The sequence below is a fragment of the Pseudomonas sp. LBUM1648 genome (assembly GCF_059716145.1).
The window spans coordinates 2,704,413-2,762,083 of record NZ_CP166808.1 but is presented as its reverse complement, the minus strand read 5'-3'; the positions used below and the strand labels follow the sequence as shown (position 1 = coordinate 2,762,083).

At 61.0% G+C, this 57,671-nt stretch carries 43 protein-coding genes (2 of these 43 cut by a window edge); 28 read left to right on the top strand and 15 right to left on the bottom strand.

What is annotated here, in order from left to right:
* Positions 1–10,079, bottom strand: the 5' portion of a protein-coding gene (locus tag ACA043_RS12735; RefSeq protein WP_497659367.1) for an amino acid adenylation domain-containing protein. 2,896 nt of this gene lie to the left of the window's left edge; only the first 10,079 of its 12,975 coding nucleotides appear in the window; its start codon is at positions 10,077–10,079; its stop codon lies off the left edge, out of view.
* 262 nt (positions 10,080–10,341) lie between these two features.
* A complete protein-coding gene (locus ACA043_RS12730; protein WP_497659366.1) occupies positions 10,342–16,752 on the bottom strand; it encodes an amino acid adenylation domain-containing protein in 6,411 nt (2,136 codons plus the stop codon).
* Positions 16,753–17,237: 485 nt separating this feature from the next.
* On the opposite strand from ACA043_RS12730, the gene ACA043_RS12725 reads away from it, so the two are divergent.
* The 6 genes from ACA043_RS12725 to ACA043_RS12700 all read left to right on the top strand — a co-directional run bounded on the left by ACA043_RS12725 (position 17,238) and on the right by ACA043_RS12700 (position 22,057).
* The gene (locus ACA043_RS12725) at positions 17,238–18,032 is read left to right on the top strand and encodes a helix-turn-helix transcriptional regulator (protein WP_497659365.1); all 795 of its coding nucleotides are present in this window, start codon (positions 17,238–17,240) and stop codon (positions 18,030–18,032) included.
* 72 nt (positions 18,033–18,104) lie between these two features.
* Positions 18,105–19,514, top strand: coding sequence for an efflux transporter outer membrane subunit (locus ACA043_RS12720; protein ID WP_497659364.1), 1,410 nt, complete (start codon positions 18,105–18,107; stop codon positions 19,512–19,514).
* 156 nt (positions 19,515–19,670) lie between these two features.
* On the top strand, positions 19,671–20,276 hold the full coding sequence (locus ACA043_RS12715) for an SCO family protein (protein ID WP_187678740.1): 606 nt from the start codon (positions 19,671–19,673) through the stop codon (positions 20,274–20,276).
* Complete coding sequence (locus ACA043_RS12710; protein WP_497659363.1) at positions 20,276–20,755, top strand: copper chaperone PCu(A)C; 480 nt, start codon at positions 20,276–20,278, stop codon at positions 20,753–20,755. The genes ACA043_RS12715 and ACA043_RS12710 overlap by 1 nt, the downstream gene beginning before the upstream one ends.
* A 208-nt stretch (positions 20,756–20,963) precedes the next feature.
* Positions 20,964–21,416 (top strand): Ohr family peroxiredoxin, encoded by a 453-nt coding sequence (locus ACA043_RS12705; protein WP_187678742.1) that lies wholly within the window; start codon positions 20,964–20,966, stop codon positions 21,414–21,416.
* Positions 21,417–21,601: 185 nt separating this feature from the next.
* Positions 21,602–22,057, top strand: coding sequence for a MarR family winged helix-turn-helix transcriptional regulator (locus ACA043_RS12700; RefSeq protein ID WP_401265223.1), 456 nt, complete (start codon positions 21,602–21,604; stop codon positions 22,055–22,057).
* Positions 22,058–22,088: 31 nt separating this feature from the next.
* On the opposite strand, the gene ACA043_RS12695 is transcribed toward ACA043_RS12700, so the two are convergent.
* Entirely contained in the window at positions 22,089–23,579 is a 1,491-nt protein-coding gene (locus ACA043_RS12695) for an aldehyde dehydrogenase family protein (RefSeq protein ID WP_497617817.1), read from the bottom strand.
* Positions 23,576–23,971, bottom strand: coding sequence for a c-type cytochrome (locus ACA043_RS12690; RefSeq protein WP_497659362.1), 396 nt, complete (start codon positions 23,969–23,971; stop codon positions 23,576–23,578). The genes ACA043_RS12695 and ACA043_RS12690 overlap by 4 nt, the downstream gene beginning before the upstream one ends.
* Before the next feature lie 335 nt (positions 23,972–24,306).
* Here ACA043_RS12690 and ACA043_RS12685 point away from each other — a divergent pair, with 335 nt between their 5' ends.
* From ACA043_RS12685 to ACA043_RS12665, 5 genes are all read left to right on the top strand, one after another.
* Positions 24,307–25,455, top strand: coding sequence for an amine dehydrogenase large subunit (locus tag ACA043_RS12685; protein WP_497659361.1), 1,149 nt, complete (start codon positions 24,307–24,309; stop codon positions 25,453–25,455).
* 12 nt (positions 25,456–25,467) lie between these two features.
* A complete protein-coding gene (locus ACA043_RS12680) occupies positions 25,468–26,007 on the top strand; it encodes a MauE/DoxX family redox-associated membrane protein (protein WP_489880889.1) in 540 nt (179 codons plus the stop codon).
* Between the two features lie 3 nt (positions 26,008–26,010).
* Positions 26,011–26,631 (top strand): methylamine dehydrogenase accessory protein MauD, encoded by a 621-nt coding sequence (gene mauD / locus ACA043_RS12675; RefSeq protein ID WP_401265237.1) that lies wholly within the window; start codon positions 26,011–26,013, stop codon positions 26,629–26,631.
* A gap of 14 nt (positions 26,632–26,645) precedes the next feature.
* Entirely contained in the window at positions 26,646–27,167 is a 522-nt protein-coding gene (locus ACA043_RS12670) for a methylamine dehydrogenase light chain (RefSeq protein ID WP_401265240.1), read from the top strand.
* 143 nt (positions 27,168–27,310) lie between these two features.
* Positions 27,311–27,832: a c-type cytochrome gene (locus tag ACA043_RS12665; RefSeq protein WP_497659360.1), complete on the top strand. Its 522-nt coding sequence runs from the start codon at positions 27,311–27,313 to the stop codon at positions 27,830–27,832.
* A 3-nt stretch (positions 27,833–27,835) separates the two neighbouring features.
* On the opposite strand, the gene feaR is transcribed toward ACA043_RS12665, so the two are convergent.
* The 3 genes from feaR to paaY form a co-directional block, all read right to left on the bottom strand.
* Positions 27,836–28,750: a transcriptional regulator FeaR gene (feaR, locus tag ACA043_RS12660; RefSeq protein ID WP_497617815.1), complete on the bottom strand. Its 915-nt coding sequence runs from the start codon at positions 28,748–28,750 to the stop codon at positions 27,836–27,838.
* A gap of 84 nt (positions 28,751–28,834) precedes the next feature.
* On the bottom strand, positions 28,835–29,758 hold the full coding sequence (paaX, locus tag ACA043_RS12655; RefSeq protein WP_305443021.1) for a phenylacetic acid degradation operon negative regulatory protein PaaX: 924 nt from the start codon (positions 29,756–29,758) through the stop codon (positions 28,835–28,837).
* Positions 29,759–29,813: 55 nt separating this feature from the next.
* Entirely contained in the window at positions 29,814–30,410 is a 597-nt protein-coding gene (gene paaY, locus ACA043_RS12650; RefSeq protein WP_497659359.1) for a phenylacetic acid degradation protein PaaY, read from the bottom strand.
* Between the two features lie 370 nt (positions 30,411–30,780).
* Here paaY and paaF point away from each other — a divergent pair, with 370 nt between their 5' ends.
* The 6 genes from paaF to paaK all read left to right on the top strand — a co-directional run bounded on the left by paaF (position 30,781) and on the right by paaK (position 36,958).
* Positions 30,781–31,551 (top strand): 2,3-dehydroadipyl-CoA hydratase PaaF, encoded by a 771-nt coding sequence (gene paaF, locus ACA043_RS12645; protein WP_497659358.1) that lies wholly within the window; start codon positions 30,781–30,783, stop codon positions 31,549–31,551.
* Positions 31,552–31,584: 33 nt separating this feature from the next.
* A complete protein-coding gene (gene paaG, locus ACA043_RS12640; RefSeq protein ID WP_497659357.1) occupies positions 31,585–32,376 on the top strand; it encodes a 2-(1,2-epoxy-1,2-dihydrophenyl)acetyl-CoA isomerase PaaG in 792 nt (263 codons plus the stop codon).
* A 2-nt stretch (positions 32,377–32,378) separates the two neighbouring features.
* On the top strand, positions 32,379–33,893 hold the full coding sequence (gene paaH / locus ACA043_RS12635; protein WP_497659356.1) for a 3-hydroxyacyl-CoA dehydrogenase PaaH: 1,515 nt from the start codon (positions 32,379–32,381) through the stop codon (positions 33,891–33,893).
* Positions 33,880–34,329, top strand: a complete 450-nt coding sequence (gene paaI / locus ACA043_RS12630) for a hydroxyphenylacetyl-CoA thioesterase PaaI (protein WP_401265257.1) — start codon at positions 33,880–33,882, stop codon at positions 34,327–34,329. Before paaH ends, paaI begins: the two co-directional genes overlap by 14 nt.
* On the top strand, positions 34,322–35,533 hold the full coding sequence (gene pcaF / locus ACA043_RS12625) for a 3-oxoadipyl-CoA thiolase (protein ID WP_497659355.1): 1,212 nt from the start codon (positions 34,322–34,324) through the stop codon (positions 35,531–35,533). Before paaI ends, pcaF begins: the two co-directional genes overlap by 8 nt.
* 99 nt (positions 35,534–35,632) lie before the next feature.
* Entirely contained in the window at positions 35,633–36,958 is a 1,326-nt protein-coding gene (paaK, locus tag ACA043_RS12620) for a phenylacetate--CoA ligase PaaK (protein ID WP_497659354.1), read from the top strand.
* Between the two features lie 42 nt (positions 36,959–37,000).
* On the opposite strand, the gene ACA043_RS12615 is transcribed toward paaK, so the two are convergent.
* Entirely contained in the window at positions 37,001–37,519 is a 519-nt protein-coding gene (locus ACA043_RS12615; RefSeq protein ID WP_497659353.1) for a hypothetical protein, read from the bottom strand.
* Between the two features lie 235 nt (positions 37,520–37,754).
* Here ACA043_RS12615 and paaA point away from each other — a divergent pair, with 235 nt between their 5' ends.
* The 8 genes from paaA (at position 37,755) to paaZ (ending at position 45,655) form a co-directional block, all read left to right on the top strand.
* Complete coding sequence (gene paaA, locus ACA043_RS12610; protein ID WP_401265265.1) at positions 37,755–38,744, top strand: 1,2-phenylacetyl-CoA epoxidase subunit PaaA; 990 nt, start codon at positions 37,755–37,757, stop codon at positions 38,742–38,744.
* A 27-nt stretch (positions 38,745–38,771) separates the two neighbouring features.
* Positions 38,772–39,053, top strand: coding sequence for a 1,2-phenylacetyl-CoA epoxidase subunit PaaB (paaB, locus tag ACA043_RS12605; RefSeq protein WP_401265268.1), 282 nt, complete (start codon positions 38,772–38,774; stop codon positions 39,051–39,053).
* A gap of 8 nt (positions 39,054–39,061) precedes the next feature.
* Positions 39,062–39,823, top strand: coding sequence for a 1,2-phenylacetyl-CoA epoxidase subunit PaaC (gene paaC, locus ACA043_RS12600; RefSeq protein ID WP_497659352.1), 762 nt, complete (start codon positions 39,062–39,064; stop codon positions 39,821–39,823).
* On the top strand, positions 39,810–40,343 hold the full coding sequence (gene paaD, locus ACA043_RS12595; protein ID WP_497659351.1) for a 1,2-phenylacetyl-CoA epoxidase subunit PaaD: 534 nt from the start codon (positions 39,810–39,812) through the stop codon (positions 40,341–40,343). The genes paaC and paaD overlap by 14 nt, the downstream gene beginning before the upstream one ends.
* Before the next feature lie 30 nt (positions 40,344–40,373).
* Positions 40,374–41,450 carry a 1,2-phenylacetyl-CoA epoxidase subunit PaaE gene (gene paaE / locus ACA043_RS12590; RefSeq protein WP_497659350.1) on the top strand — a complete coding sequence of 359 codons (1,077 nt, stop codon included), beginning with the start codon at positions 40,374–40,376 and terminating at the stop codon, positions 41,448–41,450.
* A gap of 164 nt (positions 41,451–41,614) precedes the next feature.
* On the top strand, positions 41,615–41,923 hold the full coding sequence (locus ACA043_RS12585; RefSeq protein ID WP_401265278.1) for a DUF485 domain-containing protein: 309 nt from the start codon (positions 41,615–41,617) through the stop codon (positions 41,921–41,923).
* Positions 41,920–43,566 carry a cation acetate symporter gene (locus tag ACA043_RS12580; protein ID WP_497659349.1) on the top strand — a complete coding sequence of 549 codons (1,647 nt, stop codon included), beginning with the start codon at positions 41,920–41,922 and terminating at the stop codon, positions 43,564–43,566. The genes ACA043_RS12585 and ACA043_RS12580 overlap by 4 nt, the downstream gene beginning before the upstream one ends.
* A 28-nt stretch (positions 43,567–43,594) precedes the next feature.
* A complete protein-coding gene (gene paaZ / locus ACA043_RS12575) occupies positions 43,595–45,655 on the top strand; it encodes a phenylacetic acid degradation bifunctional protein PaaZ (RefSeq protein ID WP_497617796.1) in 2,061 nt (686 codons plus the stop codon).
* Between the two features lie 110 nt (positions 45,656–45,765).
* Here the strand turns inward: paaZ and ACA043_RS12570 are convergent, their stop codons facing one another.
* The gene (locus tag ACA043_RS12570) at positions 45,766–46,287 is read right to left on the bottom strand and encodes a DUF2846 domain-containing protein (RefSeq protein ID WP_497617794.1); all 522 of its coding nucleotides are present in this window, start codon (positions 46,285–46,287) and stop codon (positions 45,766–45,768) included.
* Positions 46,288–46,346: 59 nt separating this feature from the next.
* On the bottom strand, positions 46,347–46,898 hold the full coding sequence (locus ACA043_RS12565) for a hypothetical protein (protein ID WP_401265286.1): 552 nt from the start codon (positions 46,896–46,898) through the stop codon (positions 46,347–46,349).
* Positions 46,899–47,159: 261 nt separating this feature from the next.
* On the opposite strand from ACA043_RS12565, the gene ACA043_RS12560 reads away from it, so the two are divergent.
* The 3 genes from ACA043_RS12560 (at position 47,160) to katG (ending at position 52,104) form a co-directional block, all read left to right on the top strand.
* On the top strand, positions 47,160–47,471 hold the full coding sequence (locus tag ACA043_RS12560; protein ID WP_497659348.1) for a hypothetical protein: 312 nt from the start codon (positions 47,160–47,162) through the stop codon (positions 47,469–47,471).
* Between the two features lie 20 nt (positions 47,472–47,491).
* Positions 47,492–49,702, top strand: coding sequence for an LTA synthase family protein (locus ACA043_RS12555; RefSeq protein WP_497659347.1), 2,211 nt, complete (start codon positions 47,492–47,494; stop codon positions 49,700–49,702).
* A gap of 131 nt (positions 49,703–49,833) precedes the next feature.
* The gene (gene katG, locus ACA043_RS12550; RefSeq protein WP_497659346.1) at positions 49,834–52,104 is read left to right on the top strand and encodes a catalase/peroxidase HPI; all 2,271 of its coding nucleotides are present in this window, start codon (positions 49,834–49,836) and stop codon (positions 52,102–52,104) included.
* A 264-nt stretch (positions 52,105–52,368) separates the two neighbouring features.
* On the opposite strand, the gene pepN is transcribed toward katG, so the two are convergent.
* The 5 genes in view from pepN to ACA043_RS12525 are tightly spaced (at most 33 nt apart) and all read right to left on the bottom strand, a layout consistent with a single transcriptional unit that may run on beyond the window.
* Positions 52,369–55,026, bottom strand: coding sequence for an aminopeptidase N (pepN, locus tag ACA043_RS12545; RefSeq protein WP_497659345.1), 2,658 nt, complete (start codon positions 55,024–55,026; stop codon positions 52,369–52,371).
* A 10-nt stretch (positions 55,027–55,036) separates the two neighbouring features.
* Entirely contained in the window at positions 55,037–55,867 is an 831-nt protein-coding gene (locus tag ACA043_RS12540) for a DUF2797 domain-containing protein (RefSeq protein ID WP_497659344.1), read from the bottom strand.
* On the bottom strand, positions 55,864–56,124 hold the full coding sequence (locus ACA043_RS12535; RefSeq protein ID WP_093221961.1) for a YeaC family protein: 261 nt from the start codon (positions 56,122–56,124) through the stop codon (positions 55,864–55,866). Before ACA043_RS12535 ends, ACA043_RS12540 begins: the two co-directional genes overlap by 4 nt.
* Positions 56,125–56,157: 33 nt before the next feature.
* The gene (locus tag ACA043_RS12530; RefSeq protein ID WP_497617783.1) at positions 56,158–57,027 is read right to left on the bottom strand and encodes a rhomboid family intramembrane serine protease; all 870 of its coding nucleotides are present in this window, start codon (positions 57,025–57,027) and stop codon (positions 56,158–56,160) included.
* Positions 57,024–57,671: the 3' portion of a metallophosphoesterase gene (locus ACA043_RS12525; protein ID WP_370872657.1), read on the bottom strand. 327 nt of this gene lie beyond the right edge of the window; only the last 648 of its 975 coding nucleotides appear in the window; its start codon lies beyond the right edge, outside the window; it ends in the stop codon at positions 57,024–57,026. The genes ACA043_RS12530 and ACA043_RS12525 overlap by 4 nt, the downstream gene beginning before the upstream one ends.

Here is a 57,671-nt window from a genome sequence, read left to right as displayed (position 1 = left end):
GTACGCAAAATATCGTGGCGCTGCATGATTTGCCGCAGCGCGTTGGCGAAGCCCTCGACGCGCTCGACGCTGGCGAATGCCATTCGCGATTGCAGCACGTAAGGGTCGCGTTCGGCGGCAGTGATGTGGTGGTAAAGAATGCCTTCCTGCAGCGGCGCCAGCGGGTAAATATCCTGCACGTTGGCCGCGCCACCCGGCACCGTGGCGACGACGCGCTCGATACTGGTCTGATCCAGATCGACCAGGGTCAGCATGTCCGGGGTGATGCGCGTGCAGTCGGCTGGAATGCGATTGACCGGTACGTCGATTTCACGACCACTGCCCACCGCAGCAGTCAACGCCGCGAGGGTCGGCTGATTGAACAGCACGCGCACATCGCTGCTCAGGCCGATCTGGCGCATGCGTTCGATCACACTCACTGCCAGCAACGAATGCCCGCCGAGTTCAAAGAAGTTGTCGTGGCGGCCAACCTGTTCGACCTTCAGGACCTCGGCCCAGATCCGCGCCAGCGCGGTTTCCACCGGGCCTTGCGGTGCCTCATAGGCGCGGCTGAGCCATGCACTTTGATCCGGTTCGGGCAGAGCCTTGCGGTCGAGTTTGCCGTTGGCGGTCAGCGGCAAAGCGTCCAGTCGCACGTAGGCCGCCGGCACCAGGGCTTGTGGCAAGCGGTTTTGCAGATGCTTGCGCAAGTCCTCGATAGCGACTGACGTGCGCTCGGTAAACCAGGCCAGCAATTGCCCGTCGCGCACCAGCGTTACCGCTTCCTGCACCGCTGGATGGCTGGCGAGCGCCGCATCGATTTCGCCCGGTTCGATCCGTACACCGCGCAGTTTGACCTGATCGTCGTTGCGGCCCAGGTATTCGATATTGCCGTCGGCCAGCCAGCGCACCAGGTCTCCGGTGCGGTACATACGCGCACCTTGGGGGCCGAACGGGTCGTTGATGAACCGCTCGGCAGTCAAATCGTCACGGTTCAGATAACCCCGAGCGACGCCCGCACCACCGACGTACAACTCACCCGCGACGCCAACTGGCACCGGACGCTGTTGCGCATCGAGTACATAGGCCCTGGCATTGGCAATCGGCCGCCCGATGTGCAGAACCTGCCCGCATTCGATCCGCCCCGACGTCGCCACCACCGTGGCCTCGGTCGGGCCGTAGTTATTGATCACGTCGAAGGTCTGATCACGCGGGAACTGCCGCAACTTGTCGCCGCCAATCAACAGCGTGCGCAAGGTCGGGTGGCCCAACTCGCGGCTGAACGCATATTCGGCCACCGGCGTCGGCAAAAAACTGACCTGTAACGGCTGCGACCGCCACCAGTCGAGCAGTTCATCAAGGTGTTCATTGCCAATGGATTCGGGCGGCAGGTGCAAGGTCGCACCGACACACAACGCCGGCCAAACCTCCCACGCCATCGCATCAAAACCGAAGCCGGCGACACTCGAAGTGTGGCTGCCGGTATGCAGGTCGAAGGCTTGAGCGTGCCAGTGCACGAGGTTTTCCAGGGTCCGGTGTTCGACCATCACGCCTTTGGGCTGGCCGGTGGAGCCGGAGGTGTAGATCACGTAGGCGAGGTTGTGCGCGGTCAAGCCGTTGATCCGGGGATTGTCCGCCGATAAATCCTGCCAGTGGTCTTCGCCAAGATCGATCAAGGGCACCGTCACCTCACCCGGCAACCGCGTGTCCAGTACCAGCACCGCCAATGGCGCACTGTCGCTCAGCAGGTAAGTGATGCGCTCCGCCGGATAAGCCGGGTCGATCGGCACATAGGCAGCGCCGGCCTTGAGGATCGCCAACAACCCGACCAGCATCTGCGGGCCGCGCTTGAGACAGATCGCCACTCGCGTATCCGGCCCCACACCCATCCCGACAAGGTAATGCGCCAGGCGATTGGCCTGTTGGTTGAGTTGCAAGAAGCTCAATCGCTGCTCACCCGCCTGCACAGCCAACGCATGGGGTGTGCGCAGAACCTGCGCTTCGAACAATCCGTGCACGGTCTGACTGACAGGGTAATCGGCGCTACTGGCGTTGAAATCGTGCAGCACCCGATCGCGCTCAAACGCGGGCAGGACTGAAAGGCGACTCAGTGGCTGTTCGGGGTTGTGTTCCAGCGCCATCACCAGCGACGCGATAGCGGTATGCATCAGATCGCAAACCCGCTGCGCGCCGACGTGGCTCGGGGTCAGGACCGCCAGGTTGAACCCCTCGCCCAAGTCATTGACGCTGAGGGTCAGCGGATAATTGGTGCGCCCGTCATGGGCGAGGAATTCGATGCCTTGCCAGGCCAGTGTCGACGCTGATCGCTCGGCGCTGTGTCGATAGTTGAGTACCGAACTGAACAGCGGCAACGGTGCCGCCACACCACTGCAACGTTGCGCCAGGGCGAGGGACGCGTGCTCATGCCCCAGCAGCGCGGCCAGCCGCTTGTGCAAACTCAGAACCGCGTCGCCGACGCTGCGGTCATCAATGTCCATGCGCAAAGGCAAGGTATTGATGAACACCCCAAGCGCCCGGTCAGCGCCTTCGCCTCCTTGCATCCGGCCCAGCAGCACAGTGCCGAACACGACGTGTTGCTGAGCCGCTGTCGCCGCCAGTACGTGCGACCAGGCCAGATGGAACAGGCTGGCCGCACTGACTCCGAACAACCGGGCCTGAACGCGCAAGCTCTGGCTCAGCCCGGCCGGCAGCGCCAGCAAATGCTCCTCGATATCGCGGCCATCACCCTGTACGTCGCGCAAGCCGAACGGCAGGGTCGGCTCGTCGATATCGCCGAGCATCTCGCGGAAGAAGGTTTCGTGTTCCTGCTCGCTGACGCCATGGCGAGCCTGGGCCACGTAGTTGCGATACGGCGCCGCTAACGGCAGCGGTTCGGTGCTGCCCAGCAGACTGGCCTGCATCTCGTGGCGCACCACCTCCAGCGCCGTGTGATCGAGGGCGATATGGTGAAACAGCAACATCCCCACCACTCGGTCATGGGCCGGGTCGTGGGCATACACCAGACGCAACAGTGGCGCCTGGCCAAGGTCGAGACGGAAGTGGCGGGCATCGAATCGCCCGTGCAACTGCCCGAGGATGTCACCGCCGGTTGGCTCCAGCGCAACGGCTTGCACGCTCATCGGCGCCTGACGCCAGACCACTTGCTGCGGGTTCGGCAGCCCTTCCCAAACCACGCTGGTGCGCAGGATGTCGTGACGTGCGATCACGCTTTGCAACGCCTCGGCAAAGGCGTGCAAATGCCCGATGTCAGCGAATGCCAGACGTGACTGCAGCAAGTAGGGATCACCGTCTGCGGCGCTGATGTGGTGATAGAGAATGCCTTCCTGCAACGGTGCCAGCGGGTAAATCTCCTGCACATTGGCCGCACCACCGGGCACAGTGGCGACGATGCGTTCGATGCTGGCCTGATCCAGATCGGTCAGGGTCAGCATGTCAGGGGTGATGCGCGTGCAATTGGCTGGGATGCGATTGGCCGGTACAACGATTTCGCGCCCGCGCCCCACGGCTGCGGCCAGCGCCGCCAGGGTCGGCTGGTTGAACAGCACGCGCACATCAGCGCTCAGGCCGATCTGGCGCATGCGTTCGATCAGGCTCACCGCCAACAGCGAATGGCCACCGAGCTCAAAAAAGTTGTCGTGACGGCCGACTTGATCAACCTTGAGTACAGTCGCCCAGATCTGCGCCAACGCGGTTTCCACCGGGCCTTGCGGTGCTTCATAGGCGCGGCTGAGCCACGCACTTTGATCGGGTTCGGGCAACGCCTTGCGATCGAGTTTGCCGTTGGCCGTCAACGGCAAAGCGTCCAGACGCACATAGGCTGCAGGGATCAGGGCGTCCGGCAATCGGGACTGCAAATGGCTGAGCAGTCCGGCAACTTCGACAGATTCGCGTTCGGTGAACCACGCGACCAGCCGCCCGTCGCGCACCAGCACCACGACATCCTGCACCGCATTGTGAGCACTGAGTGCGGCTTCGATTTCACCGAGTTCGACACGCACGCCGCGCAGTTTGACCTGATCGTCATTGCGGCCCAGGTATTCGATGTTGCCGTCGGCCAGCCAGTGTGCCTGGTCGCCGGTACGGTACATCCGGGCGTTCGGCTCGTCACTGAATGGATCGTCAAGGAACTGCGCGGCAGTCAATTGCGGGCGATTCAGATAACCCCGTGCGACACCGGCGCCACCGACATACAGTTCACCTTGCACACCCACCGGCACCGGCTGCTGCTGGCTGTCCAGCAGATAGACTCGGGCATTGGCAATCGGCCGCCCGATATGCAGCACCTGTCCGCATTCGATCCGCCCCGACGTCGCCACCACCGTGGCCTCGGTCGGGCCGTAGTTATTGATCACGTCGAAGGTCTGATCACGCGGGAACTGCCGCAGCTTGTCGCCGCCGATCAACAGCGTGCGCAAGGTCGGGTGCCCCAGATGGCGACTGAACGCATAGTCGGCCACCGGCGTCGGCAGGAAACTCACCTGCAATGGCTGCGCACGCCACCAGTCGAGCAGTTCATCAAGATGTTCATTGCCAATGGATTCGGGCGGCAGGTGCAAGGTCGCGCCCACACACAACGCCGGCCAGACCTCCCACGCCATCGCATCAAAACCGAAGCCGGCGACACTCGCGGTGTGGCTGCCGGCGTGCAGGTCAAAAGCTTCGGCGTGCCAGTGCACGAGGTTTTCCAGAGTACGGTGTTCGACCATCACGCCTTTGGGCTGGCCGGTGGAGCCGGAGGTGTAGATCACATAGGCGAGATGCCCCGGATTCAGCGCCGGCAACTGAGGATTGGTCTGCGGGAAGCGCTGCCAGTCATCACCGTGCAGGTCGATCACCGGCACGCTTGCCGGTAGATCGCGCGTCGAAGGCTGGGCGAGCACCGCCACCGGCTCGCTGTCCTGCAACAGATAAGCGATACGCTCGCGCGGATGCGCCGGATCGACCGGCACATAACCGGCGCCAGCCTTGAGAATCGCCAGCAGCGCCACGAGCATGTCCGGGCCGCGACGCAAACAAACGGCGACACGATCATCCGGTTGCACACCGAGGCCGATCAGGTGGTGCGCCACGCGGTTGGCGCGCTGATTCAGTTCGCGATAGCTCAAGCGTTGCTCGCCCTGCACGGCCGCCCATGCATCGGGGTGCGCCGCGACTTGCGCTTCGACCAAACGCTGGATGGACTGCCCACTCGGGTAGTCACGGCCGGTGATGTTGAAACCCACCAATACCCGTTGACGCTCACTCGGCGACAAGATTGACAGCTGCTGAAGCGGCGCGTCAGGCGTGTATTCGAGCGCCGTTACCAGACCGTGCAACGCCGTTTGCAGGTAATCGCACACCCGCGCGCCATCCACTAATGGCACCGCCTGCACGCTCAGCCGGAAAGCGTTACCAAGGTCGTCGACGCTGACCACCAACGGGTAGTTGCTGCGTTCGCGAGAGCTGAGAATCTCAATGCCCTGCCACGCCAGCGCCGCCGAATCCGCCGTACTGTGACGATAGTTGAGCAAGGTGCTGAACAGCGGCAGTGCAGCCGATACGCCGCTGCAACGCTGAGCCAGCGCCAACGATGCCTGCTCGTGCCCGAGCAATTGCGCCAGGCATTGATGAGTGGCGCGCACGCTGTCCTGCACCGACGCGGCGCCCACGCTGACGCGCAGCGGCAACGTATTGATGAACATGCCCAGCGCCCGGTCAGCGCCCTCGCCGCCCTGCATCCGGCCCAGCAACACGGTGCCGAACACCACATCCTGCTGACCGGAGACTTTCGCCAACACCTGCGCCCACGCCTGATGCACCAGACTCGCAATACTGATGCCGAGCCGACGCGACTGCTCGCGCAGACGCTCGCCGAGGCCGGCATCCAGCGCTGCATGACTGTCGAGAATATCGCGGCCGTCGCCGTGCACGTCCTGCAAACCGAACGCCAGGGTCGGTTCGTCGATATCGCCGAGCATGTCGCGAAAGAACGCCTCATGGACTGCTTCGCTTGCGCCAAGCCGCGCCTGCGCTACGTAATTGCGATATTGCACCGGCGCCGGTACATCGATTGTCCGGCCATGCATGACGTCGTTCACTTCCGCTACCAGCACCTCCAGCGCCGTGTGGTCGAGCACGATGTGATGCAGCAAAAGTATCCCGATCCACCGGTTATGCGGCTGATCTTCGGTATAGGCAAAGCGCATCAGCGGTGCTTGGTTGAGATTCAGGCGTGCTGTTTTTGTCGCAGTACGCGGATCGAAGCGTGCCTGCATTTGCTCCAGTACATCGCCGTCGAGTTCGTCGGCATCGACCCGTTCCAGCGCCAGCGGTGCCTCGCGCCACACCACCTGTACCGGTTCTTCCAGCCCTTCCCAGACCACACTGGTGCGCAGAATATCGTGACGGCCAATCACCTCATTCAAGGCGCGGACAAAGGTTTTGATCTGCGCCAGACCGTCAAACGCGAATTGCGCCTGCAACACATAGGGATCGCCAGCGCTGGTTGCCAGGTGGTGATAGAGAATCCCCGCCTGCAACGGCGCCAGCACATAGATGTCCTGCACATTGGCGACGCCGCCGGGCACACTGGCGATGACCCGGTCGATGCCGATCTGATCCAGTGTGGCCAACGGCAGCATGTCGGGGGTTATGTGCGTGCAACCGGGCTCGATCAGATTGCCCGGCACCACGCTGACACTGGCTGTGCTCAAGGTCGCCGCCAGCGCCGCCACGCTCGGCTGGCCGAACAGCACGCGCACGTCGCAATGCATTTCGTGTTGGCGCATACGCTCGATCAGCTTCACCGCCAGCAGCGAATGACCACCGAGTTCGAAGAAGTTGTCATGCCGGCCGACCTGTTCGACGCCGAGCAGGCTCTGCCAGATTCCAGCGATGAGCGCTTCCACCTCACCCACCGGCGCCTCGAAACCACGCCGGGCGAACGCATCGCTGTCCGGTGGCGGCAAGGCCTTGCGATCAAGTTTGCCGTTGGGGGTCAGCGGATAGGCATCGAGGCGCACGAAGGCGCTCGGCACCATGTACTCGGCCAACGAAGCCTGCAGGTGATCGCGCAACTGCGCAGCACTGGGCTCAACGCCCTCGTCAGCCAGCCAGTACGCCACCAGACGCTGCTCGCCGGGGCTGTCTTCACGTGCAATCACCACCGCTTCGCGCACGCCTGCGCAAGCGGCCAGGCGTGCTTCGATCTCGCCGAGTTCGATTCGGAAACCGCGGACTTTCACCTGGTCGTCGTTACGCCCCAGGTATTGAAGACTGCCGTCTGCGGCCCAGCGAGCAAGATCGCCGGTCTTGTACAAACGCGCCTCGGCATGGCCGCTGAACGGGTCGGCAATAAAGCGTTCGGCGGTCAGGTCCGGGCGGTTGAGATAGCCACGGGCAACCCCGGCGCCGCCGACGTACAACTCGCCGGTCACACCGACCGGCACCGGTTCGCGTTGCGCGTCGAGCACGTACAGTTGCAGGTCGGGTATGCGTACACCAATCGGGCTTACGCCCATCAATTGCGCGTCCGCCGCGACCAGCGGTCGGTAGGTCACGTGCACCGTGGTTTCGGTGATGCCGTACATGTTCACCAACCGCGTACCGGCATTGCCAACTCGCGCGTACCACGGTTTAAGCAGGCCCGGCTCCAGCGCCTCGCCACCAAAAATCACTTCTCGCAAGGAATGCTGCAACGGGCTGCGGGCCTGTGCGGCGACCATTTGCCGGAACGCGCTCGGCGTCTGGTTAAGCACGGTGACGCCGGTACGGCACAGCAGCGCATAGCAGTCGTCCGGTGAACGGCTGACGGCTTGCGGCACCAGCAGCAACTGCCCACCAAAACTCAGCGCGCCCCAGATTTCCCATACCGAGAAATCGAAGGCAAAAGAGTGGAACAGCGCCCAGATGTCCTGCGGGTTGAATTGAAACCAGTCATGAGTGGCCGAAAACAGTCGCGAGACGTTGCGGTGTTCGACCATCACGCCTTTGGGCAAACCGGTGGATCCGGAGGTGTAGATCACATACGCCAAGTGCGCCGGGGTCAGTTCCGGGATCTGCGGGTCAGTGGCGAATTCGGCGCGTAAATGAACGCTGTCGAGATCAACTGTCGGCACGTCGAGATCCGCCACGCGGTCGCGCGTCGCCGCTTGCATCAACACCGCGACCGGCGCGCTGTCCTGCAGCGTGAAAGCAATTCGATCCAGTGGATACGCCGGATCGATCGGCACATAACCGGCGCCCGCCTTGAGTACGCCAAGCAAGCCGATGATCATTTGCGGGCCGCGCTCGACGCAGATGGCGACACGGTCGTCCGCACGAATGCCCAACGCCAGCAAGTGATGTGCAACCTGATTGGCGCGACGATTCAGTTCGCCATAGCTCAAGGTTTGTTCACCGAAGATCAACGCAGTGGCGTCCGGCCGGGCCTGCGCATGGGCTTCAAATTGTTGATGGATCAGTGGCGTATCTGGGAACTGTGCCAGCGGCGCGTTAATGCCGTGCAGCAGTTGTTCACGTTCCCTGGCCGGCAAAATATTCAGGCTGTGCAGCGGCTTTTGCGGAGCGGCTTGCAACGCTTCAACCAAACCCTCCAGCACCGTGTGCAAGTAACGGGCAATACGCTCGGCGCCGAGGCTGGCGTCCGCCAGCGCGGTAATGCGCAAATCCTCGCCGAGGTCATCGATGTTGACGGTCAACGGGTAGTTGGTGCGTTCCCGGGCGCCCAACACCTGAACGCCGGGCGCGATATCAATCACCTCGGCGACTTCTTCGACGGCGCTGTGACGGTAGTTGAGGATTGCGCTGAACAACGGCGTCGGCACTGCCACCGCACTGCAACGTTGGGCCAGCGCCAGCGAGGCCTGCTCATGGGCGAGCAACGCAGTCAGGCGACGGTGGGTCTTCAGCACGGCGGCGTGAACACTCTCCTCACCGACATCCACCCGCAGCGGCAACGTATTGATGAACATTCCCAACGCCTGCTCACCGCCCTCGCCCGCCTCCATCCGCCCGAGCAACACGGTGCCGAACACCACCGCCGTACGCCCGGACAATTGGCCCAACACCCGCGCCAGCGCCAGGTGCATCAGGCTTGCCACGCTCACGCCCAATTGCCGCGCACGCGCACGCAGTGCTCGGCTCAAGTCACTGTCGAGCATCAACCAGGTTTCCTCGATGGCCTGCCCGTCGCCTTGAACGTCCTGCAAACCGCAAGGCAGCGTCGGCTCGTCAATGTCAGCAAGCATCTCGCGGAAAAACGCCTCATGCGCCTGTTCACTGGCGCCCATACGCGCCCGCGCCAAGTGGTCACGGTAAGGCACGGGCGCGGCGACCTGAGCGGTCTGCCCGAGCAAATACGCCTGCGCTTCGCGGCGCACCACGTCCAGTGCGATGTGATCCATGATCAAGTGGTGAAACAGCAAGAGCGCGACCACTCGCCCGTTCGCCGGATCTTGCGCGAACACCAGTCGCAACAGCGGTGCCTGCTGCACGTCAAGGCGGAAGAACTTCGAGTCATAGCGATCCAGCAACTGCTGCAGCACATCACCGCGGCCCTGCAACTCGACCTCTTCACAGCTCAGCGAAGCCTTGCGTTGAACCACTTGCAGCGGCTCGTCCAGCCGCTCCCAGATGAAAGAAGTACGCAGGATGTCATGGCGTCCGATCATCCATTGCAGCGCTTGGGCGAACGCATCCAGTCGTTCACGGTTGTCGAAAGCGAATCGCGCTTGCGACACATACGGATCGCCTGCGGGTGCCGACAGGTGCAGGTAAAGCATGCCTTCCTGCAAAGGCGCCAACGGGTATATGTCCTGCAGATTCGCCGCGCCGCCCGGCACCGTGGCGATGATGCGGTCGAGGCTGTCCTGATCCAGCGTCACCAGCGGCAGCATGTCCGGCGTGATCCGGAACGCTGGGCTCAGCCAGTCGCCGCCATGGCTGGCGACCAGTTCCAGCAGTTGCGCCTTGTGCGCAGCGAGGCTGTCCCACAACGCGTCATCCAGCGCGTCGTCACCCAGAATGACCAGGTCTTCATCTTCCTGTTGAAGGCGGATCGCATGGGTCGAAATAACAGCCATCAGTTCGCTGAAATGCATGGAGTAACCTGCTGTAAATACGGGAAAAAGGAGCGCGCAGCAGCCAGTCCGTGCAAGCGGCGCGCAGCCTGGAAAAACTAAAACATCGGGGCTTGGGTGTCTGACATGGGAAGCGGGGACAAGCCGTACTCCCCAAGGGCCGCGGCGCTTTGATTTCCTGTGTAGGCGCTGCCGAAGGCTGCGATCTTTTGATCTGGCTTTTTAAAGTCAAAGTCAAAAGATCGCAGCCTGCGGCAGCTCCTACAGGGGGGAGAACTCCCTGTCAGAGACGGCGTTTGCGGTTCAGGTTCGGGATGGTGGTCTGAGCGATTTCCACCTGTTTCGCATGCCGGGTGGTCTGCGCTGCCAACGCTGCCAATGTCGGCTGACTGAACAGCGTCCGCGCATCGACATGCAGCCCGGCCTGACGCATGCGCGCCACCAGACTTACCGCCAGCAAGGAGTGCCCACCCAGCTCAAAGAAGTTGTCGTGACGACTGATCTGATTGACGTCGAGCACCAGCGCCCAGATCTGCGCCACGGTATTTTCAACTTCGCCTTCGGGCGCTTCGTAAGGTCGGTTGAGCACCGCCTCCACACCCGGTTCCGGTAAGGCCTTGCGATCAATCTTGTCGTTGGGCGTCAGTGGCAGCGCGTCGAGCTGCACAAAGGCCCCGGGCACCATGTACTCCGGCAAACACCCCAGCACATGCGCGCGCAAATCCCCCAGACTTGGTGCGACAACGCCGGCACGCAAGGTGTACCAGGCCACCAGACGCTCATCACGCACCATCACCACTGCTTCACGCACCGCCGGATGATCGATCAGCCGCGCCTCGATTTCCCCCGGTTCCAGGCGCAGACCGCGCAGTTTGACCTGAAAATCGTTGCGACCCAGGAATTGCAGGTTGCCGTCACTGCTGTAACGCACCAGATCGCCGGTACGATAAAGCCGATCATCCTGCACAAACGGACTGTCGATAAAGCGCTCGGCCTGCATTTCGGGCAGTCCCAGATAACCGCGCGCCACGCCGACTCCGCCGATGTGCAACTGACCGCAAACCCCCAGCGGCACCGGTTGATCATGGGCATCGAGAACGTACAGCCGCGTGTTGGCCAGTGCCTTGCCGATTGGCACCACGCTGTCCGGCACCGGCATATGCGGCTCCAGCGTCCAACCGGTGCTGTCGACGGTGCTTTCAGTCGGGCCATAGACGTTATGCAGGCGTACCCACGGCAGGCGCTCGCGCACTTGGCGGGCCAGCGTGGCGCTGAGTTCACCGCCACCGTTGAGTACGTCAGTCAGGCTGGTGCACTGCTCGACATCGTCCTGCTCGATGAAATGCTGGAGCAGCGCCGGTACGAACTTGACCACGGTGACCTGCTGCTCGCGAATCGTCTGCACCACATAGGCTGAATCACGGTTGCCGTCGGGCCGCGCCAATATCAGACGCAGACCGGAACACAGCGGCCAGAAAATTTCCCATACCGAACTGTCGAAACTGAACGGCGCCTTTTGCAACAGCGCGCCGTGTTCGGTTGGCGGACTGATCTGCGAGCCCCAATGCACCATGTTGCAGGCGCTGCGGTGCTCGACCATGACGCCTTTCGGCAGTCCGGTGGAGCCGGAGGTGTAGATCATGTAGGCGAGGTTTGAAGCACTCAGGCCGGGCACTTGCGGATCGTTCTCCGGTTGATCCTGCCACTGGCTGTGGTCGAGATCGATCAGCGCCACCTCGGATTGGCCAAGCAGATTGCGTGTAGCCTCATGCACCAGCACCGCGACCGGCACACTGTCCTTGAGCATGTAACTCAAGCGCTCCAGCGGATAATCCGGATCCAGCGGCACATACGCCCCGCCCGCTTTGAGAATGCCAAGCAGACCGATCACCAGATCCAGTCCACGCTCAACGCAAATCGCCACTCGCGCATCCGGTTGCACACCGATTTCACGCAGGTGATGGGCCAGTCGATTGGCGCGCGTATTGAGCTCGAGATAGGTCAGACGTCCTTGCTCGGATTGCACTGCGATGGCATCCGGTCTGCGCCTGACCTGCGCCTCAAACAGTGCGTGAAGCGGTTGCTCCAGCGGGCAATCGACTTCAGTAGCGTTGAACTCGATGAGCAAGCGTTGCAGCTCCTGAGTCTGCAAAATCGGCAAGCGGTTGAGCGGTTGTTGCGGCGCCTGCTCCAGAGCGTCCACCAAGCCGCTCAAGGCTGCTTGCACATAACCGCAGATCCGTTGGGCGCCGATCCCTGCCACCGTTCTGGCGGTCAGGCGCAGGTCGCTGCCCAGATCGTCCACACTCAGGGTCAGCGGATAATTGGTGCGCTCCTCATTGGCCAACGTTTCGATACCTTGCCACGCCTGACGTGCCGGCCCGAGCAGCTCGCTGGGGTCTGTGTGTCGGTAGTTGAGTAACGCACTGAACAGCGGCGATGGCGACGCCACACCACTGCAACGCTGAGCCAGTGCCAGCGAGGCGTGCTCATGCCCCAGCAGCGCGGTCAGCCGTGCATGCGTCGCCTGCATCCCAGCCAGAACACCCGTATCGACATCGATGCGCAGCGGCAAGGTATTGATGAACACGCCAAGCGCCCGGTCAGCGCCCTCGCCGCCTTGCATGCGCCCCATCAGCACGGTACCGAATACCACTCGCTCCTGGCCTGAAGTCGCCGCCAACACCCGCGCCCACGCCAGATGAATCAGGCTGGCGATGCTGACGCCGGCCTGCCGCGCCTGGCTGCGCAAGCGCTGATACACGCCCTCTTTCAGTGTTTGCTGCGCTTCTTCGATGCCGCGACCATCACCGTGCACCTCTTGCAGACCGAACGGCAAAGTGGGCTCGTTGATATCGCCGAGCATCTCGCGAAAGAACGCCTCATGCTCTTGCTCGCTGACTCCCAGGCGCACCTGCGCCACATAGTTGCGATACGGCACCGGTGGCGCCAGCGGCTCGACCTGCCCGGACAGGCTGGCCTGCATCTCGCCGCGCATCACCTCAAGCGCAACGTGGTCCATCGCCAAGTGATGGAACAGCAAGATGCCGACTACCCTGCCGAGGGCCGGATCACGGGCATACACCAGGCGAATCAGCGGTGCCTGGCTGACATCAAAGCGATAACGGCGGGCGTCGAAGCGCTCATGCAATTGATCGATGATCGCGCCTTGAGCGGGATCAAGAACGACTTCCTCCACTGGCAGAATCGCCTCGCGCCACACCACCTGCACTGGCGTGGTCAACCCTTCCCAGACCACTGCGGTGCGCAGAATGTCGTGACGGCCCATGACCTGACGCAACGCGTCGGCGAAGGATTCGACCCGCTCGACACTGTCGAATGCCAGCCGCGATTGCAGCAGGTACGGATCCCCCTGCGCGGCCGTGATGTGGTGGTAGAGAATGCCTTCCTGTAATGGCGCCAGCGGATAGATGTCCTGCACGTTGGCCGCGCCACCCGGCACTGTGGCGACAATGCGGTCGATGGTCGGCTGATCCAGTTGCACCAGCGTCAAAATGTCCGGCGTGAGGTGGGTGCAATCCGCTGCGATACGGTTTTCCGGCACTTCGACCTCACGCCCCGACCCCACCGAAGCCGCCAGCGCTGCCAATGTCGGCTGACTGAACAGCACACGCACGTCGCTGCTCAGATCGATCTGGCGCATGCGTTCGATCAGGATCACGGCCATCAACGAATGCCCGCCCAGTTCGAAGAAATGATCGTGGCGTCCTACGCGCTCGACTTGCAGCAGTTCGGCCCAGATTTGCGCCAGCGCAGTTTCCACTGCGCCTTGCGGGGCTTCATATTCGCGGCGAATCAACGCCTCCGGCCCCGGCGCCGGCAAGGCTTTGCGGTCGAGCTTGCCGTTAGCGGTCAGCGGCAATGAGGTCAGGCGCACATAGGCGCTTGGCAGCATGGCGCTGGTCAGGCGAGTTTTCAGGTGCGCGTGCAACTGGTTGATATCCAGCGGCTGACGCTCGGTAATCCACGCCAGCAGTTGCCCGTCGCGAACCAGCACCACGGCGTCCTGTACCGCGTCGTGACTGACAAGCGCGGTTTCGATTTCGCCCGGCTCAATTCGCACGCCCCGGATTTTCACTTGATCGTCGTTGCGCCCCAGGTATTCGAGATTGCCGTTGGCACGCCAGCGCGCGAGGTCGCCGGTGCGGTACATGCGCGCGCGGGGCGCATGACTGAAAGGATCGTCGAGGAAGCGCTCGGCGGTCAGGTCTGCCCGGTTCAGATAGCCTCGGGCGACTCCGGCGCCGCCGACATACAATTCGCCCGTAATGCCAATCGGCACCGGCCGTTGCTGCTCGTCCAACAAGTACACCCTTGTGTTGCTCACCGGCCTGCCGATATGCACCGCCTGCCCGGACTCGATCCGGCCTGAGGTCGCAACCACCGTGGCTTCGGTCGGCCCGTAGTTGTTGATCACTTCGAAGGATTGCTGCCGATTGAACTGACGCAGGCGATCACCGCCGATCAGCAAGGTGCGCAGTGTCGGGTGATCAAGTTCGCGGCTGAAAACATATTCAGCGATGGGTGTCGGCAGGAAACTCACGTCCAACGGCTGTGCGCGCCACCAGGAGAGCAAGGCATCAATGTCTTCACTGGCGTCGTGGCTGGGTGCCAGATGCAAAGTCGCGCCGGCACACAACGCCGGCCAGACTTCCCAGGCCATGGCGTCGAAGCCGAACCCGGCGAGGCTTGAGGTGTGCTGACCGGCATGCAGCTCAAAGGCGTCACAGTGCCAATCCACCAGATTGCTCAGCGTGCGGTGCTCGACCATTACGCCTTTTGGCAGGCCAGTGGATCCGGAGGTGTAAATCACATAGGCGAGATTGGCCGTGGTCAATCCCGGCACTTCGGGGTTGCAAACAATCGCCGACCCACCCTCCAGATCGAGTTCAAGAACCGGCACGTCCAGCACCGGCAGCCGATCGCGCAGAACACTCTGGGTCAATACGACGATCGGTGCGCTGTCGCCAAGCAGATAACTCAAACGCTCGGCAGGATGCTGTGGATCAATCGGTACGTAACCTGCCCCGCTCTTGAGGATGGCCAGCAAACCGACCAAAGTGTCCAGCCCGCGATAAGCGATAATCGCCACGCGCTGATCCGGCCGCACACCGAGGTCGATCAAGCGCTGGGCCAGGGTATTGGCCCGGCCATTGAGTTCCGCAAACGTCAACGATTGCCCCTGATAAACCGCCGCAATTGCGTCCGGTCGCTCAGCCGCTTGCGCTTCGAAGCGCTGATGAATCGTTTGGCCTTGCGGACACTCCAGTCGCGTGTCGTTCCATTGCTGTAGCAGCATCGATTCGGATTCAGTACTCAGGCAAAAATCGCTCACCGAAAGCTCTGGGCACTCCAGCCCTTGCTCCAGAATCGACAGTAACCGTGCCGCCAGTGCCTCGATCTCATCGGTCTCGAAAAATGCCTCGTTGTAGACCAGATGCAGCCACACTTTGTCGTTGTGACGGTTGCTGCGCAGGTGAATCGCCAACGGTGTGGCCTCGTGGCGATTGGAAACCTTGACCGTATGCCCCAACGCCGCGCCATAGCGGTAATCATGATCATCCTGTTCGTAGGACACCGACACTTCAAAAAGCTGCGAACGCTCTTCGCGCATCAGGCCGAGTGCGCGATTCATCTCGCTCAGGGCGAAACGCTGGTGGCGGAAATCCTGTTTCAGTTCATCACCAATGGCCCGGACCAATTGAGCGAACGACTGCTCTTGACCAAAGCGCAGACACACGGGACTGACCTGGGTAAATAACCCGAGTGTCGCTTTGAATCGGGCACCGGAACGGTTGAGAATCGGCAGCCCGACAACCCATTCATCACGCTGCAAGGTGCGGCTGAAATAGACGTGCAGTGCCGCCAGCAACACATGGAATGCCGAGCCGCCTGACTGTCGCGCCGTGTGTTTCATGCGTTCGTGCAACAGCGAAGGAAAGGCTTGAACGTGTGTCAGGGTCGCCGCTGCCCGTTTGGCAAAACGCTCGCGATAACGTGGCACTAGCAGCGGTTCCGGGACTGTCCGGTACTTGTCGAGCCAGTAGGCACGGTCGCGCGTATGACGAACAGAGTGGTGATAACGCGCGTCGTCCTGGATGAACTCAGCGTAGGAAGGCGTCCGCATCTGCGGTTGTTGCCCTTGGGTCAGCGCGCTGTAAATCTCGCCGAGCGCTTTGAGCATCTGACCAAACCCCCAGCCATCGAGGATCAGATGATGGGCCTGGGTGGCGAGCCAGTGACGGTCGTTATCCAGGCGGATCAGAGAGAAACGGAAAAGCGGCTGTCCATCCAGCTCGTAAGTCTGTTCCATCGCCTGCTGGATCAGAACCCGCGCCGCCGACTGCGGCTCCGGGTGCGCGGAAAAATCAAAAACCGGCATAGACACCGGCAGAGACCGGGCGAACCGTTGCAACGGCAAACCGTCAGCACCGGCGCCCACCAACAGGACTGTTCGCAAGGCATCGTGACTGGCAACCAGAGACTTAACGGCCGCGTACATCAAATCTGCATCCAATGGCCCGGTCAGTTCGACATAACCACCAATGTTGTACAGCGGCGAATCTCCACGGCTCAGTTGATCAAGCCAGATATCCCGTTGGGCGGCGGTCAGAGGGAACGTTTCGACAGGCGCGGACAGATCGTCCGCCGCGTTGGCAGAAGTAGGCTGCATAAGGTCCATCTCATGTAATTTGTCGCGTATTCAAGCATCGGCCTCCCCACCGACATGACACCTGAAACCCGGACAACCACCCCGCCCGCGCACGCCTGACAGCCTCTATTGAGGCGAATCGCGCAGGTTTTGTCTAAAAATCCGGAGAGGAAATACTGAAAAGCTTGTAGGAAAAGAACCACATGTCCATACCGCCTTTTACTCAGGCGCTGCCGACCGGAAATCACGACCGCCCCGTTTTCAGGGCCTTTGGCGTGACTGGACAGTCATTCGCGACAACTGTTGTGCCATCAGTCCCGTCAGAACCCCGGCGCCAACAATCAGAAATGCTGGCACTTTGTGTCCCTGTTTTCCCCTACAGACGCATGACAAATGTATAGGTTTAAATCCTGCCCCAGATCATGTTCAAGGAGAAATGACTGGGTGGGCGGCTTTGACGACGGCAGACGATTCAGTGATGGCTCTGAACCAGGGATGACAAGGATATGAATCTGACCAGCAGTATTCGCAATATGGAAAACCCGCACTTCTACTGGCAACTCGGGGAACTGATTGCAAGCACGGGCGATGATCACTTCGCCACGAACATGTTCCAGTTGGTCGACACGCTGGTGCCGGTCAACCGGGTCGATCTGAGCGAGTGGACGCTGGATGAGCGTCAAGCCAGCGTGGTCGAGATCAAGCCGCTGGGCAGTGCCGGTCTACCGCAGATATTCCCTGCGCGCGATCCGCTGGAGAGCCCGGACAATCATCCGTTGTTGCAGAAAATGATCGAGATGAACGACTCGCTGTTGATTCAACTGAAAGCCTCGCTTCTATCCCGACATCCGCAGCACAGCGTCCATCAATGCAACCTGGTGTCGCGCAGCTCCAACCGCCGCTGTGTCATTTCGTTCTACCGGCCGCATACCCAGCGCGTGTTTTCCCTGCCGGAACTGTCTTTTCTCAAGAGCCTGTCCGACACCCTGCTGCCGCTGATCGAACGCCATGCGCAGATCAGTCGGCAAACCCTGGCCAAACAACCGCGCCTGCCGTTGGCTGATCTGGATCAGGCACCGCTTGCGCGAGTGTTCGATGAACGATTGGCATTGAGCGGCATCGCCCTGTCAGCGCGCGAGAAAGAAGTCTGCCTGGGCCTGCTGACCGGCGGCACGGTGCCGCAAATGGCCGAAAGGCTGCGGGTCAAGAACAGTTCGATCGAGACCTACCTCAAGCGCGCCACGGCCAAGCTTGGGGTCAGTGGCCGGCATGGTCTTGCCAAATGGATGGCTGGGGCCTGATCCGGCAGTTCTGCTGAAAAACGGGCACCGATACAAGACGTGCCCGCCGTCTTCCGTGCATGAGGCTGTTCGATGTCCACCCTGCGAATTTCCTTGCTCTGCCTGGCAATGCTGGCGGGCGGCTGTTCACTGATTCCCGATTACCAACGCCCAGTCTCACCAAGTGCAGCGCAATATCCGCAAGGTGCGGCCTATCCGGCATCGACCCAGACTGCGAGCAACGAAGACTGGCGCACACTGTTCAATGATCCGGCCCTGCAACAGTTGATCGAGCACGCGCTGGTCAACAACCGCGATTTGCGTGTGGCCGCATTGAACGTCGAAGCGTTCCAGGCGCAGTACCGTATCCAGCGCGCCGACCTGTGGCCGGCGGTGTCGGCCAATGCCAGCGAATCGCGCCAGCGCATGCCACCGAGCGTGACCCAAAGCAAAGCGCTGATCAATTCGACCTATTCGGTCAATCTCGGCATCAGCGCCTATGAGCTGGACTTTTTCGGCCGCGTACGCAGCCTCAGCGAGCAGGCGTTGCAGACTTGGCTGTCGACCGAAGAAGCTCGCCGCAGCGCGCAGTTGAGCCTGGTGGCCAACGTCGCCAACGCCTATCTGACCTGGCGCGCCGATCAGGAGCTGCTGGCGCTGACCCGTGAGACCCTCGCCGCCGATCTACAGAGCTTGCGCCTGACCACGCGCAACCGTGAGGCTGGTAAATCGTCGGCACTGGAGCAGGCGCAAGCGAAAACCAGCGTCGACACCTCACGGGCCAATCTGGCGCGCTATCAGCGTCAGGTCGCGCAGGACTTGAACAGCCTGACGCTGCTGGTCGGCGCGCCGGTGCCTGAGTCCCTACCGGCGCGGCCGTTGGCCAGCGATCTGGTGCAACAACTGCCGGCGGGGCTACCGTCGGATCTGTTGCAACGGCGGCCGGACATTCTTCAGGCCGAGTACAAACTCAAGGCAGCCAACGCCAATATTGGCGCGGCGCGGGCAGCGTTTTTCCCCAGCGTCAGCCTGACCGCGAATGCCGGCACCTCCAGTCGTGACCTGTCTGACCTGTTTGGCGCAGGCTCCGGGGCTTGGACGTTTCAGCCGCAGATCAGCCTGCCGATTTTCAATGCTGGCAGCCTGCGCGCGAGCCTGGATTATTCGAAGTTGCAGAAAGACGTGGCGGTCGCCGAATACGAAAAATCGATTCAAACGGCGTTTCAGGAAGTTGCCGACGGACTGGCGGCGCGCACGACTTATCAGCAGCAATTGCAAGCGCAGCGCGATCTGGTGCAAGCCACACAGGACTACTACAACCTGGCGCAACACCGTTATCAGAATGGCGTCGACAGCAGTCTGGTGTTCCTCGATGCCCAGCGTTCACTGTTCAGTTCGCAGCAAGGCTTGATCACTGATCGCCTGGCGCAACTGGTCGCCGAGGTGAATCTGTACACCGCGCTGGGCGGCGGCTGGCGGGCACAGGAGTCGACGGTTCACTAGGTACTCGTCACTTTTTCTTACACCTTTTGTCGCCCTGCGACACCCTGTCAGCTGATCGAAAACCGACTCGCCGGTTCAGTTTGGTATCATGCGCCGCTTTTACGGTTAACCCCTCGCCAGTCCTGCCGACTGACGGGCTGCAAAAGGCGGTATTAGATGACGGCTTTGTTGACTCGCCGCAAGGTACTTGCGGGAATGGGCGTGCTCGGGCTCGGCCTGCTCGCCGGCTGCGACACCCGCGGCCAACTGTCGTACAAGTACGGCAAGGATCTGAGTAACAAGATCATGGGACGCACCTTCAAACTGAAGAACACCGACGGCGAAACCATGACCCTGTCGAGCTTTCGCGGTTTGATGCCGATGGTGTTCTTCGGCTTCACCCAGTGCCCGGCAATCTGCCCCACCACGCTCGCCCGCGCGGCCAAAATCAAAAAACTGATGGGCAAGGATGGTGATCGCTTGCAGGTGATCTTCATCAGCCTCGACCCCGAGCGCGACACGCCAGAAATCCTCGACGCCTACATGAAAGCCTTCGACCCTACCTTCGTCGCGCTGTACGGCACGCTTGAGGAAACCAAGGCCACGGCCAAGGAGTTCGACGTGTTCTTCGAGAAGGTGCCGGCTGGCGACACCTACACCATCTCGCACACCGCCACCAGTTACGTCTACGACTCGCGCGGCGAGCTGCGCCTGGGTCTGTCCACATCGCTTTCGGCAGAAGAATGCACGGAAGATTTGCTTACTGTTATGGAGGTTTGCTGATGCACCCCGTTCTGAACAACATCAAACGCGTCGTGTTCGGTCTGTCCCTGCTGGGCCTGGCTTTTCAGGCGTCGGCACAAACCACCGTCAGCGACGCCTGGGTACGTGCGACCGTGCCGACCCAGTCCGCCAGTGGCGCGTTCATGACCGTGACCGCCGACAGCGACAGCAAGCTGCTCAGCGTCGCGACCCCTGTGGCCAAAGACGTGCAGATCCACGAAATGATCATGAAGAATGACGTCATGAGCATGGGCCCGGTGAAATCGGTCGACCTGCCAGCCGGCAAAGCCGTCAGCTTTGATCCAAACGGCTACCACGTCATGCTGATGGGCCTGACCGGTCAGTTGAAAGAAGGCGAAACCGTGCCTTTGACCCTGACCGTGGAAAACGCCAAAGGCGAGAAAGAAACCGTTGAAGTGAAGGCCGCCGTGCGTTCGCTGACCAACATGCAAGGTCACGATCACAGCAAAATGCACTGATCTGACTGACTGAAACACCCGCGGGGCGGCCTGATCGTTATCAGGCCGCCCCGTTTTTTTTGCGCGAAGGAAACGTTTACCACTCGTCGCGTGGGGGCTGTCGAGCGGGTTGACAGAACTCTGGGGCAAGAGGATTATTATTACATCGCATGCGATCTAACCGCATGCGATAACAACTCCAATCATTATGTCTTTGAGGATTAATCCCATGAGCAAAATCGAAAAAGTCCTGGCCACCGGCAAAACCCACACCACCGCTGCCAGCGCCGGCATCACTTCGCGCGGTCACAACGGTAACCTCGACATTCAACTGTCGTCGCCGGGCAGCGCCAAACCGGCCCATGTGTTTGCTAACGCCCTGCCGCACCCAACTGCCGAGCAATTGTTTGCCGGCGCCTGGTCCGCTTGCTACACCGCCGCGGTCGGTCTGGTCGCCAATGACCTGAATGTGGTGCTGCCGGCCGACATGTCCGTGGACATCGAAGTCGACCTCGGCCAGACAGGCCCGGCCTACTTCCTTCAGGCTCGTCTGACCCTGCGCGTACCGGGCATTGCCGACGACATCGCGAAAACTTTGGCGCACACCGCTGACCAGATCTGCCCCTACTCGAAAGCCACTCGCGGCAACATCGATGTGGCGTTGAATGTCATCACCGAATGATTTTAGTCAGCCAAATACATCGCATGCGATATAGGCGCATAGGATAGAGATGCAATCGGTTCGCCCTGCGTTCACGGGCGAACCGATTGGCGTTTCAAACACCAGCAGCACTCCCGATAAAATCGCATCCGACGTATAGTTCGCCCCATACGTTTCAACGGTTCAGCAGACCCACGAGGATGAACATGAAAAACACCCTGGCCCCCACCGATCTCAAACTTAGCGACTTCCTGTGCTTTGCCGTTTATTCGACCAACCTCGCGTTCGGCAAGGCCTACAAACCGATCCTCGAAAAGCTCGGCCTGACTTACACCCAATACATCACCATCGTTGCACTCTGGGAGCAGGACGACCAAACGGTCGGCAGTCTCGGCGAAAAGCTGTTCCTGGAATCCAACACCCTCACCCCGATCCTGAAAAAACTCGAAGCAATGGGTTATCTGCAACGTCAACGCGACCCGGCGGACGAGCGTCAGGTGCGGATCGGCCTGACCCAAAGCGGCAAAGACCTGCGCAACGTGTCCTCGGGCAGCAGCCTGTTCGACGCAACCGGGCTGACCGTGGACGAGTTCACGCAGATGCAGCAATCAATCGTCAAATTGCGCAACAACCTGATCAAGTCGACGAATGCTGAAGGGTGATTGGCCTGTCCAGGTTATTTGTTGCCTGTAATCAATGCGCGATGCAGACGGATTTCAGTTCGGTATAAGCCTCGATCACCGTCCGGCCAAACTCCCGGCCCATTCCCGATTGCTTCACCCCGCCAAACGGCATCGCCGGGTCGAGCAGTACGTGGGCATTGACCCACACCGTACCGGCCTCGATGCGCGGCACAAGGTTCATCGCCTTACTCAGATCATTGGTCCACAGACTCGCCGCCAGGCCGTAGGGATTGTCGTTAACCAGTGCAATCATCTCGTCCTCATCATCAAACGCGATGACCGCCAACACCGGCCCGAACACCTCTTCACGCGCCACGCTCATGCTGTGATCGACATCCGCCAGCACTGTCGGCTGCACGTAGAAGCCTTCGCGATCCAGCAACTCGCCGCCGCAGACCACCCGCGCACCTTCGCGCCGCGCCAGTTCGATGTGCTTGAGCACACTTTGTTGCTGCTTGTGCGACACCAACGGATTGATCGCCGCGTCGCCGTCCATGCCCGCACCGATCGGCAACGCTGACACTGCCGCCGCTAGCCCTTCGACAAATGGGTCGTGGATCGAGCGATGCACATAGAAGCGTGAAGCCGCCGCACACACCTGACCGTTATTGAGCAAACCACCGAGGAGCGCGCCCTGAATGGCTTTGTCGAGGTCGGCATCGGCCAGCAGAATCATCGGGTTCTTGCCGCCCAGTTCCAGCGCAAAACGGGTCATGTTGGCCATGCACGCCACTCCAACGGTTTTGCCCACGGCGGTGGAACCGGTGAACGACACTTTGCTCACCAGCGGATGCGCAGTCAGCGCACCGCCCACTGAAGCACCGCCGCCCGTGACCACATTGAACACACCTGCCGGAATGCCTGCTTCAACGGCCAATTCCGCCAGACGCAGCGCCGTCAGCGGTGTTTCCATTGCCGGTTTGATGATCACCGTGCAACCGGTGGCCAGCGCCGGCATCAACTTCCACGCCGCGATCATCAGCGGGAAATTCCACGGCACGATGCCGACCACCACGCCCACGGGTTCACGTTTAGTAAACGTGGTGAAACGCGTGCCAGGCGGCAACGGAATCGACACGTCAAAGGTCTGCCCTTCGATCTTGGTCGCCCAGCCTGACATGTAGCGCATGAACTCCACCGTGGCGTTCACATCCAGTGCGCGGGCCATGTTGATCGACTTGCCCTGACTCAGGGTTTCCAGTTGCGCCAGCTCTTCGCCGTGCTCTTCGACCAGACGAGTGAAGTTCAGCAGGATGCGCTCGCGATCCGCCGGCCGCAGCCCCGACCAGATGCCGGACTTGAACGCGGCATGGGACGACTGCACGGCGCGCTCGACCAGCTGCGCCGGCGCATCCAGCGTTTCACACAAGGTCTGGCCGCTGGCCGGATTGACCACGGCAATCGTCGGGCCTTCAGCGAATTGCCATTCACCATCGATAAAGCAGCCATGCCGACGATCAATGAACGCCGCGACCTGCGGCAGCACTTCAACGTTGCTCATAAAGCCTCCTTGGATTTGAGGAAACACACCACGGCCTGACGGTCGTCTGCCGAAGCCAGGCCCATATAAGGCATGTAGGTCCCGGGCACGTAGGCCTGGGGCTGGGTGATCAGTTCGGCGATGGTTTCGGCTTGCCAGATGACATCTTTGTTGCGCATCGCCGGGGAATAACTGAAGCCCGCCAAGGAACCGGATTTGCGCCCGATCACGCCGTTGAGGTTCGGCCCCATCATCCCGGTGACGTCTTTTTTTACCGCATGGCAGACACCGCATTCAGTGGCAAAGACCTGCGCGCCATGACGGGTGTCGGGCGCGCAATCGGCGGCGATGGCGGCTTGGGCCACTGTCAGGGAAAACAAAGAAGCGAAGGCAAATCTGAGCGGAGTGAACATAGAAGACCAACCCGAAAATTATTGAATACCCACCGTCACCTGTAGGAGTGAGCCTGCTCGCGATGAGGGCGTGTCAGTCGCCATCAATGTTGAATGCCAGACCGCCATCGCGAGCAGGCTCGCTCCCACAGGGATTTGTGTCGATTGTCGGGGCTTGCGACGACACGGGTTTTGCCCTGTCTGCCAGTCGCTTTGGCGCGGCTGCCAATTGCGCCGCACGACACTGGCACAAACACACAAGCACTTGGCAGACACAGCAATTCCCCGATTCTTGCGCAGAGGCAAAATCCACTGGCACCCACTATTCAGGGCACCAGTCAGGGAGTTCCCCTTCAATGCGAACCAACCGGATCACCGTACCGTCAGCGCTGGGCTTGAGCCTGTTGCTGCTCGGCTTGAACAGCGCCCGCGCCGAACTGCCGCCCGACACCATCGGCCAGACCACGCTCGCGTTCCCGCCCGAGGCGCATCGCGCCTATGTGGTTGACGTCGAATTCGAAAACTTCGTGATGGGCCGCGTCACCGTGGTCGACCCCGACCAGAAAAGAATCCTCGGCATGGTGCCCACCGGTTTTGCCGCGCCGTCGGCTCTGAGCCACGACCGCAAAACCCTGTTCAGCGCCGACCTGTTCTATTCGCGCGGCACTCGCGGCACGCGCACCGACGTGCTGACCGCATGGGACACCTCGACCCTGTCGCCGTCCTGGGAAGTGGTGATCCCGAGCAAACGCGCCGAATCCCTGACCCAGCGCTATGGCCTGAAACCGAGCGGCGATGACCGCTTTGTCTACGTCTACAACTTCACCCCGTCGACCTCGGTGACCGTGGTCGACACCCAGGCTCGGGCCGTCAGCAGCGAAATCGCGATTCCCGGTTGCGTGCTCAATTACCCGGTGGGCAATCGTCGCTTCGCTTCGTTGTGCGGCGACGGCAGCCTGCAAGTGGTCACGCTCAACGATCAAGGCCAGGAAACCGCGCGCAGCCGCACGCCGTTCTTCGACCCGAATGCCGAGAAGCTCAACGAACGCGCGGTGAACGTCGGCGACACCTACTACTTCGTTACCACCACCGGCACCGTGCGCCCGGTCGACTTTGCTGGCGATGCGCCGAAGCTCCTGCCGTCGTGGTCGCTGGTCAACGACGCCGAGAAGAAAACCGGTTGGGCACCCGGTGGCTGGCAACTGATGGCGGTCGCGCCAAAGCTCGATCGCTTGTACGTGCTGATGCACGACGCCCACGAAGCGATGAAGTGGGAAGACCCAAGCACGTTGATCTGGGCCTTCGATCTCAAGACCGGAAAGAAACTCGCGACCCTCGAAGCACCGAAACCGGTGTGGAGTCTGCAAGCCACTGGTGATGACAAACCACTGCTGCTTGGCGCCGATATCGAGGGCGGCTTGCAGATCTTCGACCTGACCACCAACACGCTCAGCGCAAGCATGCCGAAAGTCGCCAAAACCGCGACTCAGGTCATGAGCTATTAAGGGGTTGCCGCCATGACGATTGACCCGATTTTCATTCTTGCCAGTGCGCTCGCGGTGGCCGTGCTGCTGGCCAGCGCCGCAACCCACAAGCTACGCGCGCCGGCCCGCTTCGCCCGGCAACTGGCTGACTATCAACTGCTGCCCGAGTCGCTGGTTCGTCCGGTCGGGCGAGTGGTTCCGTTGCTGGAACTTTTGATCGCTTTTGCCCTGCTGGTTCCCCTCAGTCGCGGCCCGGCAGCATGGGTGGCGGCGGCGCTGATCGCCCTATATGCGGCGGCCATCGGCATCAATCTGTGGCGCGGTCGTCGTGACATCGATTGCGGCTGCGCAGGGCCCGATCAGGTGCAACCGCTGCGTCCGGTTTTGCTGCTGCGCAACGCGGTGTTGATTGCCTTGGCGCTACTGGCCAGCGCGACGCCGCTGGTTCGCGACCTGAATCTGTTCGACGGTTTCGTCACTGTCGCGGCCAGTGCCGTGGCGCTGCTGATCTACGCCGCCGCTGATGGCTTGCTGGCCAACTCCCCTCTTCTGCTCAAATTGATTGGTAGGTGATTTATGGAAGGTCTGATGATTTCCAATGTGTTGCTGTGGGTGCTACTGATTGCCCTGGCGTTCGCGGTGATGGGGCTGGTGCGGCAGATTGGCGTGCTGCACGGGCGCATTGCCCCGGCCGGTGCGCTGATGGTCGACAAAGGCGTCGCAGTCAATGAAGCCGCACCGCAAGTCACCGCCGCCGATCGCCACGGGCGCCCGGTCAACTTCGGTTACGCCGGGGAAAAGAACCAGTTGCTGTTCTTCCTCTCGCCGACCTGCCCGATCTGCAAATCGCTGTTGCCGGCGATCAAATCCATCGCTAAACAGCAAGCTGACCGCCTCGACGTGGTGTTCATCAGCGACGGCGACATGGAGGCCCAGCAAGCACTGATCCGCGAACACAAACTCGACGACGTCACCTACGTAGTCGGCCCCGAAGTGGGCATGACCTATCAGATCGGCAAGCTGCCCTACGCCGCGCTGATCGACAAGACCGGCACTTTGCGCGCCAAAGGCCTGGTCAATTCCCGCGAGCATCTGGACAGCCTGTTCGAGGTCGAACACCTGCAAAGCGCGACATTGCAGGACTACCTCAACAGCCAGCCACAGCCGCATCACCACAGCCACGGCCATAGCCACTGAGCCAGGAGAGACTGATGAAAATTCTGGATCTGTTGTTCGAACGCTCGGCCCGCCGAGTGGCCGACACCACGTCGCGACGCAAACTGCTGGCGCGCATGGGTTCGCTGATGGTCGCTGGCGCCGCACTGCCGCTGCTGTTGCCGCTGGATCGCACCAGCAAGGCACTGGCGGCGGACAATCCCAAGGCTGGCGATCCGGGTGATCCGAACAGTTGCGACTACTGGCGCTACTGCTCGATCGACGGCTTTCTATGCAGTTGCTGCGGCGGTTCAGTGACGTCGTGCCCGCCGGGCACCGAAGCCTCGCAAGTGACCTGGATCGGCACCTGCCGCAACCCGGCGGATGGCAAGGACTACATCATTTCGTACAACGACTGCTGCGGTAAGCAGAGCTGTGCGCAGTGCGCGTGTACACGTAATGACAGTGAAGAACCTGCGTACCGGCCGTTCAACAACAACGACGTGAACTGGTGCCTGGCGGCGAAATCGCACATCTATCACTGCACGGTTTCGATTATTCGGGGTGTAGCTGTCTGACCAGAGCGCAGCAACTTTCCCCTGTGGGAGCGAGCCTGCTCGCGAAAGCGGTGTTTCAGGCGACAGCTCTATTGGATGTGCCGGCGTCTTCGCGAGCAGGCTCGCTTCCACAGGGGTGTTGTGTGAATTTTGAAGGAGTTGTCATGCGTCATTTGCTCATTCTTGGTCTGGCGCTGGCGATAGCCGCACCGTCGGTCTACGCCCGCGCCATCCCCAACCCGAACCAACGCCACGCGCCGGGCAACGAGGCGCCACAAACCCCCATCGCTCAGGCCAATTACAGCGTCGGCGTGAACTACCAACTGCAATGCGCCGGTTGCCATTTGCCCAACGGTACAGGCTCGGCCGCCAACGACACGCCGCGTATGGCCGGTTTCGTCGGCAACTTCCTGAAAGTCCCCGGCGGCCGTGAATTTCTGGTGCGCGTCCCCGGCATGTCGCAGTCCGCGCTGAACAACGCGCAACTGGCCGACCTGCTCAACTGGCTGCTCCGCGAGGACGGCATGGCCGGTGCCAGTGCGCCGAAGAATTACCCGCCGTACAGCGCCGACGAAGTCGCGCAGTTGCGCCACGAAACCATGCTCAACCTGCCCGGCACGCGAGCACAGCTGATTAAGGAAATGCGCGCCCAAGGCATCGCAATCGATGACGGCATGAACGACTGAACCTCAAGCGTGCTGCTTGCGGTACTCCCCAGGCGCAATGCCGAAGCGCGATTTGAACGCCGTGGAAAAATGGCTCGAATCGGTAAAGCCCCACGAGTAACCGAGCACCGACAGCTTCTGCTCACCCCCCGACTGACGCAGGGATTCGGCGCACAAGTCCAGCCGTCGATTCTTGATGTAACGGGCCACCACCAGGCCCTTCTTCGCGAAAATCCGGTACAGCCCGCGCACCGACATCCCGACTTCCCGCGCCAGCCATTCCGGGCACAGTTCTTCGCAACGAATGTGCTCGTCAATGCACGCCAGGGTTTTCTGGAAGATCCGTTCATGCAGATCGCTGCAGTCTTCGCTTTGGCTGATCGCCGGGCGCAACAGGCTGACAATTGCCTCCAGCGTCGCTTCGCTTTCACTCAAACTAAGGTTCTTCTGACGGGTGGCATCGAGGATCAAATGATGCGAAAGCATGGCCATCGGGGAGCTCGCCGGGATGCGGTGACCGCACTTGACCTGATTGAAGCGCAGGGTCTTCTCCACCAGATGAGTCGGCAGAATCAGCGACAACTGCCGGGAGTTCTCGTGGTAGGTGAAATCGCTCGGCCGGGAGGCGTCGATCAGGGTGATATCCCCGGCCGACAGCAGGGCTTTGTTGTCGCCCTGGGCCATGCCCGCCGAGCCTTCGAGCTGAAACACGGCAAAGTATTTGCCGCCCTCGCCCGCGGCGATTTCCGCCGGCGTGCGATACAGCCGCGCCTGGCAGGCGTCGACAAAACTGAGCTTGAGCGCACCGCTCTGGTACTCACGAATGCGCCCGGTAAAACCGGCGCCGAGGGTTTGCGCGTTGAAGGCGCCGCAGATCTGGTTGATCTGATGGATCCACTGATCGAAGCCGTCACGGCGTTGTGCAGTTGAAGGAATCATGTCTGGCCTCACGCAGGCTTGTTTTTATTATCTACGTCAATCCAAGCGTTCTTCCTGAACAGTGCGGCTCCCTCGCTGTGGCGATTATTTCAAGCCACCAAAGCGTCGATAGAAACTCTCGCCGACGTCCGGCAACGGCCCGTCAGCAGTCTCCAGCGCAGTGTTCAGCCACTCTTCGGCCTTGGCGTAGATCAAACGGTAAATGTTGCGGCACAACTGCCGCGCCGCGCGACCTTCCCAGTCGCCGGGGAGCAATTCGTCCGGCAGTTGCGGGTCGCGCAGCAGCAGTTTGCGGTATTCGTGAATAAGCAGGAGACGTGCCATGAAACAGTCTGCCGGCAGCAGGTTTTCCTGCTCGCGAAGCGCTTGCCAGAGCGGTCGGAACAACTGGATAAATTCGCTGTAGTGCGCCGCCAGTTCCTCAATGCTCCAACTCTCGCGCACCTGCGCCCGCAGGGCTTTGGAGGCCAGCACGTCTTGTGCGGTGGTTTCAAAAACGATGGTGTCTTCCAGCGCCCCGAGGTCCTGCAACGTGGCGTTGACGTCCGCGCGATCACTGCGTGGGCACGCCAGCACCGCCGGGGATATCGCACCAAAACCTTGCCATTCGAGCTCTTCGCGCACCTGCTTGCGCTTGTCCTGGCTCAACTGCGTGAGCATCGCCAGGCACCACGAACCGTCCCACGCCGGCACGGTTGAGCTGTAAACCCGTTTGAAGGCTTTATCGAAACGCCGCCGGCCAGTGCCGGTGAGGCTGTAATAACTGCGCCGGCCGACTTTCTCGGCGGTCAGCCAGCCTTCCTTGGTCAGACGAAAGATTGAGGTACGGATCAGCCGCTCGTTGATGCCGATCGGCTCCAGCAACTGAATCAGACTGCCCAGCCACACCGTGCCGCCGTGGGGTTCGATGGCATCCCCGTACAGCGTGATGATCAAGGAACTGGCGCGGATCGGCGTCTGCTCCTGGAAGCGGGTAATCAGATGGTTCAAAGGTGTCAGTGATGACATGGGCGTACCGGGTTGAAAAAAAGAAAGGAATATACCGAATCGAAACGGGTGGTGTTCATAGTGAACTGTTCTTGGGCCGCAATCCGCTGTCGCTGATCCGTGGCCGATTCGGCTCTGGCTCGCTCAACGGTTCGCAGACTCGCATCTGCGTCAGGCAACGCTGGGCCAGCTCCTGATACTCACGCGTACCGGCCTGCTTCCACGCCACTTCCTGGTCGCTGAGTTCACGCTTGATACTGGCCGGCGCGCCCATCACCAGCGACTGCTCGGGGCATTCGAACCCTGCCTTCACAAACGCCGCTGCCGACACGAACGACCGTGCTCCGATCCGCGCGTTGTCCATCACTACCGCATTCATGCCCACCAGTGCATCGGCGCCGATCCGGCAACCGTGCAAGACCGCGCCGTGGCCGATGTGGCCGTTACGTTCGACCACGGTGTCGCTGTCGGGAAAGCCGTGCATCACGCAGGTGTCCTGCAGATTGGCGCCCTCTTCCAGAACGATGCGGCCGAAGTCGCCACGCAAACTCGCCAGCGGCCCGACGTAACAGTGCGGCCCGATGATCACATCGCCGATCAGCACGGCGGACGGATGCACATAGGCGGTTGGGTCGACCACCGGAGTCAGTCCATCAAGGCTGTAACAGGTCATCGCAGGCTCCTTTGCCGGACGTTGTGCAGTGAGATACGCAAAGCGATGCGCAAACAGGCTTGTTTTGTATCACATCGTTTCACGACATAAAAGCAAGAAAAGCGTATCGCTTTATAGAGCCACCGCTTGTCGCCCGTAAACCCTTAAACAATTTAGTATTTATTCGTTATTCATCAATAATTTGATTAATACGAAACGAGCTAAACCAGAAAGTGATAGATCGGACGAAATTCTATTTGAGACACATTAATAGCATTTCATTGTTGCTTTTGCGTATCACGTTAAGTCTATACTTCGGCAAAACCGACGCCCGACGTCGAACCAACAACAAGCCGGCAGCAGCCGAGCGCACACCGTGAGGGCCTTTGCCATGCCTCAAACCCTGGCCGTTGAACAGCTGCAAGCTGTGCGCCTGATCACCCTGCAACGTCCGCAGGCGTTGAATGCCCTCAATACCGAACTGCTCGGCGAACTCGCCGCCGAACTGAGCATCGCTGAGGCCGACCCGGATACCCGCGCCGTAGTCCTGACCGGCAGCCGCAAAGCCTTTGCCGCCGGCGCCGACATCAAGGAAATGGCCGAGCGCGATCTGGTCGGCATCCTCAACGACCCGCGCCAGGCCTCATGGCAAACCATCACCCGCTTCAGCAAACCGCTGATCGCCGCCGTCAACGGCTTCGCCCTCGGCGGCGGCTGCGAGTTGGCAATGCACGCCGACATCCTGATTGCCGGCGAAGACGCGCGTTTCGGCCAGCCGGAAATCAACCTCGGAATCATGCCCGGCGCGGGCGGCACCCAACGTTTATTGCGTGCGGTCGGCAAGTCACTGGCGATGCAAATGGTTTTGACCGGCGAAGCCATCGACGCCCGCCACGCCCTGCGCGCAGGCCTGGTCAGCGAAATCACCCAACCGGAATTCACCGTCGAACGCGCCCTGCAGATCGCCCACGCCATCGCCGCCAAGGCACCGCTGGCCGTGCGTCTGGCCAAGGAAGCGCTGCTCAAGGCGATGGACACCGATCTGGCCAGCGGCCTGCGTTTCGAGCGCCATGCCTTCACGTTGCTGGCCGGTACCGCCGATCGCGATGAAGGCATCCGCGCTTTTCAGGACAAGCGAGCGCCGCAGTTTCGCGGCCAGTAATCGAATCGAACGACCTCCCGGAGAACCCTGCCCATGAACTTCGAACACATCCTGTTTTCCATCGAGGCCGGCGTCGCCTTGCTCAGCCTCAACCGGCCCGAGCAGCTAAACAGCTTCAACACCGCCATGCACCTGGAAGTCAAAGAAGCGCTGAAGCAGGTGCGGCAGACCCCTGAAGTGCGCGTGCTACTACTGACCGGCGAAGGTCGCGGCTTCTGTGCCGGGCAAGACCTGAGCGACCGCAATGTGGCGCCGGGCAGTGAGGCGCCGGATCTTGGCGTGTCCATCGAGACCTTCTATAACCCGCTGATTCGCCAGTTGCGTGATCTGCCGATGCCGGTGATTTGCGCAGTCAACGGTGTGGCAGCCGGGGCCGGGGCGAACATTCCGCTGGCCTGCGATCTGGTGCTGGCGGCGCGTTCTGCGAGTTTTATTCAGGCGTTCTGCAAAATCGGTCTGATCCCGGATTCCGGCGGCACCTGGACCTTGCCACGACTGGTCGGCATGGCCCGCGCCAAGGCTTTGGCCCTGCTTGGCAATCGCTTGAGCGCCGAACAAGCCGAGCAATGGGGTTTGATCTATCGCTGCGTTGACGATGCCCAGTTGCGCGACGAAGCCCTGACGCTCGCCCGCCATCTGGCCACGCAACCGACTTACGGCCTGGCGCTGATCAAGCGCAGCCTCAATGCGAGCCTCGGCAACACCTTCGACGAACAACTGGAACTTGAGCGCGATCTGCAACGCCTGGCCGGGCGCAGCGAGGACTACCGCGAAGGCGTCAGCGCATTCATGGAAAAACGCACGCCTGCGTTCAAGGGTCGCTGAACATGAACGCTCTCAACCGCAACGCACAAATCGCCGTAATCGGTGCCGGCGCAATGGGCGCCGGCATCGCTCAGGTCGCCGCGCAGGCCGGGCATCCAGTGCTGCTGCTGGACAACCGCCCCGGCGCCGCCGCACACGCCATCGACGGCATTGACCGGCAACTGGGCAAACGCGTCGAGAAAGGCAAACTTGCCCCCACCGAACGAGCAGCAATCATTGCTCGCTTACAAGCCGTAGAGGCCATCGAAGCGCTGGCCGACTGCACGCTGATCATCGAAGCGATTGTCGAAAACCTTGAGGTCAAACGCGCACTCTTCGCTCAGTTGGAAAGCCTGTGCGGCGAACACTGCATCCTCGCCAGCAACACCTCTTCGCTGTCGATCACGCGCATCGCCGCCGACCTGAAACGCCCGGAGCGCTTGCTCGGCCTGCACTTTTTCAACCCCGCGCCCGTGATGCCGCTGGTGGAAATCGTCTCCGGTCTGGCCAGCGATCCTGCGCTCGCCAGCACCTTGTTTGACACGGCAAAAGCCTGGGGCAAACAACCGGTACACACCCGCTCGACGCCGGGTTTTATCGTCAACCGTGTGGCGCGGCCGTTCTACGCCGAAAGCCTGCGCCTGTTGCAGGAAGGCGCCGCCGATTGCGCCACCCTTGATGCCCTAATGCGTGACGCCGGCGGCTTCGCCATGGGCGCGTTCGAACTCACTGACCTGATCGGCCACGATGTGAATTATGCGGTGACCTGTTCGGTGTTCGACGCCTATTACGGCGACACCCGTTTTCAACCGTCGCTGATCCAGCAGGAACTGGTGGATGCCGGACGCTTCGGGCGCAAAAGCGGTCGTGGTTTCTATGACTACAGCGAGGGTGCGCAGCGTCCCGATGCGCAGTACGTCAGCAGCGACGCGGCTGTCGACAACTGCGTGGTGGAAGGCGATTTGGGCGCCCTGAAACACTTGATCCCGCGCCTGAAAACCAACGTCACCCAGCGTGACGGCAGCGGCTTGCTGAGAGTCGGCGATGCCATTCTGGCCCTGAGCGACGGCCGCATGGCCAGCCAACGCGCCAAAGAAGACGGCCTGCGCAACCTGATCCTGATCGATCTGGCCTTCGATTACGCCACAGCCAAACGCATCGCCATCAGTTGCTCGGCGGACATCAGCGACAGCGCTCGCGATCAAGGCATCGCCCTGCTGCAACGCGCCGGCCTGCAAGTCAGCCTGCTCAGCGACACACCGGGGCTGGCCGTGTTGCGCACCGTCGCCATGCTCGCCAACGAAGCTGCCGACACCGTGCTGCACGACGTCGCCACGGCCGCGGATATCGATCTGGCGATGCGCGCCGGCGTCAATTATCCGCAAGGCCCACTGGCCTGGGCTGACCGAATCGGACTCGCGCAGATCACCCGCGTCCTCGACAACCTGCAAGCCACTTACGGCGAAGAGCGCTACCGGCCATCGCTGCTGTTGCGCCGCAAAGTCGCCGAAGGGAGCACATTCCATGACCAGCCTTGAAGCCATGAGCCTCGCCAGTCGCTGCGCGCAAACGATGCTCGAGCGTGACGCCGCCACTCAGGGCATGGGCATTCGCCTGATCAGCGCCGCCCCCGGCAGTTGCACCCTCGGCATGGGCGTGCGCGCCGACATGATCCAGGGCCACGGCACCTGCCACGGCGGTTTTCTGTTCGCCCTCGCCGACTCGGCGTTCGCCTTTGCCTGCAACAGCTACAACGACGCCACTGTGGCGATCGGTTGCAGCATCGATTACATCGCCCCTGCCCACTTGGGCGACACCCTAACCGCACGCTGCACCGAACAATCGCGCTCGGGCCGCACCGGCAATTACGACGTTCGCATCGAAAACCAGCAGGGCCAGTTGATCGCCCTGTTCCACGGCAAATCCTACAAAGTGCGCGGCACGGTGCTGGCGCAGGAGATTCCCCATGAATGACGCTCTGATCATCGACGCCGTCCGCACCCCGATCGGGCGCTACGCCGGAGCCTTGAGCAGCGTGCGCGCCGACGACCTCGGTGCCGTGCCGCTGCGTGAATTGCTGCGCCGCCACCCGCAAGTGGACTGGAATCAAGTCGACGATGTGATCTACGGCTGCGCCAATCAGGCCGGCGAAGACAACCGCAACGTCGCGCGTATGTCGGCGCTGCTGGCCGGGCTGCCGGTCAGCGTGCCGGGCACCACGCTCAACCGTTTGTGCGGCTCCGGCCTGGATGCCATCGGCACTGCCGCGCGGGCGATTCGCAGCGGTGAAGCCGGATTGATGCTGGTCGGCGGTGTCGAATCGATGTCCCGCGCGCCGTTGGTGATGGGCAAGGCTGAAACTGCGTTTTCGCGTTCGGCGGAGCTGTTCGATACCACCATCGGCTGGCGTTTCGTCAATCCCTTGATGAAGAAAGCCTACGGCATCGACTCGATGCCGGAGACCGCCGAGAACGTCGCCGAACAGTTCAACATTTCCCGTGCTGATCAGGACGCCTTCGCCCTGCGTAGCCAGCAACGCGCGGCGGCGGCGCAGGCCAATGGACGTCTGGCCAAAGAGATCGTCGCCGTGGCAATCGCGCAGCGCAAAGGCCCGGCCAAAGTGGTCGAGCACGACGAGCACCCGCGCGGCGACACCACGCTGGAACAACTGCAAAAACTCGGTACGCCATTCCGTGAAGGTGGCAGCGTCACCGCCGGAAACGCGTCCGGGGTCAACGACGGCGCCTGCGCCCTGCTGCTGACCAATGCACAAACCGCCCAGCGCTTCGGCTTGAAGGCCCGTGGCCGTGTGGTGGCGATGGCCACCGCCGGGGTCGATCCACGAATCATGGGTATCGGCCCGGTGCCAGCCACGCGCAAAGTGCTGGAACTGGCCAACCTGAGTCTTGCCGATATGGACGTTATCGAGCTCAACGAAGCCTTCGCCGCCCAGGGCTTGGCAGTGCTGCGTGAGCTGGGTCTGGGCGACGACGACCCGCGGGTCAACCCGAACGGCGGCGCTATCGCCCTCGGTCATCCGCTGGGCATGAGTGGCGCACGACTGGTCACCACTGCCCTGCACGAACTGGAAGAACGTAGTGGCCGTTATGCGCTGTGCACCATGTGCATCGGCGTCGGCCAGGGCATTGCGTTGGTGATCGAACGCTTGTCCGACTAAAGAACCGCGATTCCCAAGGTGCCGAGCGGTATTCTTGGGGCATGCACTCAGCGCCCCGCAAGCACGGGGCTGAAACACAAAAATAATTCGAGTGAAGTCATGAACATGCCAATTGCCCAAGCCGTGCTCAACCCTGAACTGGATCCGCTGGAAACCGCCAGCGTCGATCAATTGCGCCAACATCAACTCGAACGCCTGCGCTGGAGCCTCAACCACGCGTACAACAACGTGCCGCTGTACCGCCAACGCTTCGACGCGCTAGGCGTACACCCGGACGACATTCGTTCGCTGGACGATCTGGCGCAGTTTCCGTTCACCACCAAATCCGATCTGCGCGACAACTACCCCTACGGCATGTTTGCCGTGCCGATGCATGACGTCGTGCGTCTGCACGCCTCCAGCGGGACCACCGGCAAACCGACGGTGGTTGGTTACACCCAGAACGACATCGACACCTGGGCCAACATCGTTGCCCGTTCGATCCGCGCTGGTGGCGGTCGACGCGGCGATAAGGTGCATATTTCCTATGGCTATGGCCTGTTCACCGGCGGTCTGGGCGCGCACTACGGTGCCGAGCGTCTGGGCTGCACGGTGATCCCGATGTCCGGCGGCCAGACTGAAAAACAAGTGCAACTGATCAAGGATTTCCAGCCCGACATCATCATGGTCACGCCGTCGTACATGCTCAACATCGCCGACGAGATCGAACGCCAAGGCATCGACCCGCACAAACTGGCCCTGCGCCTGGGTATCTTCGGCGCCGAACCATGGACCGCTGAACTGCGCAGCGCCATCGAAGCACGCCTGGGCATCACCGCCCTCGACATCTACGGCCTCTCGGAAATCATGGGCCCGGGCGTGGCCATGGAATGCGCGGAAACCCGCGACGGCCCGACGATCTGGGAAGACCACTTCTACCCGGAAATCATCGATCCGATTACCGGCGAAGTGCTGCCGGACGGGCAGATGGGCGAACTGGTGTTCACCTCGCTGAGCAAAGAAGCCCTGCCGATGATCCGCTATCGCACCCGCGACCTCACCCGTTTGCTGCCCGGCACCGCACGCCCGATGCGCCGCATCGACAAGATCACCGGGCGCAGCGACGACATGCTGATCATCCGTGGCGTCAACGTGTTCCCGACTCAAGTTGAAGAACAGGTGCTGAAGATCAAACAGCTTTCCGAGTCCTACGAGATTCACCTGTATCGCAACGGCAATCTGGACAGCGTCGATGTCCACGTCGAACTCAAGGCCGAGCATCAGGGCCTGAGTGACGAGCAGCAGAAGGCCCTGTGCGGCGAGCTGAGTCGGCACATCAAGACGTATATCGGGATCAGTTCACGGGTATTGCTGCAGCCGCCGTTCTCGATCAAGCGTTCGGAAGGCAAGGCGTGCCATGTGATTGATAAGCGCGCCAAGGACTGATTCGGCCCTTAAGAAGCGGGGAAGGCGCAATGCCTTCGCCGTTCAGCGTTTGCGGGCCAACGCTTTGCGTACGCGCTCTCGGGACATTTTCGAACCGGTTTCCTGCGCTTGCGCCTTCACCTCAGTCGTCTCTGGCGCCAACTCGTCGGCCAGCTGTTTCTTGCGTTTGGCCACTTCGCGCCACTGATAGCCGAAATACAGCAAGGCGACAAACAAGCCCACCACACCAGAAATCACAACACCAACGACGTTCCACAGCACGAAGGTGATGAGCAACGTTTTCCAGTTGAACGGTGTCAGCGGCTGTTCTGCGGACTCCTTTTTGTCTTCCGCCGGCTCGCGCTCAGGCGCCGCAGGCACCTTCTGCACCCCCTCCAGATCGAAGCGCAGGGCGAAGTTCGCTCCAGGCACCTGCACGTCAATTCGGTCGCCCTGAACGGTATGCACGCGGATTTCACCATCAAGGCCCGAAACCGAGCTGAAACTGATTTGGCTTTCGCGTATTTCGCCGTTTATCAGCGTAAACACTTTGGGTTTGTCGTCACGGGGAACGTCGCTCATATCGATTCCTTGAGAGATCCACGCCGAACAACGCGCATGGGAGAGATCCGTAGGGCGCAAATGCTACTGAGCGACCATCACCCTGTCCAGAAAACATCCCTTCACCACTGATCGGAAGCGATACACAAAAATATACGACACGTTAATTTGTGTTTGATATTAATTTCCGTATCACTTATAAAGTTCTCCATGCCCTCGAACATGCCTTCGAAAAAACCGAGGCAGGAGAACAAGAATGTACGCACAGCTCGTAGAAACAGGCGTCAAACGCATCAAGGACCTTTCGGAGATGTCCGATGAGGAACGCGCCTTTCAGGAAAAAATCGATTCAGAAATCAAGATCGAAGCCAAGAACTGGATGCCAGATGCGTATCGCCAGACGCTGATCCGGCAGATTTCCCAGCACGCCCACTCCGAGATCGTCGGCATGCTGCCGGAAGGCAACTGGGTGACCCGTGCGCCGTCACTCAAACGCAAACTGCAATTGATGGCGAAGATTCAGGACGAGGCTGGTCACGGCCTGTATCTGTACAGCGCCATGGAAACCCTCGGTGCTGATCGCGACGAAGAGATCGCCAAGCTGCACAGCGGCAAGGCCAAGTATTCGAGCATCTTCAATTACCCGACGCTGAACTGGGCCGACATGGGCGCGGTAGGCTGGCTGGTCGATGGCGCGGCGATCGTCAATCAGGTGGTGTTGCAGCGCACCTCGTATGGCCCCTACTCCCGGGCCATGGTGCGGATCTGCAAGGAAGAGAGTTTCCACCAGCGCCAGGGCTACGAAATTCTTCTGACCATGATGCGCCACGGCAATCAGGCGCAAAAAGACATGGTTCAGGACGCGATCAATCGTCTGTGGTGGCCGGCGCTGATGATGTTCGGCCCGAGCGACGAACACTCACCGAACAGCGCGCAGTCGATGGCCTGGAAGATCAAGCGCCAGAGCAACGACGAACTGCGCCAGCGCTTCATCGACCAGACCATCCCGCAACTGGAACTGCTCGGCTGCACCTGCCCCGATCCGGACTTGAAGTGGAACGCCGAGCGCGGTCATTACGACTTCGGCGAGATCCAGTGGAGCGAGTTCTACGAAGTTCTCAAGGGCAACGGCCCGTGCAATCAGGAACGCGTCGCCACCCGCCGCAAAGCCATTGAAGACGGTGCCTGGGTCCGCGAAGCCGCGGTCGCCCACGCTCGTAAAAAACAGAACAAGAACGCCGCTTGATCGGCCATCTGATGCGGAGTGAATGACATGTCCCAGTGGACCCTTTTCGAAGTTTTCGTGCGTAGCAAGCACGGCCTCAACCATAAACACGTCGGCAGCGTGCATGCCGCTGATACCACCATGGCTATCGAGAACGCCCGCGAGCTCTACACCCGTCGCAGCGAAGGCGTGAGTCTGTGGGTGGTGCCTTCAGCGCTGATCACCGCTTCGTCGCCGGATGAAAAAGACCCGCTGTTCGATCCCTCTGACGACAAGGTTTATCGCCACGCCAGTTTCTACGAACTGCCGGCCGAAGTCGGGCACATGTGAGGTCGACCATGAACGATAAAACCGATCTGATCGAATACCTGCTGCGCCTCGGCGACAGCGCCCTGATCCAGGGCCAGCGTCTGTGCCAATGGTGCGGCAAGGCCCCGGCACTGGAAGAAGAATTGGCGCTGATGAACGTCGGCCTCGACCTCGTTGGTCAGGCGCGAAACTGGTTGGAATACGCCGCTGAGCTGCTGAACGATGGCCGTGATGCCGACCACTTGGCGTTTCGCCGCGATGAGCGCGCCTATCGCAACCTGCTGCTGGTCGAACAACCGAATGGCGACTACGCGGTGACCATGCTTAAGCAATTCCTCTACGACGCCTGGCACCTGCCGGTGTTGCAGGGCTTGAGCCAGTCCAGTGACGAACGCATTGCCGGGATCGCCGCCAAAGCGGTCAAGGAAGTCACCTATCACCTGCGCCGCTCCGGCGAGTGGATCGAGCGTATGGGCGACGGCACTGAAGAAAGCCATCAACGCATGCTCGCGGCGATCCCTGAGGTCTGGCGTTTCACCGTCGAACTGATTGCCGCCGACGATAGCGAACAGCGTCTGTGCGCGGCCGGCATCAGCCCGGACATCGCCACTGTCGCCGCGCAATGGCAAGCCACGGTCAACGCCGTGTTCGCCCGCGCCACCCTGCCCGTCCCGGCGGCGCCGAGCTATTTCTACCTGAATGCCCGTCGCGGTCTGCACAGCGAACACCTGGGCATTTTACTGGCGGAAATGCAGTTCCTGCCCCGAGCGTACCCCGATGCAACCTGGTGAGCTGATCACCAGCGATCGCGGCGCCCGACCAGCGCTGAGCGGTGATCTGGACAAGGCTTGGGCGACCCTGGCCGAGGTCATGGACCCGGAAGTGCCGGTGGTCAGCGTGGTCGACCTCGGGATCGTCCGCGACCTCGATTGGCAGGCCGGGCATCTGCACGTGGTGGTCACGCCAACTTATTCCGGCTGCCCGGCCACCGAAGTGATCGAGGACGACATCCGCGCCGCACTGGAACACGCCGGTTTCAGCGCGCCACGACTGGAGCGCAAGTTGACCCCGGCCTGGTCCACCGACTGGATTACCGCCGATGGCCGCGAACGCTTGCGCGCCTACGGCATCGCCCCACCGGACGGTAGCGCCAGCAAACGCACGCTGCTCGGCGAAAGCCCGACGGTGCTGTGCCCGCAATGCGGCAGCGCCCACACCGAAGTGCTCAGCGAGTTCGGTTCCACCGCGTGCAAAGCCTTGTACCGCTGCTGCGATTGCCGCGAGCCCTTCGACTATTTCAAGTGCATCTGAGCGGCCGAATGCCGTGTCGGGAGAACAATAATGAGCAAATTCCATAGCCTGACCATCAAGGACGTGCGCAGCGAAACCCGTGACGCCGTGTCCATCGCTTTCGACATTCCCCAGCACTTGCAGGACAGCTTTCAGTTCACCCAGGGCCAGCATCTGGTGATGCGCACGCAGATGGATGGCGAAGAAGTGCGTCGTTCGTATTCGATCTGCACCGGGGTCAACGACGGTGAACTGCGCATTGCAATCAAACGCGTGGCGGGCGGGCGCTTCTCGGCATTCGCCAACGAGCAGTTGCAGGCCGGGCACACCCTCGAAGTGATGCCGCCGGCCGGGCACTTCCATGTTGAACTGGATCCGGCACGCCACGGCAACTATCTGGCGGTGGCCGCCGGCAGCGGCATCACGCCGATTCTGTCGATCATCAAGACCACCCTGGAAACCGAGCCGCACAGCCGCGTCACCCTGCTGTACGGCAACCGTTCCAGCTCCGGCGCATTGTTCCGCGAACAGCTCGAAGACCTGAAGAATCGTTACCTGCAACGCCTGAACCTGATTTTTGTGTTCAGCCGCGAGCAGCAGGATGTCGACCTCTACAACGGCCGCATCGACGCGCAGAAATGCGAGCAACTGTTCAGCCGTTGGCTCGACGTCAAATCCCTCGACGCCGCGTTCATCTGTGGCCCGCAAGAGATGACTGAAACCGTGCGCGACAGCCTCAAGGCCAAGGGCATGGGCGCCGAGCGCATCCACTTCGAATTGTTCGCCGCCGCCGGCAGCCAACAGAAACGCGAAGCCCGCCAGGCCGCGCAAGTGCTCGACGCTGGCACCAGCCAGATCACCGTCATCAGCGACGGCCGCGCCGTGGCCTTCGACTTGCCGCGCAACAGCCAGAGCCTGCTCGACGCTGGTAACGCCCAAGGTCTGGAACTGCCGTATTCGTGCAAGGCCGGGGTGTGCTCGACCTGCAAGTGCAAGGTCATCGAAGGCGAAGTCGATATGGACAGCAACCATGCCCTGGAGGACTACGAAGTGGCGGCCGGGTATGTGCTGTCGTGCCAGGCATATCCGGTGAGCGACAAGGTTGTGCTCGATTTCGACCAGTTTTAAAAGCTCACACAGATCCCTGTAGGAGTGAGCCTGCTCGCGATGAGGCCATCAAACTCAACATCGATGTCGCCTGAAACACCGCTATCGCGAGCAGGCTCACTCCTACAGTGGGGCGGTGTGTCTGCCCTGTTCCACCCAAAACAAAAACAAACAAGGAAACGATCATGAGCCCCGAAGACGTCGAATTGATCCGCCAACACCCCGACTTCATTCTGCTGGTCCGCCGCAAACAGCGCCTGTACTGGTCGCTGACCGCATTGATGCTGGTGATCTATTACGGCTTCGTCCTGCTGGTGGCTTTCTCCCCCGCCACATTGGGCCAATCCCTCAGCGGCGGCGTGACCACCGTGGGCATGCTGGTCGGTGTCGGTGTGGTGCTGCTGGCCTTTGCCCTGACCGGTTTCTACGTCTATCGCGCCAACAACGTGATCGATCCGCTCAACGAAAAGCTCAAGCAGGAGTGCGCACGATGAAACGTCTGGCCGCGTTTTTCCTGCTCCCCGGCGTGCTGGTCACGGACCTTGCCCTCGCTGCCAAAACGAGTACCCGCCCATTGAACTGGAACGCCATCGGCATGTTCATGGTGTTCGTCCTGTTCACCCTCGGCGTGACCCGTTGGGCCGCGCTGCGCACCCGCTCGACCAGCGATTTCTATACCGCTGGTGGCGGCATGACCGGTTTCCAGAACGGTCTGGCGATTGCCGGCGACATGATCTCCGCCGCTTCGTTTCTGGGCATCTCGGCGATGATGTTCCTCAACGGTTACGACGGCTTGCTCTACGCCTTGGGCGTGTTGGCTGGCTGGCCGATCATCCTGTTCCTGATCGCCGAACGCCTACGCAATCTCGGCAAATACACCTTTGCCGACGTCGTTTCGTATCGCCTCGAACAAATCCCGGTGCGCCTCACCTCGGCCTTCGGCACCCTGACAGTGGCGTTGATGTACCTGGTGGCGCAGATGGTCGGCGCCGGCAAACTGATCGAGTTGCTGTTCGGCATCGACTATCTCTACGCGGTGGTATTGGTCGGCGTGCTGATGGTGTTCTACGTGACATTCGGCGGCATGCTCGCCACCACGTGGGTGCAGATCATCAAAGCGGTGATGCTGCTGTTCGGCACCACGTTCATGGCCTTCATGGTGCTCAAGCACTTCGGCTTCAGCTTTGAAGCGATGTTCGCCGGCGCCACCGCCGTACACGCCAAAGGCACGGCGATCATGGCGCCGGGCGGGTTGCTGTCGAACCCGATCGATGCGATTTCTCTGGGTCTGGGCATGATGTTCGGCACCGCCGGGTTGCCGCACATTCTTATGCGTTTCTTCACCGTCAGCGATGCGAAACAGGCGCGTAAAAGCGTGTTCTACGCCACCGGTTTCATCGGCTACTTTTACCTGTTGCTGATCGTTGTCGGTTTCGGTTCCATCGTCATGGTCGGCACGGATCCGTCCTTTCGCGACGCCAGCGGCGCGATCATCGGTGGCGGCAATATGGTCGCCGTGCATCTGGCGCAAGCGGTGGGTGGCAACCTGTTCCTCGGCTTCATTTCGGCGGTGGCGTTCGCGACGATTCTGGCGGTGGTCGCCGGCCTCGCGCTGTCCGGTGCCTCGGCGGTGTCGCACGACTTGTACGCCTGCGTGATGCGCAAGGGTCAGGCCAGCGAGAAGGAAGAAATCCGCGTCTCGCGCATCGCCACCCTGTGCATCGGCGTGCTCGCCATCGTCCTCGGTTTGTTGTTCGAGTCGCAGAACATCGCCTTCCTCTCCGGACTGGTGTTAGCCATTGCTGCCTCGGTGAATTTCCCGGTGCTGTTCCTTTCGATGTTCTGGAAAGGCCTGACCACACGCGGTGCGGTGATCGGCAGTTTGGCGGGGCTGGTCTCGGCCATTGTGCTGCTGATCCTGAGTCCGGCGGTGTGGGTCAACGTCCTGCATCACCCGCAAGCGCTGTTCCCGTACTCCAACCCGGCGCTGTTTTCCATGAGCCTGGCGTTTTTCAGCGCCTGGCTGTTCTCGGTCACCGACCGCTCGCCCCGCGCAGCCCTTGAGCGCGGCCGTTATCTGGCGCAGTTCATCCGTTCGATGACCGGCATCGGCGCGGCCGGCGCCAGCCAACACTGACTCTTTTACAAGTACAGGAGCTTATTTCATGTCCCACGCCCCTACCCTGCAAAGCTTCCTCGCCGGCCGCTGGATCGGCCAGCACGGCGCGCAGATCCTGCGCAGCGCCATCGACGGCCATGACCTGGCGCGTACCCATGAGGAGCGCCCGGACTTCGCCGAAGCCATCGACTTCGGTCGTCGCCAGGGCGTCAGCGAACTGATGAAGCTCGACTTCCAGCAACGCGCGCAACGGCTCAAGGCGTTGGCGCTGTACCTGAGCGAACGCAAAGAACAGCTCTACGCCCTCTCACATCACAGCGGCGCCACCCGTGCCGATAGCTGGATCGACATCGAGGGCGGCAACGGCACGCTGTTCACCTACGCCGGCCTCGGCGCGCGGGAATTGCCATCGGGCAACATCGTCCACGAGGGCCCCGCGATGGCACTGGGCAAGCTCGGCAGCTTCGCCGGCACGCACATTCTGGTGCCGCGTGGCGGCGTCGCGGTCCACATCAACGCCTTCAACTTTCCGATCTGGGGCATGTTGGAGAAATTCGCACCGTGCTTTCTCGCCGGCATGCCGTGCATCGTCAAACCGGCCAGCGCCACCAGTTACCTGACCGAAGCCGTGGTCCGACTGATGGACGAATCCGGCCTGTTGCCGACCGGCAGCCTGCAACTGGTGATCGGCAGCACTGGCGACCTTCTCGACCGTATGCAAGGTCAGGACGTGGTGACCTTCACCGGCTCCGCCGACACCGCCGCCAAGCTGCGGGTCAACCCGAACCTGATCCGCCATTCGGTGCCGTTCAACGCCGAGGCCGACTCGCTGAACTGCGCGATCCTCGCCCCGGACGTCACCCCAAATGACGAAGAGTTCGAGCTGTTCATCAAGGAAGTCGCCCGGGAAATGACGACCAAGGCCGGGCAGAAGTGCACGGCCATCCGCCGTGCCATCGTGCCCAAGCAACACATCGATGCGGTCGCCACACGACTGCGTGATCGCCTGGCGAAAGTGGTGATCGGCGACCCGTCGGTGGAGGGCGTACGCATGGGCGCGCTGGCCTCCCACGATCAACAGAAGGATGTCGGTGAGCGCCTGCAAAGCCTGCTGCAAAGCTGCGATCAATTATTCGGTGCGAAAGACGGTTTCGAACCGCGCGGCGAAAACGTCAGTCAGGGCGCGTTCTTCGCCCCGACCCTGCTGCTGGCCCGCGATCCGCATGCCGAGGGCGGCGCCCATGACATCGAGGCGTTCGGCCCGGTCAGCACTCTGATGGCTTACGACGATCTCGACGAAGCACTGGCGTTGGCCGCTCGCGGCAAGGGCAGTCTGGTCGCCAGCCTGGTGACTAAATCCCCTGCTATCGCCGCCAAAGCCATCCCTGCTGCCGCCGCGTGGCACGGACGCCTGCTGGTACTGGATCGCGAATCCGCCGCCGAATCCACCGGCCATGGCTCGCCGCTGCCACAACTCAAACACGGCGGCCCTGGACGTGCTGGCGGCGGTGAAGAGTTGGGCGGTCTGCGCGCGGTCAAACACTATCTGCAACGCGCGGCGGTACAAGGCTCGCCGACCATGCTTGCGGCCGTCACCGGTGAACACGTGCGCGGCGCCAAAGTCATCGAAACCGAAGTGCATCCGTTCCGTCGGCACTTCCAGGATCTGCAGATCGGCGAATCGCTGCTGACCCATCGCCGCACCGTCACCGAAGCGGATCTGGTCAACTTCGGCTGCCTGTCCGGCGACCACTTCTACATGCACTTCGACGACATCGCCGCCAAAGAGTCGCAGTTCGGCAAACGCATTGCCCACGGCTACTTCGTCTTGTCGGCCGCCGCCGGCCTGTTCGTCTCCGCCGCCCCCGGCCCGGTGCTGGCCAACTACGGCCTCGACACCCTGCGCTTCATCAACCCGGTCGGCATCGGCGACACCATCCAGGCGCGCCTGACTTGCAAGCGCAAGATCGACCAGGGCAAGAAGAGCCCGCAAGGCATTCCGCAAGGGGTGGTGGCGTGGGATGTGGAAGTGACGAACCAACTCGGTGAGCTGGTGGCAAGCTATGACATTTTGACGTTGGTGGTGAAGCGCGAAGAGGCGATTTAACTCGGAAGCCAAAAATGTTTTGAAGAACAGATCTCGACGCTAGCGGTGAACACCCAGCGTCGAGTACTGATCCCTTCCTGGAGCAAGTCCCGCTTCGCAAGCCTTCAGATTTACGATGCTGGGGGTGGCACTTGCTGACACCACTTGATCGCCCGCAATGCTTCTTCCTCAGGCACTAACGCGTAGCGAAAAAAGAAATGCGCACCCGAGTAGTAAGCATCATTCACTTCACCTAACGCCTGCTTGTCGCTGAATGCCAGGGAACTGGTCTGATCAGCAATGAAATAGACTTTTCCGTTTTCGACACTCAGGTCGAAACGCTTGTTGACACTGCTGCTGACAAACGGTGGAGAAGTCGACTCAATCCGGTAACGACCGGCTGGCAGGGTTGTCTTGAAGAAGCCACCGGACGGCAGAACGCCGATGGCTTTCCCATCGACCTTGATCGTGGGGGTCACGAAGTATCCGACGCTGGCGGCAGGACGATAAAAATAGAGGGTCGCCTGATCCGGTTGCGTCTGCTCCACGGCGCTAAAAAATGGCTGCCCCTTCAAGTCGGGCCCGGTGCTGCATCCACCCAGCAGGGACAGGCTGGCCAGCAGGCCAACCAAAAGTAATGTGATGCGGTTCATTGATATTTCCTTGAAATAGAAAGCTTCATGGGATGAGCCAAAGCCATGGCTCTGCCGCATCAAGGCATGCAAAGTCCTTTGCCGTAGTCTTTGGCATCAGAGGTTGGCCAAGGCTTGAAGGCGCTTTCGGAGGTCAGATTGATGATGGTTCGGCTTTTTAGAATCGGGTATTTGCGCTTGAGACCCTCGACAGTCTCTTCGGCGTCATCGACGTTGGACAAACAATACGTCAGCGCATTGGCATACAGGTTGCCAATGTAGAGCGTCTGCCCTGCCTTCACGTTAAACACCACAGGAGACGGGCGCGCGACCGCGTGGCCCAAGTAGAACTGATAGCGCCAGTCGGTAAATTGGTAACGCCCAGGCGGCACCTCGTACATGAACAGATGCCCTAGCAAATGAGGAGAGGGTTGGTCGTCCTCGTTATAAAGCGTGGTCAATGCAATGGCTGTGTTCGGCTCTCCCTGCTGTTTGATATCGACCATCAGCCCGTGCGGCTGAGTCAGATACCCTTCAGTAATGGAGCCGATGATCACCGCCTTGGCCGCATCCGGTGCGCGTTTGCCGTCGTAGCGCGCAGTTGTGCACCCGTGCAACAGGGAAACACTCAAGGCAATAACGCCCCACGTGGCCGATGTGCTGAAAACTTTCCGTAGCATTGTTCAATACCGTGCTTGCCAATTGATCCATGCATTGCGCCGAATCGGTTGATTCGGCGCACGTTGACCACTGGTATCGCCCGGTGAGCCTTATTCTTGAGGCTTTGCACGCTTCGCTTAATTGCCGGCGTGGTCATCTGCCTGCGCAAAGAAGTAATCCTTCCCACTCCCCGGCTTGTTCTTCAACACCCCCGATTACTGTAATTTCTGCGCATGGATAAACGTGCGCTGCGGCAACCGCGCGAAATCGATCTCGGGTCTTTGACGATTTGCTCGACCAGCGCCAGCGGCAACTTTTTGAAATGGCAGCAGAGCAAAGGCCGACTAAACAGCCTGAAACAAATAAAACCCCGCCGCCGTATGCCAGCCGAACTCGACCTGATCCTCCGGCACGGACGCCGATCAAGGCCTCAAGCCTCCCAAGCGGTTCAATTTGCTATCTGCCAGCAGATCACCCGCACGTTTAAAAAGGCGATCAGACAGCTCACCCTTGGTATCATCGCCCACACTTTTTTGACGGTTTGATGACTGGAAGGTCTTTTTTTGTGAGCGCTCTTTTGACCGGGTTGCGACACCCACATGCCCGCCTCTTTTCCTTGATTTTTCTGGTACTGATCGTGCCGGTCTGCCTGCGCGCGGCGCTCGGCTGGTCGACGCCGCTGGGTTATTTGTCGGATCTGGCCATTGGCAGTTTGCTGGTGGTGTTGCTGCATCGTCGTCCGTGGTGGCTGGCATTGCCGGTGCTGCTGTTTTGCGCACTGTTGAGCGTGGCGACGGCTGAACTGGTCAGCGCCGTAGGACGCCTGCCGAATCCGACGGATCTGCATTACCTGATCGACCCGCAGTTCGTGGAAAACTCCACCGGCGGCGGTCTGGCCCATCCGGGCGTGGGCATCGCGTTGTTGCTGGCCCTGATGTTTTGGCTGCTGACTCAGTTTGCCGGACGCGGCATTGCCCGCCCGGCTCTGCCCCGCGCCGTATGGAGCGCGCCGCTGGTGCTGTTCGCCGCGCACTGGGGTGCGCAGAACCTGTGGCCGAGCGAGGACGATCCGTGGCGGGCGTACAACTTGCCGCATCAGTTGCTGGCCACGCAGGTTGCTGATTTGCAGATCCAGGCCGAGGAATGGCTGGACGGCGATGTCGAAGAAGCCGCGCCAGCGATGGCCGGGCTGACCGACGTCGATCTCAATGGCCACAAGCTGCTGACCGCCCCGGGTCAGGCGCGCAACGTATTGGTCATAGCCCTGGAAGGCATTCCCGGCGCTTACATCCGCGCCAACCGCGAAGCCATCGGCAGTCATTATCAGGAAGACCTGATGCCCAACCTCAGCCGTTGGGCCGAGCGCGGCATGAACACGCCGGATTACGTGCTGCACACCCACCAGACCATTCGCGGTCTGTACGCCATGCTCTGTGGCGATTACGACAAGCTCAACAACGGCACGCCCAAAGGCGTGGAAATGCTCACCCAGCAACAGCGCAATCTGGCCTGCCTGCCGGCACAACTGCGCGAACACGGCTTCAGCACCCACTACCTGCAAGGCGCCGGTCTGCGCTTCATGGCCAAAGACAAGATCATGCCGCACATCGGTTTCGATGCGACCCATGGTCTGGAATGGTTCACCAACGCCAACTATCTGGAGTTCCCTTGGGGCAAGGATGACAAGGCGTTCTTCGAAGGTGCGCTGGATTATGTCGGCCAATTGAAGAAGCAGAAGCAACCGTGGATGCTGACGTTGCTGACCGTGGGCACCCACCAGCCCTACTCCGCGCCAGAAGACTATCTGCAGCGCTACGAGACGCCGAAACAGGCAGCGGTCGGTTATCTGGACGATGCGCTGGATCAGTTCCTGATCGGTCTTGAACGCCAGGGCGTGTTGAAAGACACCCTCGTCGTGATCACTTCGGATGAATCCCACGGCATCGACGGCGTGCGTCTGGCCTCCTCGTGGGGCTTCAACCTGACATTGGCGCCCGAACATGAACAACTGCCGCGCCTCAACGCCGGGGTGTATGGCCATGTCGATCTGAGCACCTCCATCCTCGATTACTTCGACCTGCCAGTGCCAAGCGCGCTGAGTGGCCGCTCGCTGTTTCGCGACTATGACTCCGGGCGCGAGATCATGTCGTTTACCAACGGCAAACTGCGCTACCACGACGGTCGGGGGATTTTTTCCGAATGTGACATGCCACGCCGTTGCCGCTACTACGAAAGCGCAGGGTTTATCGCCGAGAGCGCCACGTTCAAGGGCACCTACAGCGGTCAGCGCGCTCGACAGATCGCGGCCCGCGCGAATGCCCTCGATCTGTCGCTGCTGCGCACCCCGCTCAATCAGCGCTATCAGTTCGGCAGCACCAACGTCATCCCGTTGCAAGCGCAGATCAATGACGATTGGGCCGACAACCTGATTGGCGCGCAATACCTGGAAATGCCCAAGGGCACGCACACCCGCGTGCGCCTGACCGTGCGCTCGGTCGATCCGCAACAGGCAGCGTACATTCAGCTCAAAGCCAAGGAGTTTGAACAGGACGTGCAACTGGGATTGCCGGCGGAGATGGTTGCGACGGCGGATCAACCGTTGGAGATGGATTTCAGTTTTGATAACCCGCAGCAGCGCAAAGCCTTCTCGTTTCACCTGTTGGGATATGGACTGGGTGCAGTAGAGGTGACGGATTTCAGTGTGATCACCGAAGTGCCGGGGCAGGAGGAACTGCTAGACGAAGTACCGGAGGACGAAGCGGCGCAGTCCAGTTGATCGCGCGGTAAAAGGTTCTGCCTATCAGTGTCCAATAGTCGGGCTATTAGCTGACTTGCCAAGTCGGGTCTAGCCTTACAAGTCCGAAGTCGGCACGAGCCGGCCGTACAAGACCTGATAAGGATCCGAACATGGCAAACGAATCGAAATGCCCGTTCAACCACGCCGCCGGTGGTGGTACGACGAACCGTGACTGGTGGCCGAATCAACTCAACCTGAAAATCCTGAGTCAGCACTCGCCCAAGTCCGATCCGCTGGGCAAGGATTTCGACTACGCCACCGCCTTCAAAAGCCTGGACTTTCAGGCCTTGAAACAGGACCTGCGCGCCCTGATGACCGACTCTCAGGACTGGTGGCCGGCAGACTTCGGCCACTATGGCCCACTCTTCATCCGCATGGCCTGGCACAGCGCCGGCACCTATCGCACCGCCGATGGTCGCGGTGGCGCCGGTTCCGGGCAGCAACGTTTCGCCCCGCTCAACAGCTGGCCGGACAACGTCAGCCTCGACAAGGCCCGGCGCCTGCTATGGCCGATCAAACAGAAATACGGCCGTAATATTTCCTGGGCCGACCTGATCGTACTCACCGGTAACGTTGCACTGGAATCCATGGGCTTCAAGACCTTCGGTTTCTCCGGCGGTCGTCCCGACGTGTGGGAGCCGGACGAAGACGTGTACTGGGGCTCGGAACACGAATGGCTGGGTGGCGACAGCCGTTACGGCAAGGACAAATCAGCCATGCAGGAACCCGGTGACGGCACGCTTGTGGCCGAACCTGATTTACACGGCAAAGAGGAAAGCCGTACCGATCAGGGCGAACGCAATCTGGAAAACCCGCTCGCTGCCGTGCAAATGGGTCTGATCTACGTGAACCCGGAAGGCCCTGAGGGCAACCCGGACCCAGTGGCCTCGGCCCGGGACATCCGCGAAACCTTCGGCCGCATGGCCATGAACGATGAAGAAACCGTGGCACTGATTGCCGGCGGCCACGCCTTTGGCAAAACCCACGGCGCCGGCCCTGCCGATAACGTCGGCGCTGAACCGGAAGCCGCCGGACTGGAAGAGCAAGGCCTCGGTTGGAGAAACGCCTTCGGCACCGGCAAGGGTGGCGACACCATCACCAGCGGCCTCGAAGTAACCTGGACCACCACGCCGACCCAATGGAGCAACAACTATCTGGAAAACCTGTTCGGCTTCGAGTGGGAACTGACCAAGAGCCCGGCCGGTGCGCACCAGTGGCAACCGAAGAACGGCGCAGGCGCCGGCACCGTTCCCCATGCCCACGACCCGAGCAAAAAACTCTCGCCGACCATGCTGACGTCTGACTTGGCGCTGCGCTTCGACCCGGCCTACGAACAGATCTCGCGCCGGTTCCTGGCCAATCCCGATCAGTTGGCCGACGCCTTCGCCCGTGCCTGGTACAAACTGATCCACCGTGACATGGGCCCGCTGTCACGCTACCTCGGACCGGAACTGCCCGCCGAAGAACTGCTGTGGCAAGACCCGATTCCTGAGGTCACTCATGCGCTAATCGACGACAACGATGTGACCGCACTGAAAGGCAAAGTACTGGCGTCTGGGCTTTCCGTCTCGCAACTGGTCTCCACCGCGTGGGCGGCGGCCTCGACATTCCGGGGTTCAGACAAGCGTGGCGGCGCCAACGGTGGCCGCCTGCGTCTGGCACCACAGAAGTTCTGGCAAGCCAACCAGCCTGAGCAGTTGGACAAGGTGCTGAACACCCTTGAAGGCATTCAGGGAGAGTTCAATGGTGGCGCAGCAGGCAAGAAGGTCTCGCTGGCGGATCTGATTGTGCTGGCGGGTAATGCCGGGGTCGAGCAAGCGGCGAAAAATGCCGGGCACTCGGTCACGGTGCCATTCACGCCGGGACGTGCGGACGCGACCCAGGAGCAAACCGATGTCGACTCGTTCGGCTTTCTGGAGCCGATTGCCGATGGGTTTCGCAACTACAGCAAAGGCAAATACCGGGTGTCAGCCGAGGCCCTGTTGATCGACAAGGCGCAACTGCTCACCCTCTCTGCTCCGGAAATGACCGTGCTGCTGGGTGGCCTGCGCGTGTTGAACACCAACGTCGGGGGAAGCCGTCATGGTGTGTTCACCAGCCAGACCGAAGCACTGACCAACGACTTCTTCACCAACCTGCTGGACATGGGCGTGGAGTGGAAGCCGACCTCGCGGGACGCGGACGAGTTCGAGGGCCGTGACCGTAAAACCGGTAGCGTGAAATGGACGGCGACAAGGGTTGATCTGGTGTTTGGTTCCAACGCGATATTGCGTGCGCTGGCGGAGGTGTATGCCAGTTCGGATGCGAAGGAGCAGTTTGTTAAGGACTTTGTTGCTGCATGGACGAAAGTCATGAACCTGGATCGCTTCGACCTGAAGTAATTTAGAACAACAAAAAACGCCGCTTGTTTAAGCGGCGTTTTTTTGGATGCAAACTGGATTATTTCGGTGTTTTTTAGATCTTAACCCCCTCACCCCAGCCCTCTCCCCCAAGGGGGCGAGGGGGAAAGGGAGCCGATCTCGATGTGCTTCAAAACCAATGCTCGACTCGGTCTTTCAAGTCGGTGTAACTCGACCATCCACCTCGGTCAGTCCCCTCTCCCTCAGGGAGAGGGTTAGGGTGAGGGAAAAGCTCCAAACGCCATATCAAGCCAAGCTCTTGCTAACCACCTCATACACATCGCTCGACAGCTGCCCCGAAGCCCGAATCCGCTCCAGCTCCCCTTTCATCAACGCCTGCCGTGCGCCGTCGTACTTGCGCCAGCGAGTCAGCGGTGCCAATTGGCGCGAGGCAATCTGCGGATTGAAGCCGTTCAACTCGATCACCAGATCCGCCAGGAAGCGATAACCGGAACCATCCGCCGCGTGGAAGTTGATCAGGTTCTGCCCGGCAAACGCACCGACCAGCGCACGCACCTTGTTCGGGTTCTTGATATTGAACGCCGGGTGCTGCATCAACGCTTTCACCCGTTCCAGGCCGCCCGGCAAGGTGCTGCCGGCTTGCACGCTGAACCACTGATCCATGACCAGCGGGTTGTCCTTGAATTGCTCGGCGAAACTGGCCAGAGCTTGGTCTTTCTGCTCGTCGAACGGCGAGTTGACCAGCACCGCCAGCGCGGTCAGGCGCTCGGTCATGTTATCGCTGGTGTCGAACTGTTCAAGCGCCGCTGCCAACACTTCCGGCTTGCCGCTGAGCATCAGGTACGACAGCGCGATGTTCTGCAAGGCACGACGGGCAAAATGCTCGGCCTCGGCCACATATGGGGTTTTCTTCGACAGGTCACGGTTGGCCTGATAACGCAGCCACAGTCCTTCGAACAGGTTGTCGGCCAGTTGCTTGCGGGCAAATTCGCGTGCGATATGGATGGCATCGACGTCCGCCACTTCGCTGATTTCAGTGAGGTACGCCTCACCCGGCAGCGAGAGCATTTCAGCGACCATCGCCTGATCCAGCGACTCGTCGGACAGCACCGTGCGCAGCGCGGTGATCAGGCGAGGATCGAGCGACAGGCTTTCGCCCTTTTGCTGCTGGGCGATCAGTTCTTGCAGCACTTGCACCGACAGTTGCTGACCGGCATCCCAGCGGTTGAAGCCGTCGCTGTCGTGCTGCATCAGGAACATCAACTGGTCACGGTTGTACGGGAAGCTCAGTTTCACCGGCGCCGAGAAGCCACGCAGCAACGATGGCAATGGCTGCTCGCTGATGTCGACGAAGGTGAAGGTCTGCTCAGCCTCGGTCACGGAAATCACGCGAGTGGTGCCTTGGGCAGCGGCTTCGCCAGCCAGACGCAGGGCGATCTCGTTGCCCTTGCTGTCGAGCAGGCCCAGTTCCACCGGAATCACGAACGGCAGTTTTTCTACCTTGTCCGGGGTTTCCGGGCAGCTCTGGCGGAAGGTCAGGCTGTAGGTTTTTGCCGCAGCATCGTAAGACTCGCTCACCGCCAGACGTGGCGTACCGGCCTGGCTGTACCAGCGTTTGAACTGGGTCAGGTCGACGCCGTTGGCATCTTCCATCGCCTTGATGAAATCGTCGCAAGTCACGGCCTGGCCGTCGTGGCGTTCGAAGTACAGGTCGCTGCCCTTACGGAAGCCTTCGGCGCCGAGCAAGGTATGAATCATGCCGACCACTTCCGAGCCCTTTTCGTACACGGTCAGGGTGTAGAAGTTGGAAATCTCGATGAAGCTGTCAGGGCGCACGGCGTGGGCCATCGGGCCGGCATCTTCGGCGAACTGATGGGTACGCAGGTACGCCACGTCCTGAATGCGCTTGACCGTGGCCGAGTTCATGTCGGCGGAGAAGCCGGAATCGCGGAACACGGTGAAGCCTTCCTTGAGCGACAACTGGAACCAGTCGCGGCAGGTCACGCGGTTGCCCGACCAGTTGTGGAAGTATTCGTGGGCGACGATCGCCTCGACCCGCTGGTGCGCGGCGTCGGTAGCGGTTTCGGCGCGGGCCAGCACGGCGCTGGAGTTGAAGATATTGAGGCCTTTATTCTCCATGGCGCCCATGTTGAAGTCGTTGACCGCGACGATCATGAAGATGTCCAGATCGTACTCGCGACCGTAGACCTCTTCGTCCCAGCGCATCGACTTCTTCAGGCTGTTCATCGCGTGCTGGCACTTGTCGATGTTTTCCGGCTCGACATAGATGCGCAGCGCGACGGTGCGCTCGGTCATGGTGGTGAAGGTGTCTTCAACGCACCACAAATCACCGGCCACCAGCGCGAACAGGTACGCCGGTTTCATGAACGGGTCTTCCCAGGTCGCCCAGTGCCGGCCGTCTTCGCCGGGGCCGGAAGCGATCGGGTTGCCGTTCGACAGCAGTACCGGATAGCTGTGCTGCTCGGCGACCACCGTGGTGGTGAACTTGCTCATCACGTCGGGACGGTCGAGGTAATAGGTGATCTTGCGGAAGCCTTCGGCTTCGCACTGGGTGCAGAACATCGTGCCGGACTTGTACAGGCCTTCCAGCGCGGTGTTGGTTTCCGGGTGGATCTTGACGCTGGTGTCGACCGTGAAGGTTTCGCTGGTCGGTTGCAGGGTCAGGTGGTTTTCGCTGAGCTGGTAATCGTCAGCGCTCAGCTCTTTGTCGGCGAGTGTGACCGCGAGCAATTCCAGCTGCTGGCCATCCAGCACCAGCGGCGGCAGGCCCGCGCCACGGGCCGGGTTGCGGCGCATCACCAGTTGCGCGTGGACCAAACTGTGGTCCTCGAACAACTCGAAGGTCAGGTGTGTTTCGTCGATCAGGTACTCAGGCGCCTGATAGTCCTTCAGGTAAATCATCTTCGGTTGTTCGGTGCGCATGCTGGAATCCTTATTGATGCACGGCGAGCTGATAAGCCGTGTACTTACGAATGTTGATCACGCCGGTATCGAAGATCAGGTACTGGCCCTTGATCCCCAGCAGCGTGCCTTCGGCAATCGGGTTCTTGTCCAGGTTGAAGCTGACGATCTTGGCCGGGTATTGCTCGACCGGATAGCGGATTTCGATAGGTTCGACATCGGCAATCGTCTGAATTGCCTGTAGGCCGAATCGCTCCTGCAAGCCTTGCAGGCCCTCGGCGCAGCTTTCGAACAACTGATCGCGTACTTGCGCCAGATCCACCGCCACCGCATCGCCCTTGAGCAGTGCGCGCCAGTTGGTCTTGTCGGCGACTTGACTGCGGAACAGATCTTCGACGAAGCCCGATTGCTGCCGCGTCGCCACACGCATGATCGGCAACGCCTGACTGGCACCCTGATCGAGCCAGCGGGTCGGCAATTGGGTAGCACGAGTGATGCCAACCTTGACCCCCGACGAGTTGGCCAGATAGACCACATGGTCGGTCATGCAGAACTGCTCGCCCCACGCAGGATCGCGGCAGGTGCCGGCGTCAAAGTGGCAACGCTCCGGGCTCATGATGCAGATATCGCACTGGGCCAACTTGGTCATGCACGGGTAGCAGTAACCCTGGCTGAAACTGGTTTTGGTCTTGCGCCCGCAATGGGTGCAGTGGATCGCCCCCAGATACTCCAGACGCACCGTCGTGCCGATCAAAGGATTGACCGGCACCTCGACGTCATCCAGACGAAACGCGTATTGCACGTTCGGCCCGTCAAGGCGCGCCGACATTTTGCTGATTGCACCGCGGCCAATCTCGATCAATGGATGGCATCCGACTTGAACAGAATGTTCGGCACTTCGATCGACTTCGACGCACACTCCTGCGGGCCCATGTAACCGGTGCGCTGTTCTTCAGGCAGGTTCTGGATTTCCCAGGCGATCATCGCCTGCAACGACAGCTCGCGCTGTTCGGCGGTGAGTTTGCCACCGTCCGACCACTTGCCGATTTCCACGGCCAGTTTCAGGCTCTCGTAGATGTCCGGGGTGATGTTTTTGATCATTTCGTTAAAAGAGGACATCAGGGTCTCCGTGCTCTTTATTCACTGAAAATTTTAGGCGGCCAGTTTACGGCGGTTATACAAACCGCCCAACAAACCGGTGAAGCATCCGATGAGTAACCCGCCGACGTGGGCGGCATTGGCAATTTCGCCGAAGCCGATCATCGAGATCAGCCCGGACATGCACACCAACAGCCACACCAGCATCATCACCAATACGCCGCGCGGCAGGCGATAGGCCGGGTTCGGCGACAACAACTGGAAGATCCAGCAGTGGCCAAGCAACCCGTAAAGCACACCGGACAGTCCGCCGAACAAGGTCGCGCCGCTCCAGGCGAACTGCGCGTAGTTGGATACCAGGCTGAACAGCAACGTCAGGCCGATCAAATTGATACTGCCCTGACGCGATTCGATGCGCCGCCCCAGCTCCCAGTACCACATGCCGTTCATGGCCAGGTGGAGGATGCCGAAGTGGATCAGCATCGGCGTCACCAACCGCCACCACTGCCCCGCCGCGAGGCTGTCAGCCAACGGAGTAAAGTGGATGTATTCGCCGATCACACGGAAATCGAGGAAGGTCAGCCAGCGCAGGGTTTCCAGGTTTTCACCCAGAAAGGTCAGGCCGGCGACGATCAGGCACAGCAGCAGAATGAAGCCAGTGGCCTTGGCGTGCTTCAGTTGTTCGACGAAGCCCGGACGCTTGAAGGTCTGGGCTACCGGGATGTCCAGGGTTTGCTCGGGATCACCGGCCGGGAAGCGCTCGTACAGCGAACGAACGTCGTCGCTGACCTCCGCTGGCGCCCACAACACCTGCTCGCCCGCCTCCTCACTGACCCGGTGCGGCACCTGCATGCGTTGCAGCAGCGTGACGAAACCGCTCAAGTCCACCGCCAGGGGCAGACGCAATACCGCTACCGCACTCATTGCAGCACCTCCGGCCGCTCGACATCGACCCAGACAAATTTATGCGGATCAAGGCGGGTTTCCTGATCCAGACGATAGGCGACGAGTTTGCCGTAGAGCACCGCGCTGTAATCCAGACACGCGAGGTTCGGGCGGATCGGCGCCGGTTTGCCGCTGCGCCAGTAATGGCCGACGAACAGCAACGGCTCATCGACGCCGTAGCGCAGCAGAGAATTCTTTTCAGTGGAAGTCAGCGGCGTCTGCGCCACCGGCTCCGGCAAGGCATCGGGCTGAAAGACGATGTCGCCATAGGTTTTCGGATCGTCTTCCCAGAACTTGGTGCGGAAGAACGAACGCACCAGACCGTCACCACTGGTCATGGTCTGGCCGTCCGGCAGACGCATGTCGGTGCCGCGCAGCAGGCGATCAAACACGGTGCAGGCGAAACTGCCGGGCACGGCCGAGGCCTGGAGGAAATGCTCATCGATGCGTGCATCGGGAAACAGGCCGCGCAGCGGTTCGATGAGGCCGGCGTCCCAGCACGCATGCACCACACGGAAACGCCCGGCATCCACCACCAGCGGCAGTTCATAGAACCACTGCTGAAAGTCGTGCCAGTCGCCGGGATGGTCTTCGAACTGAGTCAGGGTTTCATGGAGCAATCG

What these genes read in the sequence shown, in the direction of transcription:
- ACA043_RS12730 (WP_497659366.1), bottom strand. Translation starts at nt 16,752, where the DNA reads ATGCAGCCTACTTCTGCCAACGCGGCGGACGATCTGTCCGCGCCTGTC.
- ACA043_RS12725 (WP_497659365.1), top strand. Translation starts at nt 17,238, where the DNA reads ATGAATCTGACCAGCAGTATTCGCAATATGGAAAACCCGCACTTCTAC.
- ACA043_RS12720 (WP_497659364.1), top strand. Translation starts at nt 18,105, where the DNA reads ATGTCCACCCTGCGAATTTCCTTGCTCTGCCTGGCAATGCTGGCGGGC.
- ACA043_RS12715 (WP_187678740.1), top strand. Translation starts at nt 19,671, where the DNA reads ATGACGGCTTTGTTGACTCGCCGCAAGGTACTTGCGGGAATGGGCGTG.
- ACA043_RS12710 (WP_497659363.1), top strand. Translation starts at nt 20,276, where the DNA reads ATGCACCCCGTTCTGAACAACATCAAACGCGTCGTGTTCGGTCTGTCC.
- ACA043_RS12705 (WP_187678742.1), top strand. Translation starts at nt 20,964, where the DNA reads ATGAGCAAAATCGAAAAAGTCCTGGCCACCGGCAAAACCCACACCACC.
- ACA043_RS12700 (WP_401265223.1), top strand. Translation starts at nt 21,602, where the DNA reads ATGAAAAACACCCTGGCCCCCACCGATCTCAAACTTAGCGACTTCCTG.
- ACA043_RS12695 (WP_497617817.1), bottom strand. Translation starts at nt 23,579, where the DNA reads ATGAGCAACGTTGAAGTGCTGCCGCAGGTCGCGGCGTTCATTGATCGT.
- ACA043_RS12690 (WP_497659362.1), bottom strand. Translation starts at nt 23,971, where the DNA reads ATGTTCACTCCGCTCAGATTTGCCTTCGCTTCTTTGTTTTCCCTGACA.
- ACA043_RS12685 (WP_497659361.1), top strand. Translation starts at nt 24,307, where the DNA reads ATGCGAACCAACCGGATCACCGTACCGTCAGCGCTGGGCTTGAGCCTG.
- ACA043_RS12680 (WP_489880889.1), top strand. Translation starts at nt 25,468, where the DNA reads ATGACGATTGACCCGATTTTCATTCTTGCCAGTGCGCTCGCGGTGGCC.
- mauD (WP_401265237.1), top strand. Translation starts at nt 26,011, where the DNA reads ATGGAAGGTCTGATGATTTCCAATGTGTTGCTGTGGGTGCTACTGATT.
- ACA043_RS12670 (WP_401265240.1), top strand. Translation starts at nt 26,646, where the DNA reads ATGAAAATTCTGGATCTGTTGTTCGAACGCTCGGCCCGCCGAGTGGCC.
- ACA043_RS12665 (WP_497659360.1), top strand. Translation starts at nt 27,311, where the DNA reads ATGCGTCATTTGCTCATTCTTGGTCTGGCGCTGGCGATAGCCGCACCG.
- feaR (WP_497617815.1), bottom strand. Translation starts at nt 28,750, where the DNA reads ATGATTCCTTCAACTGCACAACGCCGTGACGGCTTCGATCAGTGGATC.
- paaX (WP_305443021.1), bottom strand. Translation starts at nt 29,758, where the DNA reads ATGTCATCACTGACACCTTTGAACCATCTGATTACCCGCTTCCAGGAG.
- paaY (WP_497659359.1), bottom strand. Translation starts at nt 30,410, where the DNA reads ATGACCTGTTACAGCCTTGATGGACTGACTCCGGTGGTCGACCCAACC.
- paaF (WP_497659358.1), top strand. Translation starts at nt 30,781, where the DNA reads ATGCCTCAAACCCTGGCCGTTGAACAGCTGCAAGCTGTGCGCCTGATC.
- paaG (WP_497659357.1), top strand. Translation starts at nt 31,585, where the DNA reads ATGAACTTCGAACACATCCTGTTTTCCATCGAGGCCGGCGTCGCCTTG.
- paaH (WP_497659356.1), top strand. Translation starts at nt 32,379, where the DNA reads ATGAACGCTCTCAACCGCAACGCACAAATCGCCGTAATCGGTGCCGGC.
- paaI (WP_401265257.1), top strand. Translation starts at nt 33,880, where the DNA reads ATGACCAGCCTTGAAGCCATGAGCCTCGCCAGTCGCTGCGCGCAAACG.
- pcaF (WP_497659355.1), top strand. Translation starts at nt 34,322, where the DNA reads ATGAATGACGCTCTGATCATCGACGCCGTCCGCACCCCGATCGGGCGC.
- paaK (WP_497659354.1), top strand. Translation starts at nt 35,633, where the DNA reads ATGAACATGCCAATTGCCCAAGCCGTGCTCAACCCTGAACTGGATCCG.
- ACA043_RS12615 (WP_497659353.1), bottom strand. Translation starts at nt 37,519, where the DNA reads ATGAGCGACGTTCCCCGTGACGACAAACCCAAAGTGTTTACGCTGATA.
- paaA (WP_401265265.1), top strand. Translation starts at nt 37,755, where the DNA reads ATGTACGCACAGCTCGTAGAAACAGGCGTCAAACGCATCAAGGACCTT.
- paaB (WP_401265268.1), top strand. Translation starts at nt 38,772, where the DNA reads ATGTCCCAGTGGACCCTTTTCGAAGTTTTCGTGCGTAGCAAGCACGGC.
- paaC (WP_497659352.1), top strand. Translation starts at nt 39,062, where the DNA reads ATGAACGATAAAACCGATCTGATCGAATACCTGCTGCGCCTCGGCGAC.
- paaD (WP_497659351.1), top strand. Translation starts at nt 39,810, where the DNA reads ATGCAACCTGGTGAGCTGATCACCAGCGATCGCGGCGCCCGACCAGCG.
- paaE (WP_497659350.1), top strand. Translation starts at nt 40,374, where the DNA reads ATGAGCAAATTCCATAGCCTGACCATCAAGGACGTGCGCAGCGAAACC.
- ACA043_RS12585 (WP_401265278.1), top strand. Translation starts at nt 41,615, where the DNA reads ATGAGCCCCGAAGACGTCGAATTGATCCGCCAACACCCCGACTTCATT.
- ACA043_RS12580 (WP_497659349.1), top strand. Translation starts at nt 41,920, where the DNA reads ATGAAACGTCTGGCCGCGTTTTTCCTGCTCCCCGGCGTGCTGGTCACG.
- paaZ (WP_497617796.1), top strand. Translation starts at nt 43,595, where the DNA reads ATGTCCCACGCCCCTACCCTGCAAAGCTTCCTCGCCGGCCGCTGGATC.
- ACA043_RS12570 (WP_497617794.1), bottom strand. Translation starts at nt 46,287, where the DNA reads ATGAACCGCATCACATTACTTTTGGTTGGCCTGCTGGCCAGCCTGTCC.
- ACA043_RS12560 (WP_497659348.1), top strand. Translation starts at nt 47,160, where the DNA reads ATGGATAAACGTGCGCTGCGGCAACCGCGCGAAATCGATCTCGGGTCT.
- katG (WP_497659346.1), top strand. Translation starts at nt 49,834, where the DNA reads ATGGCAAACGAATCGAAATGCCCGTTCAACCACGCCGCCGGTGGTGGT.
- pepN (WP_497659345.1), bottom strand. Translation starts at nt 55,026, where the DNA reads ATGCGCACCGAACAACCGAAGATGATTTACCTGAAGGACTATCAGGCG.
- ACA043_RS12535 (WP_093221961.1), bottom strand. Translation starts at nt 56,124, where the DNA reads ATGTCCTCTTTTAACGAAATGATCAAAAACATCACCCCGGACATCTAC.
- ACA043_RS12530 (WP_497617783.1), bottom strand. Translation starts at nt 57,027, where the DNA reads ATGAGTGCGGTAGCGGTATTGCGTCTGCCCCTGGCGGTGGACTTGAGC.